At 44.7% G+C, this 57219-nt stretch carries 63 protein-coding genes (2 of these 63 running past the window's edge); 17 read left to right on the top strand and 46 right to left on the bottom strand.

The genetic code is table 11. The features are described 5' to 3' along the window. A protein-coding gene (rbbA, locus tag OW491_RS11375; RefSeq protein WP_354669562.1) for a ribosome-associated ATPase/putative transporter RbbA crosses the window boundary here: on the top strand, positions 1–82 show its 3' portion. The gene continues 2696 nt to the left of window position 1, outside the view; 82 of the gene's 2778 nt are visible here — the last part of the coding sequence; the start codon falls outside the window, past its left edge; it ends in the stop codon at positions 80–82. 3 nt (positions 83–85) lie between these two features. Next, a complete protein-coding gene (locus OW491_RS11370) occupies positions 86–1210 on the top strand; it encodes an ABC transporter permease (RefSeq protein WP_075171984.1) in 1125 nt (374 codons plus the stop codon). A gap of 35 nt (positions 1211–1245) precedes the next feature. Here the strand turns inward: OW491_RS11370 and OW491_RS11365 are convergent, their stop codons facing one another. From OW491_RS11365 to OW491_RS11350, 4 genes are all read right to left on the bottom strand, one after another. After that, the gene (locus tag OW491_RS11365; protein WP_075171983.1) at positions 1246–1716 is read right to left on the bottom strand and encodes a DUF1456 family protein; all 471 of its coding nucleotides are present in this window, start codon (positions 1714–1716) and stop codon (positions 1246–1248) included. Positions 1717–1867: 151 nt separating this feature from the next. Further along, positions 1868–2506 carry a methyltransferase gene (locus OW491_RS11360; protein ID WP_290036068.1) on the bottom strand — a complete coding sequence of 213 codons (639 nt, stop codon included), beginning with the start codon at positions 2504–2506 and terminating at the stop codon, positions 1868–1870. A gap of 136 nt (positions 2507–2642) precedes the next feature. Beyond that, the gene (locus OW491_RS11355; protein ID WP_277253543.1) at positions 2643–3263 is read right to left on the bottom strand and encodes a DsbA family protein; all 621 of its coding nucleotides are present in this window, start codon (positions 3261–3263) and stop codon (positions 2643–2645) included. Further along, positions 3257–4123 carry an MBL fold metallo-hydrolase gene (locus OW491_RS11350; protein WP_290036066.1) on the bottom strand — a complete coding sequence of 289 codons (867 nt, stop codon included), beginning with the start codon at positions 4121–4123 and terminating at the stop codon, positions 3257–3259. Before OW491_RS11350 ends, OW491_RS11355 begins: the two co-directional genes overlap by 7 nt. 103 nt (positions 4124–4226) lie before the next feature. Between OW491_RS11350 and OW491_RS11345 the strand changes: the two genes are divergently transcribed. Together OW491_RS11345 and OW491_RS11340 are read left to right on the top strand one after the other, a co-directional pair. Then, positions 4227–5114 (top strand): LysR family transcriptional regulator, encoded by an 888-nt coding sequence (locus tag OW491_RS11345; protein WP_075173460.1) that lies wholly within the window; start codon positions 4227–4229, stop codon positions 5112–5114. A gap of 106 nt (positions 5115–5220) precedes the next feature. Beyond that, complete coding sequence (locus OW491_RS11340; protein ID WP_290036063.1) at positions 5221–6219, top strand: NADP-dependent oxidoreductase; 999 nt, start codon at positions 5221–5223, stop codon at positions 6217–6219. Between the two features lie 29 nt (positions 6220–6248). Here the strand turns inward: OW491_RS11340 and OW491_RS11335 are convergent, their stop codons facing one another. The 3 genes from OW491_RS11335 to OW491_RS11325 form a co-directional block, all read right to left on the bottom strand. Further along, positions 6249–6779, bottom strand: coding sequence for a prepilin-type N-terminal cleavage/methylation domain-containing protein (locus OW491_RS11335; RefSeq protein ID WP_075171979.1), 531 nt, complete (start codon positions 6777–6779; stop codon positions 6249–6251). Positions 6780–6967: 188 nt separating this feature from the next. Continuing rightward, the gene (locus OW491_RS11330; protein WP_290036060.1) at positions 6968–7348 is read right to left on the bottom strand and encodes a VOC family protein; all 381 of its coding nucleotides are present in this window, start codon (positions 7346–7348) and stop codon (positions 6968–6970) included. A 68-nt stretch (positions 7349–7416) separates the two neighbouring features. After that, positions 7417–8157, bottom strand: coding sequence for an AraC family transcriptional regulator (locus OW491_RS11325; protein WP_075171977.1), 741 nt, complete (start codon positions 8155–8157; stop codon positions 7417–7419). 158 nt (positions 8158–8315) lie between these two features. Between OW491_RS11325 and OW491_RS11320 the strand changes: the two genes are divergently transcribed. Next, on the top strand, positions 8316–9974 hold the full coding sequence (locus OW491_RS11320) for a diguanylate cyclase (protein ID WP_290036059.1): 1659 nt from the start codon (positions 8316–8318) through the stop codon (positions 9972–9974). A gap of 73 nt (positions 9975–10047) precedes the next feature. On the opposite strand, the gene OW491_RS11315 is transcribed toward OW491_RS11320, so the two are convergent. The 20 genes from OW491_RS11315 to prmB all read right to left on the bottom strand — a co-directional run bounded on the left by OW491_RS11315 (position 10048) and on the right by prmB (position 23197). Beyond that, positions 10048–10500, bottom strand: coding sequence for a DUF302 domain-containing protein (locus OW491_RS11315; protein WP_075171975.1), 453 nt, complete (start codon positions 10498–10500; stop codon positions 10048–10050). Between the two features lie 127 nt (positions 10501–10627). Beyond that, positions 10628–10852: a DUF1499 domain-containing protein gene (locus OW491_RS11310; RefSeq protein WP_290036057.1), complete on the bottom strand. Its 225-nt coding sequence runs from the start codon at positions 10850–10852 to the stop codon at positions 10628–10630. Continuing rightward, positions 10818–11105, bottom strand: coding sequence for a hypothetical protein (locus OW491_RS11305; protein WP_290036055.1), 288 nt, complete (start codon positions 11103–11105; stop codon positions 10818–10820). The genes OW491_RS11310 and OW491_RS11305 overlap by 35 nt, the downstream gene beginning before the upstream one ends. Positions 11106–11234: 129 nt before the next feature. Next, entirely contained in the window at positions 11235–11615 is a 381-nt protein-coding gene (locus OW491_RS11300) for a DUF3592 domain-containing protein (RefSeq protein WP_290036054.1), read from the bottom strand. A 57-nt stretch (positions 11616–11672) separates the two neighbouring features. Beyond that, a complete protein-coding gene (locus tag OW491_RS11295) occupies positions 11673–12260 on the bottom strand; it encodes a hypothetical protein (RefSeq protein ID WP_290036048.1) in 588 nt (195 codons plus the stop codon). Positions 12261–12315: 55 nt separating this feature from the next. Next, positions 12316–13089: a type I methionyl aminopeptidase gene (gene map, locus OW491_RS11290; RefSeq protein WP_290036047.1), complete on the bottom strand. Its 774-nt coding sequence runs from the start codon at positions 13087–13089 to the stop codon at positions 12316–12318. Next, positions 13082–13288: a ParD-like family protein gene (locus tag OW491_RS11285; RefSeq protein WP_075171970.1), complete on the bottom strand. Its 207-nt coding sequence runs from the start codon at positions 13286–13288 to the stop codon at positions 13082–13084. The genes map and OW491_RS11285 overlap by 8 nt, the downstream gene beginning before the upstream one ends. A 170-nt stretch (positions 13289–13458) precedes the next feature. After that, positions 13459–13815 (bottom strand): hypothetical protein, encoded by a 357-nt coding sequence (locus OW491_RS11280; RefSeq protein WP_290036046.1) that lies wholly within the window; start codon positions 13813–13815, stop codon positions 13459–13461. A gap of 163 nt (positions 13816–13978) precedes the next feature. Next, a complete protein-coding gene (locus OW491_RS11275) occupies positions 13979–14446 on the bottom strand; it encodes a hypothetical protein (RefSeq protein WP_290036045.1) in 468 nt (155 codons plus the stop codon). 639 nt (positions 14447–15085) lie between these two features. Next, positions 15086–15511, bottom strand: a complete 426-nt coding sequence (locus tag OW491_RS11270) for a hypothetical protein (RefSeq protein ID WP_290036044.1) — start codon at positions 15509–15511, stop codon at positions 15086–15088. Between the two features lie 120 nt (positions 15512–15631). Next, positions 15632–15889 carry a GNAT family N-acetyltransferase gene (locus OW491_RS18265; protein WP_212667409.1) on the bottom strand — a complete coding sequence of 86 codons (258 nt, stop codon included), beginning with the start codon at positions 15887–15889 and terminating at the stop codon, positions 15632–15634. Positions 15890–16061: 172 nt separating this feature from the next. Then, the gene (locus tag OW491_RS11265) at positions 16062–16430 is read right to left on the bottom strand and encodes a zinc ribbon domain-containing protein (RefSeq protein WP_290036042.1); all 369 of its coding nucleotides are present in this window, start codon (positions 16428–16430) and stop codon (positions 16062–16064) included. A gap of 90 nt (positions 16431–16520) precedes the next feature. Beyond that, positions 16521–17387, bottom strand: a complete 867-nt coding sequence (locus tag OW491_RS11260; protein WP_290036040.1) for a DUF4231 domain-containing protein — start codon at positions 17385–17387, stop codon at positions 16521–16523. A gap of 19 nt (positions 17388–17406) precedes the next feature. Next, entirely contained in the window at positions 17407–18003 is a 597-nt protein-coding gene (locus tag OW491_RS11255; protein WP_290036039.1) for a TIR domain-containing protein, read from the bottom strand. Continuing rightward, positions 17906–18493, bottom strand: coding sequence for a 7-cyano-7-deazaguanine synthase (locus tag OW491_RS11250; protein ID WP_290036038.1), 588 nt, complete (start codon positions 18491–18493; stop codon positions 17906–17908). The genes OW491_RS11255 and OW491_RS11250 overlap by 98 nt, the downstream gene beginning before the upstream one ends. After that, positions 18490–19197 carry a hypothetical protein gene (locus tag OW491_RS11245; protein ID WP_290036036.1) on the bottom strand — a complete coding sequence of 236 codons (708 nt, stop codon included), beginning with the start codon at positions 19195–19197 and terminating at the stop codon, positions 18490–18492. Before OW491_RS11245 ends, OW491_RS11250 begins: the two co-directional genes overlap by 4 nt. Continuing rightward, positions 19178–20173 (bottom strand): hypothetical protein, encoded by a 996-nt coding sequence (locus OW491_RS11240; protein ID WP_290036035.1) that lies wholly within the window; start codon positions 20171–20173, stop codon positions 19178–19180. The genes OW491_RS11245 and OW491_RS11240 overlap by 20 nt, the downstream gene beginning before the upstream one ends. A 170-nt stretch (positions 20174–20343) precedes the next feature. Continuing rightward, a complete protein-coding gene (locus OW491_RS11235; RefSeq protein WP_290036033.1) occupies positions 20344–20724 on the bottom strand; it encodes a hypothetical protein in 381 nt (126 codons plus the stop codon). Positions 20725–21125: 401 nt separating this feature from the next. Then, the gene (aroC, locus tag OW491_RS11230; RefSeq protein ID WP_290036031.1) at positions 21126–22220 is read right to left on the bottom strand and encodes a chorismate synthase; all 1095 of its coding nucleotides are present in this window, start codon (positions 22218–22220) and stop codon (positions 21126–21128) included. A gap of 59 nt (positions 22221–22279) precedes the next feature. Next, a complete protein-coding gene (gene prmB / locus OW491_RS11225; protein WP_178969748.1) occupies positions 22280–23197 on the bottom strand; it encodes a 50S ribosomal protein L3 N(5)-glutamine methyltransferase in 918 nt (305 codons plus the stop codon). 69 nt (positions 23198–23266) lie between these two features. Here prmB and OW491_RS11220 point away from each other — a divergent pair, with 69 nt between their 5' ends. Further along, complete coding sequence (locus tag OW491_RS11220; RefSeq protein ID WP_083609947.1) at positions 23267–23887, top strand: Smr/MutS family protein; 621 nt, start codon at positions 23267–23269, stop codon at positions 23885–23887. Between the two features lie 69 nt (positions 23888–23956). Continuing rightward, on the top strand, positions 23957–24496 hold the full coding sequence (gene folE, locus OW491_RS11215) for a GTP cyclohydrolase I FolE (protein WP_075179998.1): 540 nt from the start codon (positions 23957–23959) through the stop codon (positions 24494–24496). Between the two features lie 49 nt (positions 24497–24545). Here the strand turns inward: folE and OW491_RS11210 are convergent, their stop codons facing one another. From OW491_RS11210 to dinG, 10 genes are all read right to left on the bottom strand, one after another. Continuing rightward, entirely contained in the window at positions 24546–26438 is a 1893-nt protein-coding gene (locus OW491_RS11210) for a HAMP domain-containing sensor histidine kinase (RefSeq protein ID WP_290036029.1), read from the bottom strand. An 8-nt stretch (positions 26439–26446) separates the two neighbouring features. Continuing rightward, a complete protein-coding gene (locus OW491_RS11205) occupies positions 26447–28687 on the bottom strand; it encodes an EAL domain-containing protein (protein WP_290036027.1) in 2241 nt (746 codons plus the stop codon). A 209-nt stretch (positions 28688–28896) separates the two neighbouring features. Further along, the gene (locus OW491_RS11200; protein ID WP_075171956.1) at positions 28897–29784 is read right to left on the bottom strand and encodes a patatin-like phospholipase family protein; all 888 of its coding nucleotides are present in this window, start codon (positions 29782–29784) and stop codon (positions 28897–28899) included. A 5-nt stretch (positions 29785–29789) separates the two neighbouring features. Continuing rightward, the gene (locus OW491_RS11195; RefSeq protein ID WP_290036025.1) at positions 29790–30662 is read right to left on the bottom strand and encodes a DUF4892 domain-containing protein; all 873 of its coding nucleotides are present in this window, start codon (positions 30660–30662) and stop codon (positions 29790–29792) included. 37 nt (positions 30663–30699) lie between these two features. Beyond that, complete coding sequence (locus OW491_RS11190; protein ID WP_178968588.1) at positions 30700–31539, bottom strand: alpha/beta hydrolase; 840 nt, start codon at positions 31537–31539, stop codon at positions 30700–30702. Between the two features lie 63 nt (positions 31540–31602). Next, positions 31603–32085 carry a histidine phosphatase family protein gene (locus tag OW491_RS11185; RefSeq protein WP_290036024.1) on the bottom strand — a complete coding sequence of 161 codons (483 nt, stop codon included), beginning with the start codon at positions 32083–32085 and terminating at the stop codon, positions 31603–31605. Then, positions 32085–33116 (bottom strand): NAD(P)H-dependent glycerol-3-phosphate dehydrogenase, encoded by a 1032-nt coding sequence (locus OW491_RS11180; protein WP_075171952.1) that lies wholly within the window; start codon positions 33114–33116, stop codon positions 32085–32087. The genes OW491_RS11185 and OW491_RS11180 overlap by 1 nt, the downstream gene beginning before the upstream one ends. Positions 33117–33139: 23 nt before the next feature. Then, positions 33140–33394: a hypothetical protein gene (locus OW491_RS11175; RefSeq protein WP_139309098.1), complete on the bottom strand. Its 255-nt coding sequence runs from the start codon at positions 33392–33394 to the stop codon at positions 33140–33142. After that, complete coding sequence (rhlB, locus tag OW491_RS11170; protein ID WP_290036022.1) at positions 33363–34868, bottom strand: ATP-dependent RNA helicase RhlB; 1506 nt, start codon at positions 34866–34868, stop codon at positions 33363–33365. Before rhlB ends, OW491_RS11175 begins: the two co-directional genes overlap by 32 nt. 13 nt (positions 34869–34881) lie before the next feature. Further along, entirely contained in the window at positions 34882–37002 is a 2121-nt protein-coding gene (gene dinG, locus OW491_RS11165) for an ATP-dependent DNA helicase DinG (protein ID WP_075171949.1), read from the bottom strand. A 175-nt stretch (positions 37003–37177) separates the two neighbouring features. Between dinG and lexA the strand changes: the two genes are divergently transcribed. Together lexA and OW491_RS11155 are read left to right on the top strand one after the other, a co-directional pair. Continuing rightward, positions 37178–37792: a transcriptional repressor LexA gene (gene lexA, locus OW491_RS11160; RefSeq protein ID WP_075173455.1), complete on the top strand. Its 615-nt coding sequence runs from the start codon at positions 37178–37180 to the stop codon at positions 37790–37792. Continuing rightward, positions 37792–38268, top strand: a complete 477-nt coding sequence (locus OW491_RS11155; protein ID WP_290036021.1) for a SulA-like leucine-rich domain-containing protein — start codon at positions 37792–37794, stop codon at positions 38266–38268. The genes lexA and OW491_RS11155 overlap by 1 nt, the downstream gene beginning before the upstream one ends. A 55-nt stretch (positions 38269–38323) precedes the next feature. Here the strand turns inward: OW491_RS11155 and OW491_RS11150 are convergent, their stop codons facing one another. From OW491_RS11150 to topA, 3 genes are all read right to left on the bottom strand, one after another. Then, complete coding sequence (locus OW491_RS11150) at positions 38324–38587, bottom strand: hypothetical protein (RefSeq protein WP_075171948.1); 264 nt, start codon at positions 38585–38587, stop codon at positions 38324–38326. Positions 38588–38636: 49 nt separating this feature from the next. Then, a complete protein-coding gene (locus tag OW491_RS11145) occupies positions 38637–39182 on the bottom strand; it encodes a DUF6586 family protein (protein ID WP_290036018.1) in 546 nt (181 codons plus the stop codon). Between the two features lie 81 nt (positions 39183–39263). After that, on the bottom strand, positions 39264–41912 hold the full coding sequence (topA, locus tag OW491_RS11140) for a type I DNA topoisomerase (protein WP_075173453.1): 2649 nt from the start codon (positions 41910–41912) through the stop codon (positions 39264–39266). A gap of 198 nt (positions 41913–42110) precedes the next feature. On the opposite strand from topA, the gene OW491_RS11135 reads away from it, so the two are divergent. After that, complete coding sequence (locus OW491_RS11135) at positions 42111–42815, top strand: DNA topoisomerase I (protein ID WP_075171946.1); 705 nt, start codon at positions 42111–42113, stop codon at positions 42813–42815. A gap of 6 nt (positions 42816–42821) precedes the next feature. Here the strand turns inward: OW491_RS11135 and OW491_RS11130 are convergent, their stop codons facing one another. The 5 genes from OW491_RS11130 to OW491_RS11110 form a co-directional block, all read right to left on the bottom strand. Continuing rightward, positions 42822–44786: a DNA topoisomerase III gene (locus tag OW491_RS11130; RefSeq protein ID WP_290036017.1), complete on the bottom strand. Its 1965-nt coding sequence runs from the start codon at positions 44784–44786 to the stop codon at positions 42822–42824. A gap of 15 nt (positions 44787–44801) precedes the next feature. Continuing rightward, positions 44802–46181 carry a GGDEF domain-containing protein gene (locus OW491_RS11125; RefSeq protein WP_290036016.1) on the bottom strand — a complete coding sequence of 460 codons (1380 nt, stop codon included), beginning with the start codon at positions 46179–46181 and terminating at the stop codon, positions 44802–44804. A 259-nt stretch (positions 46182–46440) separates the two neighbouring features. After that, a complete protein-coding gene (gene alr, locus OW491_RS11120; protein WP_290036014.1) occupies positions 46441–47523 on the bottom strand; it encodes an alanine racemase in 1083 nt (360 codons plus the stop codon). A gap of 95 nt (positions 47524–47618) precedes the next feature. Then, positions 47619–48005 (bottom strand): RidA family protein, encoded by a 387-nt coding sequence (locus OW491_RS11115; protein ID WP_075171942.1) that lies wholly within the window; start codon positions 48003–48005, stop codon positions 47619–47621. A gap of 109 nt (positions 48006–48114) precedes the next feature. Then, on the bottom strand, positions 48115–49371 hold the full coding sequence (locus tag OW491_RS11110) for a D-amino acid dehydrogenase (RefSeq protein WP_075180011.1): 1257 nt from the start codon (positions 49369–49371) through the stop codon (positions 48115–48117). A gap of 127 nt (positions 49372–49498) precedes the next feature. Here OW491_RS11110 and OW491_RS11105 point away from each other — a divergent pair, with 127 nt between their 5' ends. From OW491_RS11105 to OW491_RS11095, 3 genes are read left to right on the top strand one after another with little or no spacing between them, the layout of a single operon-like run. Beyond that, on the top strand, positions 49499–49969 hold the full coding sequence (locus OW491_RS11105) for an Lrp/AsnC ligand binding domain-containing protein (RefSeq protein ID WP_075171940.1): 471 nt from the start codon (positions 49499–49501) through the stop codon (positions 49967–49969). Between the two features lie 28 nt (positions 49970–49997). Continuing rightward, positions 49998–50762: a TlyA family RNA methyltransferase gene (locus tag OW491_RS11100; RefSeq protein ID WP_290036012.1), complete on the top strand. Its 765-nt coding sequence runs from the start codon at positions 49998–50000 to the stop codon at positions 50760–50762. Further along, a complete protein-coding gene (locus OW491_RS11095; protein ID WP_290036010.1) occupies positions 50755–51591 on the top strand; it encodes an RNA pseudouridine synthase in 837 nt (278 codons plus the stop codon). The genes OW491_RS11100 and OW491_RS11095 overlap by 8 nt, the downstream gene beginning before the upstream one ends. Before the next feature lie 96 nt (positions 51592–51687). On the opposite strand, the gene OW491_RS11090 is transcribed toward OW491_RS11095, so the two are convergent. Continuing rightward, positions 51688–53667, bottom strand: a complete 1980-nt coding sequence (locus OW491_RS11090; RefSeq protein WP_290036008.1) for a methyl-accepting chemotaxis protein — start codon at positions 53665–53667, stop codon at positions 51688–51690. 231 nt (positions 53668–53898) lie between these two features. Between OW491_RS11090 and OW491_RS11085 the strand changes: the two genes are divergently transcribed. The 4 genes in view from OW491_RS11085 to folM are tightly spaced (at most 4 nt apart) and all read left to right on the top strand, a layout consistent with a single transcriptional unit that may run on beyond the window. Next, complete coding sequence (locus OW491_RS11085) at positions 53899–54876, top strand: DUF523 and DUF1722 domain-containing protein (protein WP_075171936.1); 978 nt, start codon at positions 53899–53901, stop codon at positions 54874–54876. Further along, entirely contained in the window at positions 54873–56315 is a 1443-nt protein-coding gene (locus tag OW491_RS11080; RefSeq protein WP_290036007.1) for a deoxyribodipyrimidine photo-lyase, read from the top strand. Before OW491_RS11085 ends, OW491_RS11080 begins: the two co-directional genes overlap by 4 nt. Before the next feature lie 4 nt (positions 56316–56319). After that, on the top strand, positions 56320–56715 hold the full coding sequence (gene folX, locus OW491_RS11075; RefSeq protein WP_170870324.1) for a dihydroneopterin triphosphate 2'-epimerase: 396 nt from the start codon (positions 56320–56322) through the stop codon (positions 56713–56715). Next, positions 56702–57219 carry the 5' portion of a dihydromonapterin reductase gene (gene folM / locus OW491_RS11070; RefSeq protein ID WP_290036006.1) on the top strand. 208 nt of this gene lie beyond the right edge of the window, so 518 of the gene's 726 nt are visible here — the first part of the coding sequence; its start codon is at positions 56702–56704; its stop codon lies off the right edge, out of view. Before folX ends, folM begins: the two co-directional genes overlap by 14 nt.

The raw sequence follows: 57219 nt of genomic DNA, 5'->3' as shown, positions 1-57219 counted from the left end.
GCCCGACATCATTAAGCTCGCCTTATTTGGGCCTATATTCATTGCGATAGCAGCCACTGTTTTAAAGAAGCAAGAGGCGTAAATAATGAAGGGATGGCTCAATATATTCTGGCTAGGTATTAAAGAATTGCGTAGCGTTTTTAGTGATGCAGTCATGGTGTTACTGATCATCTACTCATTTAGTTTGGCGATTTACGCGCAAGCCGTGTCCATTAGTGAATCAGTTAATAACGCCTCTATTGCCATCATCGATGAGGACCAGTCCACTCTCTCCCGTGCGATTGCTAACGCCCTTTACCCTCCGTATTTTAAACAGCCCGTGTTGATTACACCGGCCGAAGTAGACGATGCAATGGACCAAGACAAATACATGTTTGTTGTCTCGATACCACCACAATTTGAAAAAGATATACGTCAACACCGACAACCCGCTATACAAATTGATATTGACGCCACCGCTGTAACCCAAGCCAGTTTAGGTAACAGCTACATTCAAAACATCATTAATACCGAAATAAATTACTTCATAAACCGTTCCGACACGACCCCGACATCCGCCGTTAATTTGGTACAACGTAGAGCTTTTAATCCCAATGGCGTGGGGATGTGGTTTGGGGCTATTAACGCACTCATCAACCAAATATCCATGATCACTATCATCTTAACAGGCGCCGCACTACTGCGAGAAAGAGAGCATGGCACCATCGAACATTTACTGGTAATGCCGATTAATGCTTTCCAAATCGTCATCGCCAAGGTGTGGGCAAATGGGCTGATTATTCTTATCGCGTTTTCACTTTGCATGCTATTAATTGTAGAAAACTATCTTGACGTACCCATTGCGGGATCGCGTCTTCTATTGGTTGCCGGCACCAGCATTTACCTTTTTGCTGCTGCCGCTATTGGAATATTTTTAGCGACAATTGCCCGAACCATGTCGCAATTCGCGTTACTGTTAATGATGGTTATTATACCAATAATGATGCTGTCAGGTGGGATGTCTCCGATAGAAAGCCAACCTCAGATTATCCAACCTGCCACTTGGTTTTTGCCGTCACGTCATTACATGGCGTTCTCTCAGGCGGTCGTTTTCCGGGGCGCGGGGCTGTCTATAATCTGGCCACAGCTTTTAATCATGACAGGATTAGGCTCGACATTTTTTATCGCCAGCCTAGCGCTATTTCGACGCTCAATCTCAGCTAATCAATAACGATTAAGACGACTAAGCGTTACTGAAAAAACTCATTAGCTGCTTTGTTTACTGCGATATTTTTCCTGTATGCCTGACAAAAAGTTACGTAGTACTTGGTCCTGACATTCGCGGTAGTTTTGATGATCTGGGCGGCGGAAAAAAGCGCTCAACTCATGTTTGCTCAATTGATTATTGGCTTTATGCATAACATCCAAAATATCTTCAGCGGTCATATTGAGCGCAATTTTTAGCTTACGGAAAATAATATTATTATTTAAGCGATGCTCCGGCTCTGGTGCAGCGCCTTCTTTTTTACCGCGTTTAAGATTGATCAAACCATTTAAAAAGATAGCGAACTCTTTATCACTGCAACGCACGTACTTCTCATCATCTTCTTGTTTTAGCCAATCAGAAACCTGAGCCCGAGTCACTTGGTGATCAGCCAAGCGAAAAACCTCAATCATTTTGGAATCATTAAAATCAAAGGTGTAGCGAAGACGGCGTAAGATATCGTTATTGGTCACAAGCAAGCTCTATAAATAAGAAGTGAGCGAAATAAAATCGCATTTAGAGGTGCACAATACCAGATAACACAACTAACCTTGTAATCTAATCACCTAAGCACGCATAAATGCTCTACTTTCCCACAGGTTTACAGGATGTTTAACAAAAAAACTAAAGCCACCGACCCGTTTTGAACGTGTAGTTAACATAGTCTTGCTGGAACATCCGTAACAAATGCGACTCTTCACACAGCACTTGTCGGTGCAAAATATACAAGCCCACCAGTAAGCAAATTAAGGTAAAGACCGAAGGCAAAGCTAAGAAAAAGCCAACCTGCGCACACGCAACGGCTAGAAAAATAGGATTACGTGAATAACGAAAAAAGCCATGAGTGATGAGCTTTTTAGGCCCTGTATTATCAATACCAGAGCGCCAATGGTTCCCCATAGTGGTATGAATCACAATGACAGTAGAAAAACCAAGCGCCAGAAGAAGATCACCCAAAAGGATAATTTCTGGGTGATTTAAGAGGGTAAAACAGCCTAACACAGAATCCGTGGCAGGAAAAAAGTAGCGACACACGCAAACCAACCAGATAACCACCCGAAACACCCGAAAAGTCATATGGTTCCACCAAGACGCACAATACCGCTCGCCTGGGTGTACCAATTCCGCGTGAGCGCTTCGCTTACCTACGATGATTCTTATCGTATAAAATGCGGCTACAAGCGTATAAAAAAGCGCTAAATAGCCGCGTGTAAACGTCATCACTGCCGACGTATTTTCGGTAACTCCAATTGATTCAATCACTGTACTTTGTAGGCCTTTTCATGCAGCTTTTTATTTTGTTAACTCAATTATACCTTTGTACAACAAAACACCCCTCATAAAAAAGCCACGTAGAAGCTACGTCATGTATCAACCGGCTACCTGAACCATTAACAAACTAACTTAATGTGCTCAAATACGTGCTCCATCCCGAGGCGTTATCATAATAGGCACTGAGAGGTAGACGCGTTAATCCAGAGTCAAGTTCAGCAATAACAGAAGGAAAACCTGACACCTCAAGCTCTTTCATCAGGGTATGACTTGCTTCCAACTCACTATACAAATTCGACTCGGATAACTCCATCCGGTCATCCCACTCATTGCCATCAAGGCCAAGGGATAAAGCGATATTCTTCAACGACTCCTTCTCATCCAGTTTGGCCCCATGGACATAATGGGCCTCCTGAATGGACTTGAGCATTTGATACGCATTAACCCCCATCTCAATACCCACTAAAAAGGCGCGGGTTGTTAAGTAAGAGTCGAGTATTAGCTCTTCTTTACTCAATACTCTATCTTTGTAAGCCTGACCAAATTGTACTTTGGTTTGCTCAGCGATGCGCTCATCAGCCTGAAGAATATGTTGCCTAAAAGCAGGCTCAATAGGTAATCGCGGAATCATACCACCAGGATGGTAAACCACTTCAAACCCAGCGGTATTGACTAGCACTTTAATTAACGGCGAGGCTCCGTAGCACCATCCACACAATGGATCAAAAAAGTAATGCACCTTTACCATTGCATCTCACCTTTGTGCACTTTTGCTGCAATGTTCAGGTTAAGAAGGCCCGCTGCGTTTGGATATTTAGTGGTCATGATCTCTATCATTTCAGCGCTATTCTTGCTGGCCGCTTTAGCCTCTTGGAAATCATTTATATAGTTCAGTGTAAACTTGAAAGCTTCGCTCGTTAACTTAGTCTCCTGAGTCATGTGACCTGGGATAACAACGCTCGGGCTTAACGCTAGCATTTCGTTGAGTTGGTCTTTCCAAGCGTCCTGCATCTCTACGGACTGAGCATCGGCCATCCAAGGATGGATATTACCGAACACCGCTACATTACCTAGCACCGCTTTATTCTCAGGAATCCATAAATACGGACGATGTGCTAACACACCTTCAGTTTTGATGATCTCGACAATCTGACCATCAACCAATAAAGATGAATCGTCGTAAACAGCCGGAATAATCGGTTTTACCGGTGCATTAGCGCCCATTTTAGGCCCCCAGAATGCGAGCTTACCTTCCAGCTTTTTCTCGATGGCTTCTTTCACAGCTGCCGTCGTAATGATCTCTGCATCAGGAAAAATCCCATGCAGCACTTCTGCACCAAAGTAATAGTCGGGATCAGCCTGACTAATAAAAATGGTTTTTAATGTTTTCTTAGAATCAAGTACCTTTGCTGCAATTCTCAATGCGTCCGCTTTGGTAAAGCCTGTATCAACTAATAATGCTTCTTTTTCCCCGTATACCAGAGTGGCATTGACACCAAAACTTCCACTGTCAGCCGTGTAAACATCCAAAGTTAATCCATTCTTTTGATCCGCAATGGCAAACTGAGCAATAAACACACTTATCAAGACGACTAAAATTCTTTTCATAAAGTTCTCCACATGTAAAAGGTTTAACACATGATAAAGAGTTGAGATGCTCAGAAAAATACAAGAAAATGAACATTATTATTTCATAAATCGAGCAAATAAGATGGACAGAGTAACCGCCGCCAGAGTTTTTGTTGATGTAGCCTACTCGCTTAGCTTTACCGCTACCGCAAGCCGACTCGACATGTCGCGTGCTATGGTCACCCGGTATATTGAAGCGATGGAGGATTGGTTACAGATACGTTTATTTAATAGGACCACACGAAAAGTCTCTTTAAGCACAGCAGGACAGGCATGCTTGAAAGAAGTTGAAGCCTGGTTACAACAAGCAGAAAAAATAGCCTTACAAGCAACCGACAACGATGAGCTTGCGGGTACGATTCGGATTGCCACCAGCATGTCTTTTGGATTCTCACAATTAATGAAACCAATAGCCGCATTCATGTCACTACACCCCAAAGTGCAAATCGATATTGACCTGAATGACGGCGTGACCGGGTTGACGGAACAGAGCATTGATCTGGCTATACGCTTAGCTTCTAAGCCTGACCCTTCTCTTATTGGAAAGCCAATCAGCGTATGCGAGTCCGTTATTGTCGCTTCGCCTAGCTACATTAGCCAAAATGCAGCTATAAACCACCCAAGTGATTTAGCTCTCCATGCTTGTCTAGGATATAAAAACTTTGAACGGCATATCTGGCATTTATCGCAAAACGACCTGTTTGAATCAGTTCCTATTAAATGCCGACTGACCGCTAACGAAGCAACCACCCTGCTACATGCCGCACTAAACGGCACTGGAATATCATTACAGCCTACCTATTTAGCTAACGCTTACATCAATAGTGGGCAGTTAGTCCATATTTTACCCGAGTGGAAGCCAAACGATTTACAGGTCTACGTACTTTACTCTTCCAGAAAGCACCTCTCCCCCACAGTCAGAAGCTTAATTGATTATTTAGACACCTATTTTCAGCTACCCCAGTGGTGAAGGAGGTTAAATCTAGCAACAAAGTGTCGCACTTTATCTGGTTTATCGTATCCAACACATCAGTAATATGCATACGCATAAACCAAAACGGCAAAAGGCTTTACACATGGAAACCAACCAAACGATTCGATTAATCGCTCGCCCATCAGGCGGCCCTATTACCGAAGATCTATTTCAAATTGAAGAACAACCCCGCCCAGTTATTGAAGACGGTCAGTTTCTGGTACGCCAAACCAGCCTTTCACTCGACCCCGCTATGTTTGGATGGATGTCGTCCGATACCGATAGCTACATACCGCCCGTTCAGCTTGGCGATATTATGCGCAGCAATGGTGTCGGTGAGGTAATTGAGTCTCGCCATCCCGACTTTTCTGTAGGTGACAAAGTTCAGGGGATGTTCGGATGGCAAACACTCATCGCGACTGACGGTAAAGGCATTACCAAACTCGACCCGTCACTGTCCGATGAAATGGCGCTATCAGTCTTCTCATTGCCAGGCCTAACCGCTACCCAAGGCTTTTATCATGTATTAAAGCCAGAAACAGGCCAAACTCTTGTAGTCTCAGGGGCAGCTGGGTCTGTTGGTTCTATTGTTGGCCAACTCGGTAAAGCGGAAGGTCTACACGTTATTGGTGTAGCCGGCAGTGATGAAAAATGCGATTGGTTAGTCAACGAACTCGGCTTTGATGGCGCTATAAACTACAAAAAAGAACAGCTCGAAGAAAATTTGGCAACGCTTACACCCAATGGAATCGATCTATACTTCGAAAACACCGGAGGCGCTATCCAAACACCGGTTTTCAACCGAATGAATGCTCACGGGCGTATCGCAGTATGCGGCTTAATCGCAGACTACAGCCTTGAGACGCCGAGACCCGGCCCGAGTTGGTTAAACGTTATTAAAAAGCGCTTAACCATCCAAGGGTTCACCATGCCTGACCATTTACACAACGCACCGGCATTATTGGCTCAGCTGGTCCCTCATGTTAAAGCAGGTAAAATACAATACCGCGCTCACGTGCTCGAAGGCTTACCCTCTGCTATTTCTGGGCTCAACTTATTCATGACGGGTAGCAACAAAGGAAAGCTAATGGTGCGCCTTTAATACTACCCCCCTTAGTACGTACTCTTGGCTTAGCAGTTAGTCGTTACATAGCTAACAGCAGGTGATCCCCCTTGAGTTGTCGCGGGGTCATACAAAATATAACAGCCGCTGTTTAACACAGCGGTTTGGTTCACATACACACCAGAACGGCCACCGAGTTTTGCGGTGGTCAACCAAAAGCGCGTATCACCATAGGTTGTAGACCAAGTCCAACCGGTAGAAAAGTCACCACCCATTATTTTGGAAAGACCATTGTTTCGACTGGCACTTGGGTAACCGTATCTAATCTCAACATCATCGACGCCATCACCATCTAGATCAATTGTCGTTAAAGGCTCATTGCTAACGCCTTGAATGACGGCCTTAGCATGCACTAAATTGGCAGCTGATAGAATGGATCCTCCCATCGATTGTAAGACCGCTTTTTGAGCGTCTGTGCTAATATCAATAAAACGCGGTAGTGCAGTAGCCGCAAGCACCCCCAGCAAAACGATAACAACAACAAGCTCGATGATTGTAAAACCCGATTGCGGTTTTCTTAACAATGCATGTTGGACCATTTACGCTCGACACCTCTTCTAAATAACGTTTGATTCAAACGTTTACTTGATCTGACAACCACCTAAAATTACTGGAATAATCTTAGTTCAAGAATACGAAAAGTGTATAAAAATCAGAAAGATGTTGCGTAAAAAATACATAAAAAATTGGTTGGCCGCCGATTCACGGCCAACAATTAGGTAGATCGTTATTGCATTGAGCTAAGGCCAAACAAGTTACCTTCGGTATCCATACAAATACTCACAAAACCAAACTCACCGATGGACGTTTTCGGCTGGACAACTTTGCCGCCTGCCTCGCTGACCTTTGCCTGCTCAGACAAACAATCTTCGACACCAAAATATACAATCGTTCCGCCAGTTACGGGCCCAGCCCCTTCTCTTTTAACAAGCGCCCCGCCTGCTCCGTATGATTCCATGTCGGTAGGGAACGCCTTCATAAGCACTCGGCTATCCGTTAGGTCGGTTAAGTCTTCCAGCTCCTTGTCAAATACCGCTTCGTAAAAAGCCGCTGCTCTTTCCATATCGTTTACGTAAATATCAAACCATCCAATTGCGTTATGCTTCATGATCATTTCCTGTCTCTAGTGAAAGTAAGATCATGCTAATGGGCAGCGGTTTTTAGGTATTGTATAAATCAGACAACATATTTTCGGTAATATTCGGCAGGCGTATATCCGGTAATGTTACGAAATGAATGTATAAAATGGGATTGATCCGTATACGCTTCGAGGTAATGCTGTTTAAATGATTGTTGTAACCTGATCACCTTAAGAAAATCATGCGGGGCAAAGCCCGTAGCCTTCTTAAGACTGCGTTGTAATTGACGAGTCGACATATGAGTTACAGCAGCCATATCTGCCACCGTTTTAATGTCTGCTAAATTCGATAAAATCGCCTGGGTCACGGTATTAACGGCTACCAGCTTTCGCTCCATTAGCGTCAGCACTAAGTCAGATAATATAGACTGCTTACACTCAAAGCCCACTTTAGCGAGCGCTTCACTAGCGGCGACTAATGGCAAGCTTCCCTGATACGGCGTCCCAACAAAGCTATCTGAAGTCTCTTTTAAATCACCTTGCCAAGCTCCCGGAAAAAACTGAATACCTGCATAATGAAAGTCCTTACCCAAATTTAGCACTTCATAAGTCGTACGTAAGGCTGTAACTCCAGCAATTTCTGTATCTTTTTGATTAAAAAGGATGTTAACGCACGCATCCGGTATTGCATGTAACAGAAAATCATCCGCTAACGGCACCTCTGTTTTAAGTTCCCAATAGCTATGCACAACTTCAGCAAGCTCGCTTGGGGGCTCTTCCTGTCTATAGGACAACGAGCGAGCCTCTTTTTCGATACCATCTTGAATAGGATCGTACATACTACTCTTCCTTGAATCTGTTCATTTTCAAATCGTCGCCGTTGAAGCAAGTTAACCGCTTAAGCCGTGTGAATGTTAATTTTTAGTCTACAATTAACAACAAAATTAACATTTTTTTATTCTTTACCGTCGCTACACCGCTTTTGAGTTACTTAATAATGTTTAAACTAGCGAAATCTTTTCTGTACATGACCGTGTGCCTTCTCTGCTTTGTAGCCACTGCATCGCAAGCCAGAGAAGCCATTAGTATTACAGATACCACCATCGTGATAAAAGACAACGGAATATGGCATAGGGTAAACAATCCCCCCGCCCGTTACGATAACTGGACTCCTAGCTTGGTTAATACCGCGCAAGAAAAAGGCGCCATCATTGATAAATCCGGAACCTACATAACAAAGATATCGTTAAGGTCATCCCAAAAGCAGAATAAATATGTTGTGCTTAACTCTAACTATGTTGACCAGGGTTTTGCTTATTGGGAGCCTGTTGGCGGCTCACCTCAACTCATAGCCGAGTTTTCACAAACAAACGACAAAGACATGCCGCACTTAATGCACGCTCAATCCTTTCCTCTTGTACTCAAAGATCAAGAAGAAGGAAGCCTGTGGGTGCTTATTAGCGCGAGAAAATTCGCCACGCCTGTCAATCTAACGTTTTTCTCTCAACCGGCGTTTTACCAGTATCTGTTTGCGATTAACAGTATCACCCTGTCATGCATTGCCATTATGTTCACGCTAGCCTTCATCGCGCTTCTAATAGCAGTAAAAACGAAACAGGTCCTATCGTTTTGGTGTGCTGGATACCTTGGGTCCCATGCTCTTAGCTGGGTATTTACCTCTGGGTTGGCTAACGATTTATTTAGCTATGCCAGCGTTAACATGACTTATGGCGCACTATATATCTTCCCGATCATCAATGCGTTTGCGGCTTTCTTTACCACACGGCTTTTTGAATGCAAGATTCAAAACCCACGCTTACATCGCTTACTCATATTCATGGCCCTAGTTCTGGCAGTCGCCACCCTTATGCTGCCCTTTGTTCCGTTTGATATCGCCTACCAATTTGCTCATATTCTCGCGGCTATATGGTCCCCATTGAGCATTTATATAGGCATCATCATGTGGTCTAAAAAGGACTTTAGAGCCAAATACTATTTAACCGGCAATGTCGTTTATGGGCTCGCGGTAATCTATATTTTGGCGGCTCATACAGGTCATTTTGATGGTTTGTTATATCCCGAAATGGTTGTTTTAGTCGCTATCGTAATAGATTGTTTGTGCATTTTATTGTCTTTAGCTGAATGGCTTTTGATAAGGCAAAACACGTATAAAAAAGTGCTCTATGAAGCCCGTGTAGATGCACTAACAAAAGTCGGCAACCGTTTTGCATTAAGCGAAAAGCTCAACCTTTTAGGCGAGGACTATCTTGTTGTTTATATTGATTTAGACGGTATTAAATCCATTAACGACAACATGGGGCACGCTTCAGGTGACCAATTATTAAAAGAGGTTTCTTTATTAATGAAGCAACGCATTCGCCATTTAGGGGAAGTATTTAGGCATGGCGGCGATGAATTTGTCTGGGTCATCAACAAAACAAGTAGCTCAAACACCAACCTAAACACTGAACTAACAACCATTATTGGAGAGATTGAAAAATCAATTCAAGAGAGCTGGCCAACCGTTGGTATTAGTTACGGAATTGTCAACGGAAAAGAGGGACAAAACCACAACAGCGTTTTAGAGAAAGCTGACCGGCTTATGTACGAGCATAAAGTTGCCAAAAAATCGCCTATACAAACCCCAAGGGCATGAAAGGAACACATCTAACGGATCTAATAAACACCGTATAGCCGCTTACTAGATCCTAAAGAGCCATACAAATACGCTATTGCGCCACTGCAGCCGTAGAGAGTGCGCCTAATACACCCGATACTTTCTTAATCACTTCATCGCATCCTTCAATACTGTGACGCTGTACAAGGTAATTAGGATTGTTATAAGACAACCAAACCTTATTATTTGAGTCCTCAGTAATCATCACTTTTTGCGGCAAATCGATCGCTACATCTTGTGAGCATTGCATGAGTGGAGTACCCACTTTGGGGTTACCAAAGATAATCACTTCGGTTGGACGCAACTCCAAACCCACATTAGCAGCATTTTGCTGGTGGTTAATTCGAGTAAATACAGTTAACCCCTTGCTTTTAGCTATGTTTTCGAAACGATCGGCCGTTTCTTTTACTGAGTAAATGCTTTCATACTTCACCAAGCTGTCCTCAGCACTGGCCGATAATGAAAACACAGCTAAAGCAACACCCAACAATAATGACTTAACCATGAGACACCTCTTTTAGTTATAAATTGATGCACCGCCGCACCACACACATATAGAAATGGCATGTTGATCTACTTAGAACTAATACACATCCTTGTAGACAGGCATATACACCCTCATTGAGAGTGCATTATTGATCAAAAGTTTCTATGAACTCTCTAATACGTGCTGCATTCGCGCCTCTATCGCTGCGGCCAATACGCGAAACACTGCGGATATCAACACGGCTTGCACTACCTTCAGTTGTCACAGTCACGACGACATCATCAACAAACTGAAAAACAGGGGTACGAGCTGACGCCTCAAAGCGTAAAGCATTTTCATCTTGAGCGACTATCCTCCCACCCCATTTCATTTGCAACACGTAAAGACTCGCTAAAGGCTTGTTGGGCTGTCTTGCTCGTCTGAATAGGTGCAATATCGGCATAAGCTTTTTTCTGCATCTCAGCTACTTCGGCTCCACCATACACAAGGGAATTTTTAGCCCCCTTGCGGCTCTCGTCCAACACCAAAAACGCAGGCGGATTGTTCGTGTTTGTTGTTATATCGTGTATGAGCGGGAACGACTGAGCCGGTTTAACAGAGCTAATGATAACTGGAGCCAACAAAGCTAACCCTACTAGGCCTGCTAACGCGGCTTTGATCGCTCCACAACGGTTGCTGACTACCAGCTGATAACGCCCTTTTCAACCGCATGTTATTTTTCTAACTACCTAAAGGACACCAGCTACCCACTGTTAAAACACACCCAAATAAATGGCCGGTATAGCAAGGCCTATAAACAGAATACCTAGTCCATAACCATTTCCTTTAGCTAAACGAGCATTACCTTCATCCCCTTTTTTATACAAAACATCTGTATATCGGCCTACTGGAACTATGTGTGTGCTAAAAGATGTTTTTGATTCAACTTCGTAAGTAGTGCCATTTAATGAAAACTCAAAAATAGGCCTAAACATTGTTTGTTTTCGGTTATCACTTTTCGTTTGGTACTCATCATAGCGTAATATTTTGCCCTGAGTTTTTAGTACTGCCCGATTAAACCGATAGTAATCAAATATGATATAGCTCCCAATACCTCCGAAAACCACACCCGCTATTAATGGAACAGCATTCATACATAGCCCTATAAAAATATGGAAAATCGGCCTAACAACATACGTTTGATAGATCAATTAATCGCCAAACTGAAAATACAATATATTTGACCAATTACCTAAACCAAGACCATAAAAAGGTTCTAATGGGTCATATTGTGGTGGCTCTTGCTTGCGGCCCAACAATTTATCTAAGAAGCCTCTAGGTGGCTCATCAGGAATAATAGCCTTAGGTACAGCTAGTGCGCGTACATCCTGATTAATAGAGTTTATTTCTTCTATCAGTGCCCGATTTTTTGCTTCTAAAGGGCCTTCCTCCATATCAAATATTTCACCGCATTCAAGGATAAAATATTGTCTTTCATTTGAAGCGTTAGATAAAAAAGCTTTTGTCTCAGTTACAAGCGCTTCAGCCTGAGGAGGTAACCTGTCGAGATATTCATTTAAGGTAGCCAAGCCCGTTTTAAAATCACCGGCTATTGCAATTTTTTCGGGAGTGTCCCAGATAGATGACTTAACCGCTCTAGGGTTGCCCGCGAGTAACAGCTTAAAAGCTAAGGGGATATCGTAATTCCATTCCGAAATGCTATGCAAATCCTTTACTTCTTGCCACTCTGGTGACTCAGGAAGATGATTTGTTGTATATAAATAACTTCTATTTGCCATTTCCTCTCCTTGAATGCACGCCGTAATTGTTTAGATGCTGCCGTGCCTGCGGTTGTTAAATTTGCTCTTCAGCTCTGAGCGTCAGAACCTCGTAACCATCGGAGGTAACGGCGACCGTATGCTCCCACTGAGCAGATAATTTTTTATCGCTAGTGACGACGGTCCACCCATCTTTTTTCAACTTAACCTTGGCCTTGCCCTGATTAATCATGGGTTCTATTGTAAACACCATCCCTTCCTGCAGAACCAAACCCTTGCCGAGCTGGCCATAATGCAGAACCTGTGGCTCTTCATGCATTTCTCGCCCAATTCCGTGCCCACAATACTCGCGAACAACAGAATAGCCATGTTTCTGGGCGTGACTCTGAATGGCATAACCAATATCACCAAGGGTCGCTCCTGGCTTTACAACTCGGATCCCTTCCCACATGGCCTCATAGGTTTTATCAACCAAACGCTTAGCGACCGGAGTCACGTCACCGATCATGTACATTTTGCTCGAGTCAGCGATAAATCCGCCCTGCTCCAACGTTATATCAACATTGATAATATCACCGGATTTTAGCTTTTGATTGGTTGAAGGAACGCCATGGCACACAACGTAGTTTACAGAACTATTCAAAACATACTGATACCCATACTGACCTTTACTCGCTGGTCGAGCATGTAGCTGATCGATAATGAACCTCTCCGCCACATCATTGATATCCATCGTTGATACACCAATGTCGATACGGCCATCAAGGTAATCAAAAACCCTTGCAAGAAGCCGACCGGACTCCCGCATTAAATTCAATTCTTCAGCACTTTTCAGTTTTACGCTAGCCACCGACAACCTTCCTTAGGTCTACGTTGGCCAGCTTCATTTGGTCACGCATGATCTCAGAAAAAGACATGCTGGGATTCGCCTCGGCGAGCATGCCAATCTTTATCCAATACTCAGCCTGAGCATTGATAGAGCGAACCATAAGTGAACTCGCCTTACGAACCTCCTCATGTAGTTCGTCGTCAATCTTTACAATTCCCATAGCAACTCCTAGATATACGGTATGTATACGTTATATATACGGATCATATATCGCTGATGCTCGGCTGGCAATGGTCAGTCAGCAATGTAACGCCGCACTAAAGAACTGAAATAACGTAACTATTGAGGTTTCATGGTGCGCAGCGCCCGATGTTAAGTGCATTGCTAGCTTTATGCGTGGTATGCACAACCTTCAATAAGAACCTGCCCCTCCCGCTCTCTAAAACCATAGATCAGAAGGCCCGGCTCTTTTCTTTTTTCTAATTCTACTTTCCACAACACAATCACATGATCAGGATTTCTATGTATGGCGACTAAATCAGATATTTTATGTGCTCCATGCAAGTCAAAGTTTTCTTCAATCTGCCTGTTGAATTCACCTTCTGGAAAGTCTTCAGAGGGATTCTCATCGAAGAAAAAGCGAATGAATTCATTGTAATTTTTTTCATTCCATGCGTTCTCGGTATGCTCAGCTAACGGCATTACAATATAGAGTATCTCCTTGTCACTAAGATCCTTGGCTTCCATCCTATCCTCCATAATCGTTTACGCTGCGATAAGTAGTAAGCAACGCTACCACTGAACAAAATCATACCACCGTAAAAACGAAACCCAACGATGGAATGAAAAATACCATACGTTGGGAATCTGTCTTATTAAACGCTTTGTTAAGCGCTACGCGCTGACTTGATTATTTGAGACCAACTTCGTGCAGGCATCTCGTGTAAAAATTGCGTCTAAAATTGGGTGCCTTGCGATTAAAATGAGTCGTATCTTCACTAAATTTTGCCATGAGCTTATCCGTAACACACTGACATACGTTGTCTTTTTGCTCAAAAGAATAGCGCATCAGACCTTTTCTGTTGAGACATTGCTGGTATTCCCACTCTTCCATGCCATTAACATCAAAACATGCGTCTAAGGCATTCTTTGATGCTTCCTGTATGTGTGCTTTTGGGTTTTCTAACAGATAATCAGCTGCTTTTGTTGCATAGCATGTGCAATCATGAAGCGCCTTAATATCATCACGTGTATCACAATATATGAACTGATATTCATATGAGCGCGGATCGCTTGCGTCCTCAGCATAAGTTGTCACGGGGCATGTGAAAACAACAATAGCGAGTATCGTTAGGGGTATTAGTTTGGATAAAATCATTCTTATCTCCTTATTTTATACTGAGCGGCAATGTTCTTATGCCCGCCGGCTCAGCACGTAAAATGCCAGTTCTTTCAACACCTCAGATTCCTGCATTCATTCTCGACCGCATAACGCCCCGCACAGGGGCAGACAAATAAGCGCTGCGTTTTAGCTGTCCCTACGACCAAAGGGAGCGATTTTTGAGGCTTGTTATGTGTTTTATTATGCACTCATAGTTTTAACCACACTTTTATACAAGACCAATAAAACAAGCAACACTAGAAACCAAGCTAAAGTAAGCACTATGGCAACAAAAAGCACTGAAAGCATGCCGCCTTCTAGCTCCATGTTTAGAAGATAGGCACTTAAAAGAGATAAAAGAACAGAAATAGAAGTTAGGATTTTTGGCTTAACGCTAAATCGGGAAGGGAGCAGTTTTGCAGCAACAAGACAAACAAGCAGACACGGTAACGATGCAATAGAAATTAAGATTACGTATATTGAAATGATTAATATTACATCCATGTCTGCGGGACTTTTTTAAAACATAACGCCTTGCTATGGCGTCGGAGTGCAGTTAGAATTTTTTGTGGTAGCTGCCACAAAAAAAGCCGACGCAACGGAGGTCGCTCATGAGCTATTTGTTAGGCCCCGCTTCTACTTCCAGCAGGAATATTCAAATATGTCATCCTCCGTATGCACTGATATATAACAGTTTATACCTCCAAACCTCCATGAAAAATCCGTTTGCCCGAACTCTTCCTCCAACGTTAAAGAAGGGAAGCTACCTATAACTCTTTTAAGTTTCTCCTGGTTGATTCCAGTTCCCAATTTGGAGAATTGGAGCGTTACTTGTGAAGAACCTCCAGTGTATGATGTTTTAGAGTCAAAGTGCTGGACCGCTACGCCTAGAACTTGTTTCGGAATCGAGGCTTCATTCGACAAGAGATTAACTACCTTATACCCACCAATCGAATCGTACTTCAAGGTGTCTATTATTTCATCGAAAGTAGCAGCCATTGCTTCTCCCCACAATATTTGGCTTAGTAACAGAACCACAAACATTTTTTTATTTCGTTTCATGCGTTGAAACCTTTTTGGGCCTAACGGCCTGCTTAGGGACGAAAATACCTGAGCTAAAATTTAGCAGCGAAGCGACGCAGCCCATGTGTTTGCGTCCCCACGAGCGGCTATAGTAGATTGTTAGATGCCTAAGTCCAAATAGTACCTGAACGATGATTTGATAAAACCACTGCGCTCGTAATATGCCTGAGTTGCTTCGCGAGTCAAAGATGTAGTTACTTCCAACTGCGCGCAAGAAAGACTTTTAGCTTTTTCTAGTGCATGGTCAATTAGCCTTTTTCCGACTCCATTGCCTCTAGCGTATTCATCTACAACGAGCGAAGTTATACGACAATTCTGCTTTTGAAGAGGAAAATAGAAAAAGTAAATAAGTGACATAAAGCCAATTAGCATTGAGAAGAAGACAAATGGTTTTTGCAGGTTCTTAAACTACAATCCTAATACAATAGCTTCGATTAATCCCACACCGCGTCCCTAGGTATATAACGCTCGCGCAATAGGCGCGCGTTAGCGCGTCCAAGCGAAGCGATTGAATTGACTTGTCAGGTATTTAATTCCCCAAGAATCCAATGCTTTTTTCTTCACCAGACATAAGCACACTATAGAATTCGGTTTTGCCGCAATAGTTACATACTACGGCATGGTACTTATTTCTTTCCCAGCCTAGAAAACTTTCAAAAAAACCACCTGAAACACGCATTTCTCTTTCGTGATAATGTTTCTTCCCGCAACGTACGCAGCTCCAATTGTTTCTTGGATCCCTACGGTCAAGCTCATCTTGCGCTCTCTTCTGAAGCTCATCGAGTCCATTAGCCCGACGTTTATTCCTAATTCTTTGCAATTCTTGTAGAGGAAGTGATTCTAACTGTTCATCAGTAAGCTTTTTTAAATCCCAATCTCGATCATTTTTATTAAACATACTGATACCTAAAGCCCGCGTAATAGGCGCGAGCTAGCGAGCGTTCTAATTGACGCGTTTGTTATACACAAGTCACCTCGATAGAGATAATCAAGCATCTACTTTTCGAGCAATCCATTGAGTATGCTCACGAGAAAATGCATTTTCAGTATTAATAACAAAGTCCGAAAAATCGATTTCAGTAACGGATTGCCATTCGGATTTAATGATCCCAATTTCGTGAGCGGCTAGGGAATATGAAGAACTTAATTCATTATGCTTCTTTGCCTGAATCCAGGTTAATACTGCACTAGCAGCGGTCGCTATAACTTCCACTGGAAGTGATTGTGATGGGTCGTAAACCCTATATATCAACACGATAATGGCTGCGCCATGTAACAACACCGAAAACCGAAACCAACTAGACGCTCTTTTCCTGTTAAAAATGGCCTTCTTTGCGTACCAGTCGGCCTGATCATCAATCCTCTGATTCTTGTAAATTGTCTTTCGATCATCAAACGATTGGGAACGAATTGATCGCATCAAATCAGTTATAGGTTCCTTTGCTCCTTCAGAGAAGCTCAGAACAGCAGAAAGACTTTGGTTCTGCTTTAGCACACTCTTTAAATCGGCAATAAAGTCTGCTTCTGCGCTATTATCTTTATGGAAAGGTTCTGCCTTCATCATCCATTTCCAAGATAATGTTTTCACCGATTCAGCCACAGCCCTTCCGTTATACCAAATATCATCAGGCTTATTTGTCTTGAGATAGATAAGAATTCCGAGAGTAACAAGAAAAAGTAATGCTGATACCAAAGCACCATAAGTATTAACAGGGACAAAAAAAGATACAGCCGCAGCTATTACCAAAAGCCCCAAATAAAAGCTTAAACAGAGATAATATGTATTCTGGGAATCAAATGATGCCTTATCTGCCGATTGATACAATCCGGGGAAGGAGTCCTCTTGCATTTGCATTCTCGCCCTTTCAAATTTGTTATCTGTTTGTGGAAGCATCTTCAATCGCTTTCATCATTAATTCCTGTTTCCACTGCACGATAGTGCTAGCGTTATCTTTAATATGACTGGGAATATTTGCTGGTGGCTTATCGCCCTTATAAACGGCAATAACGCCTTTTCCCATTTTTTTACTTTGCTCAATTTCCCATTTAACCCAGTCGCTTTTCATGCTATTGGGCGATAGATAAACCATGGTCACGGAAGCTTTTTCAATTTTACCCCTGATCTGGCGCTTAATATATTCATCCTGATCGCTGTTGTATGCTTTTTTAACTGAGTGGTCTGAAAACTCAAGATCAACGCCATCGTTTTTAGCTTGACCTCGCAGCAGATTAACTTCATCCATATCATCGCTAGAAAAGCTAATGAACACGCTTCTCTTGGATTCGCCTGCATTACGCAAATGCTCCTTAGCTTTCTTTTCCAGTTCCTTTTTATCAACTGGAGAAAAGCTATAGCCGCCGCCTCCCCCCATACTAACCTCCTTTAATCTCGAATTCTTTGCAGGATATACAAACGCCACATGGTTCATCGCCGCCCACATGGCATGAATATGATGAAATGCCTTTTTCATTGGCCATATCAATAACATCTTTCTTATAAAAATCACGCAATGGAGCCACGATTTCGATTGTTTGGCCCATAGCCTTTGAAATGGTGTGCTCGGCAGAAATAAGAAAATCGTCAGTCTGATCAGGGAATATTGCCGTGTCTTCCCTCAAAAGTCCTATGGATACGCTCCTGCAATCGTTTTGTACTGCAAAAGAACTGGCTATTAGCAAAAGCAACAAATTCCGTCCGGGCAAAAATGCTTCATCAACGATGTGCTTGGTTTTATCGGTCAGCCCAGATGTGATTACAGAGCCAAAACCGGAGATGTCGATTTCCGTACATTCAGGAAGCCCAAATTTCCTAATATGGCTCCGAACAGCCAAAACTTCCTTATCAATATTTATTTGTCCGTAGTTGATGAATACTGGCTTTTGCTCCACGCCAGCCTCCAACGCTAAAACAGACATTAAGCAGGAGTCCATTCCTCCAGAAAGCAAAGTCACTACGCTCATGTATATGCTTCCTTCCCCAGTGCTCTCATTACAAACCACATTGACTGATCAACAACTGAAACCGCATGATTGAACTTCGACACCTTGTCTATAAATCTCCGCTCTATCTCTTCATACTTGTCGATTTTGCTTACTTGTTTTGGGCAAATATCTACGTCATCAATCAATTTTAGGTAATTCAAAATATGCCTATCTAAAATAGCGACATTATCTGTGAACCCAATATTCTTAACATAGTGGCTAGATTGCTTCGGGCCAATACCAGGGCACAAGTAAATCAATTCTCTTCGCAAATCCGATGGAGCATTCATTGCCCCTACCATATCTTTTAAAGAGCCATATTTTTGCTCAATATTGCAAAACGATTCCGCAATATGCTTTGCAGCGCGTTTCGGATATCTGTACCTGCTGTATGTCTTGCCATTGATCGATGAATAGGCTGGAGAATTCAAAATACCCTCAATTGAATACGCACGTTCATTAGAGTTCATCCGTTTCTTTAGCCTTCTCGGTACCAGGGCCGATTGGACAGCGCTTGCATATGCCAAACTTAATTCGTAGCGAACGCCACTACCTAGAATACATATGAGCAATTCAAAGGTTAAATCCTCTTCGGACATGCAAGTATAATCTTTACGCTCAACTACACGCTCAATGTCTTTGCAAAGTTCTGCAATCGCACTTTCAATTTGCCAGGGCTTCATGCGCTTCTTCTCGCTTATTTATTATTCTCGAAAATAATGTTTGGTTTTTATTCAGAAAAGACTCAGGGAAATAGCTCTCTAATATAGCCATCTGCCCATCGTTCTCAATTTTTTGTTTAAGCATCTCCATCCACAAGCGGTAAAATTCGAGATTGTGCGCATAACAGCGGGCCAAAAAGCTTAAATTCTTATCGCTACCATACTCGCTTTGATGCTCATATAAATCGAGCTGCAATGGGTGATGCAACTTTCCAGAATCAAAATCCACAACAGTTTGACACCAATCCAAGCCATCGAATGAGTCCGCTCCGGCGAAAGCGTACAGCATCATTGATAATGGATTTCCTGTGCCTAAAATATGCAGGACTTGATATTTTCCTGTGCTATTCAACGCGGCCCTAATTTTTGAAATATTCTCGGCGATTTCGCATACTCCAAACCCAAGCTCACGCTCTGGAATAGCAATTAGCTCTGGGCCGCAAACGGTCGCAACTTGTTTGCATATCGCGGGGTAATCGTGGGTGTCTTTACAATGAACTATGGGAGAAATCACGTCGGAACCGATTTGGCCTATTGTTCGCTTCATCGTCGATTCAATATTTTTGACATTCGCCGTTTCGGCGGTCAGACAATAATCATCAAATCCAAATGCATGTGAAACGTTATTTCTTCGCAATGTTTTGATATACCGCTTAAAACACCAGCGTTTAGAGTGTGACCAAGCTACTTCATAAATTCCTGAGTCCCACAACACCACCTGACACTGCTCTTGAGCTTTGTTTAGCGCAGCAATCAGTCTTTGGTTGTTTTGATATTTATAAACATCGAAACATGAAACCAAAAACTGAGGGTAATCTAGGGAAGTAAGTAGTTCGATATGATCAATTACCGACCAGACGTTTTTGGAAACACTTGATACCGAGGGATAAAATACAGGCGTGGGAATCCCGCCAATTGTTGAAACGTCTAGGACCATGCTAACTCCTTTGTATTTTTTCCACTCAACTCTGTGATTATTCTTACTGTATAACGCCAAGCTCACCGGAACATTTTACGTAGAGCGTTTTTGTGGGGCAATGAAGCGAAGCGGAATGCACAAAAACGAGCGTAGTAAAATTTTTCCGCGTGCAGCTTTTTGTTATGCATTTACCCGCCCATGCTCTGCATTACTTTTTTGTTTAACTCTTGGAAAGAACGAACTAAATCATCACATACTTTCTTTGAGGCTCCGCAACGCACCGACATATCAATGTAAATAGCGCCGTTAAGCTCTATCACATCCCTTTTCACATAGGCGGGATGAGCTGGATGATTGGAAGGCGTAAAGCTAAACATTACTCCCTCATTTGAACTAGCAATAGTCCAACCATCCTGATCGTAAACACTGAATGATTTGTCTTGTTTCAGGCGAGCTAATGTTTCCTCTACGGTTTCGCCTTCTTTATTAAAGCCAAAATATCCCAAGTCCTCACCAAATGAACTTGAGCAGAAAAAACACAAAACAAAAAATAAACATACGCACTTCATGAAAATTACTCTTCTATTGCATAACAGTTTTATTCATGCGCATGCGCGTTTACACCCCTGACTGTAAAGTCAGAAATGATATTTAATATATTGTTAAATAATAATTTAATTGAATTTTTCAAAAGACACAGCTCCCTGTAAACGCGCATGCGCATTATCATTCTTGACCTTGCGCGTTATCATCCTTGTGGATAAATATATCTAATTGATTATGTATGCTTTCTCTCTTTTGTCCAGTATCAATTGGAAAAAAGGCTGGACAGATAAGCACGCACATGTATGTTCGTGTTTTAGGTCAGCATTTTGCAGGTACAGCTAGCCCTCTAGATGCATTATTTTAGCCACAAAAAAGGGAGCTAATCAGCTCCCTCTCAATTCATCTTTATTACCTTACAAGTAACCTACCCTTTCAACACTGGCGTGTCACACGTCACATCGGCATTTTGTGCACGGTGGCGTAGGTAATGATCCATTAGCACGATGGCCATCATGGCTTCGGCGATGGGTGTGGCGCGAATACCAACGCATGGGTCGTGGCGGCCTTTGGTAATGACTTCGATTTGCTCACCCTTGGTGTTAATACTACGGCCGGGGATGCGCAGGCTTGATGTTGGTTTTAACGCTATGCTAGCGGTGATGGCTTGGCCAGTTGAGATGCCACCCAAGATGCCGCCTGCGTGGTTTGAGCAAAAACCTTCTGGGGTCATTTCATCACGGTGCTCGGTGCCTTTTTGCTCTACTACGGCAAAGCCGTCGCCTATTTCTACGCCTTTTACGGCGTTAATGCTCATAAGGGCGTGAGCGAGTTCGGCATCTAAGCGGTCGAAAATTGGTTCGCCTAACCCCACGGGTACGCCTTCGGCACAGACGGAGATTTTAGCGCCTATGGAGTCGCCTTCTTTGCGTAGCGCGTCCATGTAGGTTTCCATCTCGGCGACGATATCGGCGTCAGGCGAGAAGAACGGGTTTTCGTTAACCTGTGCCCAGTCAAATTTGTTCATATCGACTTTAAGCGGGCCAAGTTGTGATAAATACCCACGGATAGTGACGCCTTTGCTGGCTAAATATTTTTTAGCAATGCCTCCAGCGGCTACACGCATGGCTGTTTCGCGTGCGGATGAGCGGCCACCCCCTCGATAGTCACGGAAGCCGTATTTGTGTGTGTAGACATAATCGGCATGCGCAGGGCGGAAAGTTTCGGCGATATTGGTGTAATCTTTTGAGCGTTGGTCGGTGTTTTCTATCAATAAACCAATCGATGTACCGGTGGTTTTACCTTCGAAGACGCCAGATAAAATTTTGACGACGTCGGCTTCACGGCGTTGTGTTGTATGGCGTGAGGTGCCGGGTTTGCGTCGATCAAGATCGCGTTGTAGATCGGCTTCGCTGATTTCGATACCCGGAGGGCATCCATCTATGATGCAGCCTAAAGCGGGGCCATGGCTTTCGCCAAAGGTGGTGATGGTGAAAAGCTTACCGTAACTGTTACCCGACATCGTTTACCTTCTCTTTCGTTATTCGCGTGCTATACCGGTGCGTGATTATACTGTGATTGTCAGAATTCGTCGCGATATTGCGCTAATTCTTCTTTTGTAATGACAAATACGCCATTACCACCCATAGGTAATTCAACCCAGGTGAGAGGCACGTGGGGGAACTGCTCCATTAAATGGACTTCGCTGTTGCCCACTTCTACCACCAGCAAGCCTCCGTCATGTAAATAATCGCAGGCTTCGCGAAGAATCTGGCGGGTTATATCTAAGCCATCATTACCCGATGTGAGCGCTAGTTCTGGCTCGTGCTGGTACTCTTTAGGCATGCTGGTAAAGTCAGCATGATCAACATAAGGTGGGTTAGAGACGATTAAATCGTACTGTTGGCCTTTTACACTGGTAAATACATCACTTTCGATGGCTTGTACACGCTCTTCTAATTCATGATCAGCAATGTTAAGGCGAGCAACTTCCAAGGCATCTGAGGATATATCGACCAAGTCCACTTCTGCATCTTCAAACGCGTAAGCGCAGGCAATACCAATACAACCGCTGCCTGTGCACAAATCCATTATGCGCTCGACGGGGCCAGGGCGCAGAAAAGGAGAAAACTCGGTTTCGATGAGCTGTGCAATGGGCGAACGTGGTATTAACACCCGCTCATCTACACGAAACGGCATTTGCATAAACCACGCTTCACCTGTGATGTAAGGCAAAGGGCGACGTTCTTCTACGCGCTGGCGCACGTAATCAATGATGGTTGTTTTTTCGGTATCAAGCACACGCGAGTCCATGACGGCTGGATCGGCATTCCAAGGTAAATGAACTGCCGCCAGCACTAGCTGCACGGACTCATCCCACGTGGATACATGGCCATGACCTAAAAAGACCTTGTGTTGATTCATTAAACTGCAAGTCCAACGAACGTAATCGCGCAAGGTGTGTAATTGGGATGCAATGTTTGCTTGATCTATCATCATGAGAATCGGGATAATACCCAGCCGGCTATAAAAGGCCTGACAGTTTAATGAATTCATACAATTGGCGCTATGTCTGACGATCAAAACTCATCTAATAAGCGGTTTTCGCCCGCAAACTCGCCCGTAGGCTCGCCAGACGCGTCTACCAACACCGATAGTGGTCCTAGTTTTTTGGATCTTATGAGTGATGTTACGCCCATTAAACATGACAAAGTCGCCAAGGCGAACACTAAACGGTTACGTAAACGCACGGATCTAGCATATTTGCGTGCGCAAGCGGTTCAAGAACAAGACAAAGTCATTGATGGCTTATCCAGCGAGGTCGTCGAGATTGTTGAATCTGATGAAGAGTTGATCTTTGCTACCTCCGGCATCCAGATTGCTAAGCTCAAACGTCTCCGTAAGGGCCATATCCCCTGGGAGGCGGGTATAGATCTACACGGAATGACGGTCGACGAAGCGCGAGACGAGTTGAGCAAGTTTATTCGCGATTCTACTTTTGAAGGCTTACGCTGTGTGATTGTGGTTCATGGTAAGGCATACAGCCAAGCGGGTAAGCAGCCCGTGCTTAAATCGTATGTTAATGATTGGCTTAGACAGCTCCCGCAGGTGTTGGCTTTTGCATCCGCGCAAGCGCGAGACGGCGGCACGGGTGCTTTGTATGTGCTTCTGCGTCAAAGCAAGTCATAATGCACTTTACGAACGCGTAACGTTAACGTAACGTAGCGCCTTTTTTTACCAACTGGGGATACACTCGTGATGGAAAAAGCATACGCCACCATTATTGAGCAAGTCGGCGAAGATCTTAACCGCGATGGTTTGTTAGATACGCCTGCCCGCGCGGCAAAAGCGATGGCTTATTTAACAAAAGGCTATAAACAAAACCTTGAAGAAGTCGTAAACAACGCCCTTTTTGAGTCTGACAACAGCGAGATGGTATTGGTAAAAGATATCGAGCTGTACTCTTTGTGCGAACACCATATGCTACCTTTTATTGGTAAAGCACATGTCGCTTACATCCCCGATGGTAAAGTGCTTGGCTTGTCTAAAATTGCGCGCATTGTTGATATGTATGCTCGCCGTTTACAGATCCAAGAGAACATGACCCAACAAATCGCCGAGGCTATTATGTCGGTCACCGGAGCTAAAGGTGTAGGCGTTGTTATCGAAGCAAAGCATATGTGTATGATGATGCGTGGTGTAGAGAAGCAAAACGGCTCGATGAAAACCTCCATGATGCTTGGTACATTCCGCAGCAAACCAGAAACCCGTGCTGAGTTTCTATCATTACTTAATTAGCGATATTTAAGGCTCGTAATGTCAGCGGCTGTATTAGATACACCTGACATTACGACGCAACCGCTCCCCCCTCGTTATACAGCGGAAGATGCAGCACTAGCCGAGTTCCAACACCATTCACGCCCTTTTCTACGCGTATTGTGCCACCTAGCACTCCATGAACAATATTGTGCACTATGTGCAACCCTAACCCTGTACCACCTTGGTTACGCTTTGTGGTAAAGAAGGGATCAAATATCGTTTTAAGGTGCTCTGTCGGGATCCCTCCTCCGTTATCGGTCACTAGGATGTCGACAAACCCGTTCACAGGAGGCGTAGCGGTGACTTCAATAATACCGCTCATGCCATCATCAAATGCATGTACTAGCGAGTTTTGAATCAGATTTTGTATCACCTGCCCAAGCGGACCTGGGTAGCTCACCATATTAATATTGGGTGGAATATTGAGTATGAGCTGATGCGGTGAATGATGAATTTGATTTTTCATGAGGGCACTGATTTTCTCGACTTCCTCAGCCAAATCAAAACGATGACAGGTCGCATTAGCACGGTCGGAGGCTACTTGTTTAAATTGCTGAATCAGCAGACCTGCTCGGTTTAACCCTTCGTTGGCTAGGTCTAACCCTTCGTTTTGTTGATGCAAAAAGCGATCTAGATCAGAGCGCTTCATAGCTCCGCTGTTAAATGAGTGCAACATCTCCGCCAGCCGCTCTCGCATTGATCTAAATGTCAGCATAGCCGAGCCAATGGGCGTATTAAGCTCATGAGCAATTCCCGCAACCAATAAGCCTAACGATGACAGCTTTTCCGTTCTAATCAGCTCTTCTTTTGATAACTGTAACTGCTCAATAACACGCTCAAGCTCTTTATTGCTGGCGTTTAGCTCTTTCGATTTTTTATCCAAGGCAGTGGTGGCTTTTGCAAGCGCAAAGGCCAAAAACGTGACGGCAATTAATATGACTAGCGCTATCAGGCTATAACGCCATATCAATTCCTTGCGCAACTCAGCTAAGTGCGTAACCACCGATACGGTATAGATAACGGTCGATTCTTTAACAAGCTCATCTAGCTTGCCCACCACCAGACGCTTATAGGTCCACAAGCCCTGATCATTTAAAATTTGCCCCGTGCTTGAATGCGATTGCCTCATTTGTTCCCACACATCTGGGTACGCAAGCGAGAAGCGGTCATTTAAACGGTTAAACATAAAGCCCCAATCTTGCTCTATGTCTGATGAAAGCAGCCAGTAGCCATCCGAATTAATCACCATGGAATTTTCAGAACGCTGATCGCGGTTAAATAAATAACTGCCATCAAGGTTTAAAACAAACAGGCCTATCACTTCGCCACTAACATCGCGCACTTGTGTTACCGAGCGCAAAGTGGGTCTGTAAGGTATTTCGATCTGATTATTTTCCATGTTGAGATCAAAGGGCGTTATAAAAACTTCGTCTTTGCCCAACGCCATGCCCTTCATAACGTAATAACGCTTAGCTTTATTTTGCATTTCGTGGTTGTGGCGGATAATTCCAGCATTATTGGCTCGTGCATTATTATCAACGCGTACCCATTCATTTCCATCCGGTAGAATAATGCGGATTTGCATATACTGTGGGTATGCAGAACTCACCGAAAGGAAGGTCTGGCTTAACAGCTTTTGTTGCTCTTCTCGGCTCACATCATTATTCGTCATGATAGATTGCGCAATATTGCGAATAATAAGCGTACTACGAATCACCTGATTGCTACCGACTTCCAAGAAGCTGTTCTCTTGATCAACTACTTCATCTTGCAAGCGTTTGGTATCACTAATTTCACGCGAATAATGGGCATCAAATAATAAAAACGCCCCTAATGGAATAAGAGCCCACCACGGAAACGCATAAAGAAACCATGCTTTTATAGGGCTTTTGAGAAAGCGGCCTAGTGTTTCAGAAAACATGTTAGTGCCTACCGCTGAGCCAGCCAATCAATAAGTGCCTCAGGCGGTAATGCCTTGCTATACAACCAGCCTTGGCCTAATTCACAACCGTGTTTTACGAGCCAATCAGCCTGCTCTTTAGTTTCTACGCCCTCAGCGATAACAGAAATGCCTAAACGTTTGCTTAGCTCTATGATCATGTTTGATAGAGCCACGCTTTTATCATCAGCGGTGAGTTTAGTGACAAAGACCTGATCTATTTTTAATTGATCAACCGGTAACTCAAATAAATATTCAAGTGACGACATGCCTGTTCCAAAATCATCAATAGATACACTACCCCCTGCTTTTCGGTGCTGCTCTAACAGGGTTGATACTCTATTGTGCGATGTCATGATCGCGGTTTCGGTCACCTCAACACATATCCGGCTTGGACTGATACCCGCCAATGCACACTGCTCGTGAAGTGCGCTAATCACATTTGAGTGCTCAAACTGTCGTACCGAGTAATTAATGCTCACCGTAATATCGGTGTAACCTTTCGCATCTAACTGCTGAATAAACTCACATGTTTTACACGCCACAAACCGACCTAACTCATGGATATAAACCGACTGTTCTGCAATGGGAATAAAGTAGTCCGGCGATACTGAACCATTGCGGTTGTTCCAGCGAATGAGCGCTTCAACGCCCATTAGCGCTCCCGTTGCCATATTTAGTTGTGGCTGAAAGTGCAGTTCAAACTCGTTTTGACTAAAAGCGTCCGAAAAGTCCTGCATTATGCGGAAACGATTAACCGCTTCTTGGTCCAGTTTAGAGTCATGAAAACTACAACTCCCTGGCCCATGCAATTTTGCCCTTCTTAAAGCAGACTCTGCTGCTCTCAAGAGGTCTGCCGCATCACGGGATTTATTATCCAAAGACACTTCGGTAAAGCACGCCGATAAGTTATGGGAGGTTTGCTCAATAATAAACTTTTCATTAAACGCGTCTTTGGCCGCCGCTAGATTAACGATCTCTTTAAAGCCTACCACAGCAAACAAATCTGACTGTATGCGAGCCACAACCGCTGGCCGCTGAAACACTTTATGTAAGCGATCCGATACCGCTTGGAGTACAAAATTACCAAACGTAGAGCCAAATAAATTATTGAGTACAGAAAAGCCATCAATATCAATCATGACCAGATTGAAGAAGTCCGCTTTTGAGCATGTCCTTATACGAAACATCTCTCGTAACAACGCACTGCGGTTAGAAATACCCAACAAATCGTCTTCATAAGCGACTCTATCGAGCTTGCTCACAAGGGCTACGTTACCAAATCCTTTTGAAGCATTGGCAGCAAAAACATGTAATAGCTCTTTTTCTGTATCCTCTAAATGGCGGCCTGTTGCGACATAGACGGCAAACTCAGCCTGTGAGGTAGATTGCGCAAAAAACAGCACCTGCGAATTTTCGGTTTCAACGCTGTGCTTCTCACGCAAGGATTTTTCGATTAACGATTGGATGTATCCGTCAGGTAACTCGCTCAACCCTTTATTGACATATGATTTGTATTTACCACTGGCACCAATGGTAATGGGTTCAAACACACTGCCGTTTGTTAAGCCTATGTCGGTTGTTTTGCTCGCACAGACTAAACCTTCACATGGCACATTAATTAATTTTGCCAACTCATCTAACGTAGCGCTTGCAAGATCGGGAAGCGTTTTCATCGCTTGCAAACGGTTGCTGGATTCAATAATTAAATGCAAGCCGCGGTGTGCTGCACTAATCGTTTTTAACTGGTGATAATTCCGTATTGCGCCTGTCAAAATATTCACAATACCGCGTGAGGCCAAATCGGATTTAAGGCAATAATCGGTTAAATCAAAGTCCTGCATAACAAACTTTGCTGGGGCAATTCCTGGCTGGCCTGTCAGCAAAATAAAACGGGTTTCCGATAGGCCCAAAATATCACGGACAGCGTTCATTAAACGCAAGCCAGCATCTTCGGTTTCCATCATGACATCGATAAATGCGACAGCAAAATCGTGATCAACCGATAAGACCTTGCTAGCTTCGGCCATGCTATAAACATTAACAACTTCTATAGGTTTATCGAGGATAACCGCATCGCGCAGTGCAAAATTGAGAGAGTTTTGAAAATCTTTGTCGTCATCAACCGCTAGAACACGCCATACATCCCTTCGGCCTTGGTTACCCTCTTGGGTTTCTGGCGAGAACAGCATTTCATCATCAATTCCATGGTAATTTTCCGCACGATCCATTGAGGGTCCCCTGTGCAAGTAATGTTCGGTAAAACGCTTAAAACTGGCAATCAGCAATTGCCAAAAAAATCTTATTATTCAGCTTTTGTACATAGTAGTTAACACAGTTATTTTAATCCACTTTATCGGATAAAAACTGACATAATCGCTCATGAATTAGTACAAGATAAAAGAACACAACTACGGCAGCCATAGATAGCGAGAGAACATTAACGACTAAGCGATTGATTTTCCAACTCAACTAGCGCTGCTTCCGCCACTTGTCGCCCCACAGCGATCACTTCCGTTGCCATATGGAAGTCATGAAATCGGCATGTATCAGTAGGAACAGAAATGAGCAAATCAGGAGGATAACCCGCCACTTTGTATTGGCTCAACGCTCCCTGCATCACTTCAATCGCCCCCATTAGAATATCGATGTTACCATCGAGCTTTGATTTTCGAAGCGCTTCTTTATCGGCTTCTAACTCGCGCAAAACTTGTGCATCGTAATGAGGGCCGTCTGTCGCCAAAATAGGGCAACTAGGCTGGGGGACTTCAAAATCAGGTAGATCTCCCTGCCCATTTAAATCGACGGCGATAATCAAATCGGAATGAGCCGCGACAGTCGCGACAATAGGCAGCGGGTTAAGAATACCGCCATCAACTAATACTCGGCGGTTTTCTTCTACCGGAGTAAACACACCGGGTACAGCGATAGAAGCACGGATAGCATCTTGCAGCGATCCGCGTTGAAACCATATTTCTTTATGATGCACTAAATCCGTAGCGACAGCGGTAAAAGGAATAGGCAACGATTCAATGTCGGGGTCACCCGCTATTTCACGCAGTTTACTAAACAGCTTATCACCACGAATCGCGCCCATTTTGAACGTGATATCTAACATGGCAAGCACGTTAAAACGGTTCAACGTTTTAACCCAATCTGCATAATCCTCCAAAGCGCCGGCAGCATATAAACCACCTACTAACGCTCCCATGGAGCTGCCCGCTACACAATTGATGGTGTATCCATGTTCTTCAAGGACTTCTATCACACCAATATGTGCATAGCCTCGTGCACCACCGCTGCCTAGGACTAATGAGACCGTTGCCATGAATGCTACCCCTCAATAACTAACACCACTACCGATGCAAACTCTTGCAAAACTGAAGGCACCCACGCTCCAACTGAGGTGACAGGGATATCCACATTACGCGCGAGTAACGACGAGCTAAGTTGCTCTGCCAAACGCTGACTTTTTTCAAGTGCATCTTCAAAGCCGTTACCCTTGTGATGTACAACCAATGTAGCTTGGCGCCCTTCCTGTACTATTTGCTGATTAATTTGTGTTATCACATCAATATCGGCTTGCTGATCAATCGCTAAAATGGCGAAGCCTTGATCCAGAGCGTCAGCCCCAATTCTCGCGGCAGCGTCTGTCTCGATTAGATCAAGATGCGCGTAAACTTTACGGTTGCCTCTCTCTACAATGTAGACCACTGCATACTGACCAGGCAATTTAGCCGTGATAACGAATTGAGAATCCACCAAACCTAGCAAAGTAGACTCATTAAACACCTGATTAGCCCAGACAGTGCTACTGCCACATGCTCGTCCATTACATGTAAACAGTAATTCAGCATCGCTTACTTTTAGCTGGTCAGTAAAAAAACGATTAAGCTCGCGCGTTCGAGTACCTTGCGGAATTTGATAAGTAATACGCGTTAGTTGCCCAGATAATCGCTGAGACGATTCAGGCCTTTCCACGCCATTAACGGTTTCTATACCCCCTAGCACGAGGCGATAATCAGCATCGGGGGTGAGACGATAATTAACAATCCAAGAACCGCGATAGCGCTCAATACTTGTATCATCTGATGAGCCTCGCACATCAGAGGCAGCTAAGGCGTGGGGCATTACACCCAGCGACAATCCAAACAGCCCTACCAACAAAGCTTTTTCGATAAACGATTTAACAGTGTTTATTATCATGTAGCGTCCTTTTTTAACTGCAGTGTAGCAAAAAGGATCAGACTAGCGTGTTATTGATATCAGTGGCTATCCTTAATGCAGGTTCGGCATCCATATGTAAATGATGATTACCGGGCAAACGTATAACATCGAGCTTGTCTAATTGATCCATACGAGCTTGCGCATCCGACATATCAATACCATCCAAGCCTAGGTACAAACGCACCGGTGCTTTAACAGCTTTGAGGCAGGACATGACTTGTTTTTCAGTCATGCGATTGATGGACGGCAACATAAGACGGTGGTCGCTACACCAAGAATACCCTGTTTCATCATGCTTTACGCCACGTTCGACAAGCCATTCCGCCGATTGGCGTGAAACGGGCCACCGGCTTGTCATGCGCACTTTGATGGCTGATTCAAGATCAGGATAAGGGCGCAAAGTTCGTCGTTTTAAGCGCTTTTGCTTAAGAATAGCTTCGGCCATGAGCTGAGGTAACTTCTTTTCGTCATAAACTGGCGGCCCCATGCCTTCAATCATGTAGAGGCGATTGACCCGTTCAGGGAATAACGCAGCAAACAGTACAGCCACCGAAGCCCCCATTGAATGCCCTAACAGAGTAACTTTGTTATAGCCATGCAGATCCATTAACGACAACAAATCACTCACATTTTCCCAAATATAATACGTATCGCCAGGCGGGCGATGATCAGAATGACCATGACCAGCTAAATCCAGAGCCACAAAGTGGAAATTGGTTAGATGCTTACGTAACTCGTTAAATGAACTCGCATTATCTAACCAGCCATGCAGGGCTATAATTGTCTCTGGTTGCCCTTGGCCTGACTCAATGGCACGCAAAGTCAGGTGATCGAGGGCGTATGTTACTTCATGCATAGCAATACCTATTGAATAGCTCACCTGCTGTACTGATGAGCGAACAAAACTATCCTAATGTGATTAGTGAGGAATGCGAATCCCTTGCGCTGCTCCAGGCCACTCCATATCCATTGAAATTAACTGCCCAGGCAGAAAAGGTTCAGGATACAAAATGGAGCCCTGTAAAAGATAACTGGTCAGTAAACCAATTAAAGGCTGATGTGTAACGACTAAAAGTTCAGGCTTCCAGAATTGCTCTAACGCCGCCACGGCATCAGGAATGGGAGTATCAGGTGTTAGGCGATCATCTAAAATAATTTCGATCGCCCCTGCAGCCTTAGCGCCGCTATTAGCGTGCAACGTGCTCATGTGGGCAGCTACCAAATCAGCGGTTTGCCGCGTGCGATAAAACGGGCTGGCAATAATGCGAGTGACGGGAGCCAAACGGTTCGCGTACTGCTTAGCTTGCTCATTAACAAACGCAATACCTTGCTCTGTTAGCTCCCGTTGCTCATCGGTGGCGCTTGCCCAACTGGCCTCGCCGTGTCGCATTAATGTCAGCATTAAACTGTTGTCCTTGGTAGCACGAACTCAACATCTGTACTTTGCTCACTGGTCATTAGCGCTTTTGCAACTTCTTTAACGTGAGCACCGTTAAATACTATCTCGTATAAACCGGCTACTAGTGGCATGTAGATATCCATTTCATCGGCTTTTTCTTTGATAATACGGATGGTATTCACACCTTCTGCCACTTCCCCTAACGACTTAACGGCTTCATCTAGCGAAATGCCACTTCCTAGCGCAAACCCAACGCGGTAATTTCGGCTCAAGGGAGACATGCAGGTTACGATTAAATCACCGACTCCGGCTAAGCCTAAAAACGTCATGGGGTTAGCCCCCATACTCACAGCGAAACGGCTCATTTCTGCCAAGCTGCGCGTTAACAACATACTTTTCGTATTTTCTCCCATGCCTAAGGCCGCACTCAGACCTGCGGCTATGGCATAGATATTTTTTAGTGTGCCGCCAAGTTCAACACCATAGGTGTCCGAACTTGCGTAGACACGAAAGTAGCTCTGTTGTAGAGCATCTTGTACAGCTGCACGCAGAGGTTCATGGTTACTAGCAATCACCGTTGCTGTTAATTGATGCTGAGCGACTTCTTTAGCAAGGTTAGGGCCGCTTAAGACGCCTACGTTGGCTTGCGGTAGTTCATCTTTTAATATCTGACTCATCAGACTAAAAGTTTCGCCTTCAATACCTTTAGTGGTACTGATCACACACTGCTGCTCAGTCACAATGTGTTTAATCTGATGTACAACACTGCGAAAGCTTTGGCTGGGAATAGCCACAAAAACAAGCTCAGCACCGACAACCGCCGACTCTATATCAGTAGTAGCCGTTAACGCCGGCGATAACGGGTAATCAGGTAAATAACGGCTGTTCGTGTGTTGCTGGTTAATCTCATCAGCTCGGTCTTTATTTCGCATCCATTGCGCAACTTGAATCCCTTTTTCGGCCATGATGTTGGCAATAACTGTACCAAAGCTACCACCACCCAACACAGCAACTTTTCGCTGCTCTGCGCTCATGTTAGATCCTTAGCTTATTCAACTCAGTGCTCACGATCGTCTACACTATCCAGTAAACGATCAACACCCTTGAAAATAAAAACAATCACAAAATAGGCAACTATCGACACAACTAGAAACACACCAAGCTGCAGGTAATCACCCGTTCTGTTAAACCCTGCAACCGCCACTGCTGCAAATAACGCACTCACAACAATGGCTAAAATACGTGCGAGCTTCTGAGTTTTATGTCGATCCTGAGAGTGACTAGGCTTCTTTTCCATGCGTAGTTTGCTCATCAACTTTAGTTACCACAGGCTCCTCTTCTGAGACGTCAGTCTCACTCGTCGGTTCAACCTCGGCAGTGACGTTATCTTCGTCGGATACAGTCGTATCAGCCGCAGGTGCTCCGGCTGGCTCTTTTACTGGATCAAACTCAACTAGTAACGCCTCATCTGGGTGGATACACTCCAGCTTAACGCCTGTCTCTTGTTCGATTTCGGGGATCATGAACGAGTCATTTTCGCATGCAAAACAAATAGATGTGCCGACTGCTCCTGCTCGACCCGTACGCCCAATACGGTGTACGTAATCATCGGCATCTTCCGGCAGTTGATAGTTCACCACATGTGTTACGCCATCAATATGAATCCCACGGCCTGCAACATCTGTTGCTACCAGCACAGTGATTTTACCGCTTCGGAAATCTTCTAATGTTTTAACTCGCTTGTGCTGCGGGATTTCTCCTGACATCAACGCGGCTTTCACACCATCACGGCGTAATTTTTCGGCCAACGAGCGCGTTTCACCCCGACGGTTACAAAACACGATGACGCGTTCAATATTATTGATGCGAATGTAATTACGAAGCAGCTTGTACTTTTCTTTACTGGAGACCAAAAAAACTTTTTGGCTAATGTTGTCGGTTGTTTGTCGCTCAGCTTCGATTTCAATTTGAACAGGGTCAACGGTCCACTGTCGCGCCAAATTCATAATGTCATCAGTAAATGTTGCACTGTATAACAACGTTTGACGTTCTGAGCCTTTACGCGGTGTATTTCGAATAATGGTGCGCACATCTGGAATAAAACCCATGCTCAACATGCGATCGGCTTCATCAAGCACCAGTACTTCTACGTTGTATAAATCAACATCTTTAGAACGTACAAAATCAATTAAACGGCCGGGTGTGGCTACTAATATATCGGTGTTACCACCTTTAATTTGTTTACGTTGTTTATCGTAGTCCATCCCACCCACTAAAGAGATCACACGTAGATCCGTGTATTTCGTTAGCAGTTCGGCGTCGTCTGCAATTTGCAGCGCGAGTTCACGTGTTGGAGCGATAATTAACGCGCGAGGTTCACCTTGGCGCTGCGGCTCGGTTAATGGGTAGTCGATTAAATCGGTAACTATACCCACTAGAAAGGCAGCCGTTTTACCCGTACCTGTTTGCGCTTTGCCAATAATATCTTTACCGGCCAACGCTGGTTTAATGGTCTCAGCCTGTATGGGTGTGCAGTACTCAAACCCAATATCTTGAATGGCATGCAATAATTGATCAGGCAGATCAAAATCTAAAAAGCGCTTTTTACCCTCTTCCTGAGCAACGATAAATTCTGCCGGTGACCAGCTAGATTCTTTTTTAGATTTTCGAGCACGCGACGGTGCTTTGCGCTTATCATTTTTACGCGGCTTGCCCTTTTCAGCGGTTTTAGCTGATGGGTTTGCATCATTCGGCGTAGATTCGTTAGCTGTTGTTGTAGCGTCCAATATTATACTCACTTTATTCGATTTCTCGGCGGAATGGTGGTAATGCATCCAACAGTTGTCGTCCGTACCGGCGAGTCACAACTCGTCGATCCAGCAGAATTATGTGGCCACTGTCTTGCTCTGTACGCAACAGGCGACCAGCGGCTTGTGTGAGGCGTATTGAGGCCTCCGGGACGGTCCATTCCATAAATGCATTACCGCCTCGCTGTTCTATCCATTCTGCCATGGTCGCATCAACCGGATCATCCGGCACCCCAAATGGCAGCTTTGTAATAATCACCTCGGTTAGATAGTCCCCAGGTAAATCCACCCCTTCAGCAAAGGAAGCTAATCCAAAGATAATGCTTGGTTTGCCTTCATCAATCACTGACTTATGGGTTTTGATAATCTCGTTCTTGGTCAAATCGCCTTGAATCAACACATGATCACGGATTTTATCATCCAATTGATCTCGAATCGTTAGCATTTGTCGCCAAGAACTGAATAATACCAGTGTTGCAGTAGCTTTTTGCAGACAATCGTTCAAAAAAGCACTGACTTCTTGCGTATGATCTTCTGGTTTCCCAGGATCAGCTAACATTTTAGGTACTTTTAAGCAGGCAGCCTGCGCATAATTAAATGGACTAGGCAACTGTTCGCACGCCACCGTTGGCGGCAACCCTAAGTCATCTATTAATCGCGTAAACTGTCCAAGAGCAGTTAATGTTGCGGATGTTAACACCGCACCGTAAGCGGGCTTCCACAGGTGCTCTTCTAAGGTATCGGCCGCTGTTACTGGGCTACTACGGCACTCAAAATCAATCCCGTCAGTGGACTCAACCAAGTTAATCCAGCGTGCTGTTGGCGCAATACCTTCTACATCAGCTACCGCATAGCTACGTGCTAACCAAAAAATAGATTGAGATCGCGCCCACATTTGACCCATGCGTGGATACCAGCGCTCAGCGACCCCTTTATCAATTTCGGGAATACCACCATCTAACGCCTCTTTTAACAGATCAACTATTTGCTCTGCTTTTAACATCCACTTTTCAGCCGCTGCAGCAATGCCAGCAGCTGGTACAGTCAACGATTCTGGCAACACCCCTTTGGGGAAACGAAAGCGATCTTTTGGTCGTTCATCACCTTCTAGCAACATCAAACGTAAGCTCATTTGGAGCTGGTCTAACGAGCTAATCATTTCGGCTTTAGCCGGCTCCATTCGTTCTATGTATTGCTGTAAAACAGGCTGACTATCGCACTCATCAATCATATGCTCTAACTGCCGCGACATGGTTTTTAACCAACGCTCAGTGCTGCGAACCCGCAAGCTATAAGCAAAATGCCCGGTTGTTTTAGCAGAAAGATGGTGTGCCTCATCAAACACATAAATGGTTTGCGCCGGATCGGGAAGGATAGCGCCGCCTCCGAGAGACAAATCGGCCAGTACCAGATCGTGATTGGCAACGACTACATCCGCTTTATCTAACGAATCTCTGGATTTAAAAAATGGGCATACTGAAAAGTTGCTGCAACGACGGTTGGTACAGCGGGTATGATCACTCGTGAGTGGCTGCCACACCTCTTCTTCTAGTTCCACAGCAAGACTATCGCGGTCACCATCCCAGCTACCGGAGGCAAAGCGATCCATTAACTCACTGTAGTAAGCAACGGCATCGGGTTCCATTCGCTGTGCAATTTCATCTTCATAAAGTGCCATTTGGCCTAACTCGCCTTGGCCTTCTAGCAACTTTTCAGCCTGGGATACACAGAAGTATCGCCCGCGCCCTTTAGCCAAGATATAACGCACAGGTTCTGCCATTAAACGCGAAGCTTCAGGTAAATCCTTATGAAGTAGCTGCTCTTGTAAAGCGACCGTTGCTGTAGATATAACCAAGGACTTGCCCTGCGCTTTAGCAATGGGAATAGCGCTAATCAAGTAAGCCATTGTCTTACCTGTGCCTGTGCCCGCCTCGATCAAACAGATATGATTATCGCTACTTCTTTCACCTTTTTCGTTACTTTCAATATTCCCTAAGGTGCGCGCAATTTGCGCAATCATCATTTTTTGCCCATAACGAGGCTTAAGGTCATGCAACCCGAGGAACTGGCGATATGCCTCTTGTATAGACTTTTTTAGAGCGTCGCTGAGCAAAACTTAAATCCTGATTTCAATGTCGCGGGGATAATATCAAGATACTGGATATATAAACAGAAAATCTCTTTACAACCGACCTTGCCTGTATATAATCACATGTACTGTATAAAAAAACAGTCATCTATTTGCGGGCTATCTTACCTATCGGCACTTAATTATGACGGGCACAAATATGAAACTCACAAAGCGTCAATCAGAAGTACTCGACTGCATTCGCGATCATATCGATGCAACCGGTTATCCGCCTACACGTGCCGATATAGCACGCTCACTAGGTTTTAAATCAGCCAATGCGGCTGAGGAACACTTAAAAGCGTTAGCCCGTAAGGGTGCTATAGAAATGATCCCTGGCACCTCTCGCGGTATTCGTCTTCCTGAGCTTGAGCAACCAGAGCCTGAAGGTCTTCCCTTGATCGGCCGCGTAGCCGCGGGCAGCCCTATTTTAGCCCAGGAGCACATCGAAGAGCACTGCACAATTTCAGCTGACTTTTTCCACCCACCGGCTAATTACTTGCTGCGAGTGCACGGCACGAGTATGAAAAACATCGGCATCATGGATGGCGATTTGCTGGCAGTTCACCAATGCACAGAAGCACGTAACGGCCAAATTGTAGTAGCGCGTATTGGTGACGAAGTCACCGTTAAGCGGTTCCAACGCACTGGACACATTGTAGAACTGATAGCTGAAAACGAAGAGTTTGACCCTATCGTGGTCGACTTACGCGAGAGCGAGCTTTCCATCGAAGGGTTAGGCGTTGGCGTCATACGACAAGGGAGTGAGCCATAATGCACATGTTAATTCCTGATAACAAAGCTGTTACCGGCATTATCAGCACCCAAAAAGAGTTAGGTAGCATTCGCACCAAGCTTAAACCCCGAGCTCAACAGCCCAGCGATTTCGGGAAAATTACTGAAATCGTAACACAAAGCGGTGATCTGGCAGATATGCCAATGATAATGCCGTTATTGGCGCAGCTAAGCCATGAAGACCGCTGGTTTGCTTGGATTGCTCCACCTATAAACTTGCCAAAATCGTTGCTACAAGATGCTGGAATTGATCTTAAAAAGGTAATTCTACTTTACCCTGACGAGAACCATAGCGTTCAGCAATTGGCTGAAAAAGCCCTCAGCACTGGCACATGCCATGCTGTTATTAGCTGGGCCGGAGATATTTCTGACGATGCCTTTCAGCGCCTAGAAAAAAGCGCCAGACAAGGGGCAAGTAATGGAATTTTGATTCGCCGTCGCCATGCTATTAATTGAGGAATGCACTAATAGCATAGGCACGGCATACCCAATAAGAAACGGCAAATACGCTTTAGTGAATCGTTGAAGGGCGGATCATGTCATCCGGTGATACGTCATCAGTATCGATACCTGGCTCTTCATCATTCACCAAGTCGGACATCATATGAGCACCGGCAACCAACATTCTTCTTGCAAGTTCTTCAGTGTTTTCTAACAGATTATCTTGCACAACTTGTGATAAGTTTAGCGTCATTAACGCCTCTTCTTCACCCGAGCGACGAATAACAAACTCACCCGACGCTAAACGCACAATTTCTAGCACCATCTCATCCATCAAACTACCTAACACCCCTTACTTTTTCCAATGTTGTCAATTTAAGCGTTTACCATTCTTGCATACCGCTTCGCAGTCGCTCCAGTAAAGCCCTAAACTCAGATAACCAAGAGCGATACTCTGTCAGAATATCTGCATCTTCTGCATGATCCGGATTAATCTGAACAATATGAATTTCCGATAAGCTAGGTGATAAATCGGCACCCACTTTTGCTTTGGCCGACGGGCCCGTTTTATCTGCCGCCTTCCAACAGCCTCGATAGGCAGATAACATTAAGGCAAGCCAGCTGTGTTTATTGGATTCTAACACAGATAGCTCTGTCACCTCTGGAGACTCCTGAACTGATGCATCCAGCAACCCTTGCAAATCGCTGAGCGCTTCAATCGCATCTGGGTTAAAGCGATACTTTTCTGCAATTTCTCGTAAAAAAGCCTGATAAGCAGAAGCCATCAGAAATAGGACGGATTCATGATAAGACTCAATCATCGCATGCTGATCCCAGCTATTCGATGACTGGGCTGCTTGCAACGCGTCAATATGAATACGAGCAAAGTTGAGCTTTTGGTTAGTTCTAACCAGATACACCTGACTCATCGCGACCTCAAATGTCCTCTTTGCGTGCAAAGACTCATGCACAACAAAGAGGCTCTCCTGATAACTGTTATTAACCTGCTTTTATTTGCTGGCTTTTTTAGCTTTGGGTTCAACTACAACCCATTTATCACCTTCATAAAACGCCTTCCAGCCCGTAGCTTTGCCATTCACTTCGGTCATGACGTACTGCTCTTTGGTTTTGCGGCTGTAACGAACGATCGTTTCATTACCGTCCATATCTTTAGTCGGCGCGCTGAACAAGAAATCATACTTTGGATCGATTTCTTTTTTATGCGGCAACAGCTCACTCACTTTAGGCGCACGTGTTTCACGGTTACGCGGGAACTGACTAGCGGCTAAGAATAAGCCACTAGCTCCGTCACGCAAGATATAAGTATCTTCAACCTTTTCACATGCTAGCTCTGGCATTGGCACAGGGTCCATTTTTGGCGGTGCAGCTTCTCCGTTTTTCAGGAGTTTGCGAGTATTCTTACACTCATCGTTTGTACAACCAAAATACTTACCAAAGCGCCCATTTTTTAGCTGCATTTCAGAGCCGCACTTATCGCATTCTAGTGTTGGGCCATCATACCCTTTGATACGATAATTACCCTCTTCGACCTCATAGCCTGGGCAATCCGGGTTGTTACCACATACATGTAATTTACGTGTTTGGTCGACTAAATAACTATCCATGGCGCTGTCACAGATACTGCAACGACGCTTGTTGCGAAGGATACGTGATTCTTCCTCTTCGTCACCATCTGCGCTGACAACTTCATCACCAGGGATTAAGTTAATTGTTGCTTTACAGCGCTCTTTCGGTGGCAAATTGTAGCCCGAGCACCCTAAGAACACACCGGTGCTTCCTGTACGAATCACCATGTGTCGGTCACATTCTGGACAGGGAATATTCGTATCAGTTGGGGTATTAGGCCGCATGCCGTGTTCTGGGTCTTTTGCTTCATCCAGCCGACGTACTAAGCCTTGGTAGAAACGATCAAGCAACGCCTTCCAATCAGCTTCGCCGTGCGCAATGTCATCCAGCGCATCTTCCATTCGGGCAGTAAAGCTGTAGTCCATTAAATCAGTGAAGTTTTCGGTCAAACGCTCAGTAACGATATCGCCCATTTTGCAGGCATAGAAGCGTCGATTTTGGACTTCCACATAACCACGGTCTTGGATCGTCGAGATGATTGACGCATAGGTAGATGGTCGACCAATACCTTGCTTTTCTAGCTCTTTAACCAAACTTGCTTCTGTGTAACGGGCCGTTGGCTTGGTAAAATGCTGTTTTGGCTCTAACGACTCTAACGCCAACTCCTCACCCGACTTAACGTCAGGCAAGATCACATCTTCATCGCCTTTGCCTTTTGCTTGCATAACGCGGGTATAACCATCAAAGCGTAAAATACGCCCTTTTGTGGTCAACTCGTAATCATCACCCGCTTTCACCGTAATACGTGAGCTAGTGTAAAGCGCAGGAGTCATTTGGCACGCTAGGAATTGACGGCGAATAAGGTCATATAACCGTTCTGCATCCCGCTCCATTCCAGATAAGTCAGATGCCTCACGGGTTACATCAGAAGGCCGAATCGCCTCATGCGCCTCTTGAGCTCCTTCTTTACTGGAATACCTAATCGGCTCTTCAGGAAGATACTTACTTCCGTAATGATCACCGATATAAGTGCGACAACTTTCAACGGCCTCTTGGCTCAAGTTAGTTGAGTCAGTACGCATGTAAGTGATGTAACCAGCCTCGTACAAGCGCTGCGCCATCATCATGGTTTTTTTAACGCCAAAGCCCAAACGCGTACTCGCAGCTTGCTGCAATGTCGAGGTGATAAAAGGCGCTGAAGGCTTACTACTGGTTGGCCTGTCGTCACGGTTTACCACAGTAAAGCGTGACGCTTTAAGCGCTGCTACGTGTTGGTTTGTATCCTGCTCTGAATCAGGACGAAACGCTTTGCCCGCAAACTTAGCCACTTGCAAACGAATCGCTTCTTTGCCTTGAGTTTGCGCGCCGGCATGCACTTCCCAAAACTCTTCAGGGATAAAAGCACGAATCTCTTTTTCACGATCTACAACCAGTTTAACGGCTACTGATTGCACACGCCCTGCCGACAAACCACGAGCGACCTTTTCCCATAACAATGGGGAAAGCATATAGCCCACGACACGGTCAAGGAAACGGCGCGCTTGCTGTGCGTATACGTGATTCATATCCAGCGTGCCCGGATCATCAAAAGCCGCTGAAATGGCTTTTTTAGTGATCTCGTTAAACACGACTCGACGGTATTTTTGATCATCGCCACCAATAGATTCGCGCAGGTGCCAAGCAATGGCTTCCCCTTCGCGGTCCAAATCCGTTGCGAGATAGATGGTGTCAGCATTTTTAGCGAGCTTTTTCAGCTCATCGACAACTTTTTCTTTGCCTGGGAGAATTTCGTAATGCGCGTCCCAATTGTTCTCTGGATCAACGCCCATACGATTGATTAGCTGCTCTTTCGCTTTTTTCTCTTTATGGATAGCTTTGTCCTCAGGGGACATTTTTCGCGTAAGAGCCGCCTGCTTAGCGCGTGCTTTAGGGTCACTTTTTGGCGCGTTGCCACTGGTTGGCAAGTCACGGATATGACCGACACTCGATTTAACGACGAAGTCATTTCCAAGATACTTATTAATAGTCTTGGCTTTAGCGGGGGACTCTACTATTACGAGCGATTTTCCCATCAGATTACTATCCCTCAGGTCAGAAGCGGCAAAAACAGCGTGCATATATAAGTGCTTAGAGTATCGGGGTCAAGCAACGCTACCAAAAAAATCAATTCCCTCTATAATCACTACTGTGTTTTTGATCAAGTTTTTTGGTCGTTTTCCCGATGGCGAAGCTCTATAAAAATACCGCCAATTACGAGGTTATTTTTTTCAATGCAGCAAGAAAGCGTACTTTATCTAATCATAATAGCGGCAATCGGTCTGGCTGCATTAGGGCTTAACCATTTTATATCAAGACGTGAACATGCAGCCGAAGTCAAGCAAGAGCGCTTAAAAGATTTACGCACTCAGACATTTCATATTCTAGATACGATCACGGCATTAAAAGCTGCAGGCTGCAAAAATGACATTCTAGATCGGTTAAATCAGCACGCGATGGTTCTTATCGAAGAAGTCAGCATGCTAGCTCCCGATTCCGACTTAATGACACAAGTGAACAACCAAAAAGAAACGGCTGATAGAACCATGCCTAGTCACACGCAGTTTACGAGTGACAAAGAGCTCAAAAAGTTTCAAATTTACGTAAACTACACCGAAAAACTACTAAAAAAGATGCTCGCGAAGGGAAAAATATCTCCCATTCAAGCACGAAATTACGGCCAAGAACTGTACTGGCTCAACATTTCAGTTGTAGCCGATGCGCATATCATGCAAGCCAAAATGCTACTTGAATCCGGGGATAAACTGATAGCGTTATCTCACCTCAAGCACGCCAAAGCGGTTGTTGTCCGCGCGATGGTTGCTCAGCATCTTAAACAGCCTAAACTCAATGAAATACAGCCTTTAATTAAAGAGCTAGAACCTAAACGTAGCAGCTATGGCGGCACGTTAGAGGACTCAATTTCAGACATCAATTAAACCAGCTCAAGCTTTAGACGCTGGCTTTTTCACGCGCGACTTACGCCTCACTTTTGCTTTATACGGTGCTTTTCCTTTACCCGCCAAGCCGTGAAATGTCACCCCTTTAACTTGTGCTAATAGATTTTCTAAGCCATTAGTCATAGGCTCTAAAAAACCGGCATAATTGAGCTCGCGCTGGCTAATAGCCGTTAACTGCGATTCCCAATGCGCGGTCATATCAGGATAGCTCACAGCGTCCGGCAAGCTAATTATCAGCTGCCGACCTACCTCTGTCGCGCGTATGTCTTTGGCAACTCGCGTTAAAAAGCCGCGCTTGAATAGCAACTCAATAATCCCGGCTCGTGTCGCTTCTGTGCCTAATCCGTCAGTCTCACGGAGTACTTTACGTATGGCTGTATCACTCACGTATCGAGCAATCCCCGTCATGGCGGACAGCAATGTTGCATCTGTAAAATATTTAGGTGGGCAGGTTTGCTTTTCGTGAACGTCCGCTTGCTGACAATGTACGGCATCACCTTTTAGCACTGTAGGTAAACGTCCCAATGTGGGTTCACCATCAACAGTATCTACACCCTGCCCTGTAGGCGACGACTCTGAACGGGTGCGCTTTGGCAACAGTATTTTCCAGCCTTCAGCCAGTGTGTCCTTTTGTTTCGCAATAAACAGCCCACCCATAACTTCGGTATCAATTTGCTTCTCGGCGTACTCAAATGGCGGATAAAATTGCATTAGGTACTGGCGAGCAATCAACTCATAAACGTGGGCTTCACTCTTTGTAAGCTTAGAGACATCCTGCACTTTAGCCGTGGGGATGATGGCATGATGGGCGCTCACCTTCGAGTCATTCCATGCCTTACTTTTTATAGAGGTATCGGCTCCACTGACCGCTTGCGCCAACGAATCACATGACCGATTAATGGCTGAGACCACTTGAGTAGCATTTTTCCAATGCTCAAGGGGCAAATATCGACAATCCGACCGAGGATAGGTAATTAATTTATGACGCTCGTATAGTTGCTGGCAAGCATCAAGCACCTGTTTAGCGCTCATACCAAAACGCTTAGCCGCATCTATCTGCAAAGATGATAAATTATAAGGTAAAGGTGCGGGTTGCTTTTTCTTTGCATTTTTAACCTCAACAACAATACCTGGCTTATGCTTAACCCGAGCCACTACGTTTTCGGCTAGTTTTTTAGACAAAACACGCCCTTCATCATCCATGTAGTCAGCACAAGCTTCACTAGGTTTCCATTTGGCTCTGTATAGCTCACCCTTACCTGTTTCTAAGGTAATATAAACCTCATAGAACGGCTTAGAGACAAAGTTCTCTATCTCAAGATCACGATGAACAACTAAGCCTAATAACGGGGTTTGCACGCGCCCTACCGACAACACACCCTGATAGCCTGATTGCTGCCCTCGCAAGGTACATAAGCGCGTCATGTTCATCCCATACAACCAATCAGCACGCGAGCGTGCTAACGCCGACGTAGATAACGGTATAAAATCTCGATTAGAGCGAAGCTTAGCCAGTGCTGACTTTACGGCCTGCGGGTTTAAATCACTAATTAAACAACGCAGCATTGCATTACGTTTTTGCGCAGGCACCTTGAGATAACTAATAACCTCATCCACCAGCAATTGCCCTTCGCGGTCTGGGTCCCCCGCATGGACTAATTGATCGGCTTCTTTTATTAGCTTTCGCAATACAGTCAGCTGTTTTCGCGTCTCTTTTTTAGGTGTCAATTGCCACTGATCAGGAACGATGGGTAGGTCTTCTTCACGCCATTTTTTATAACGCTCATCATAGGCATCAGGGTCGCACTGCTCTAATAGGTGACCTATGCACCAACTAACCACATCACCGTTGGCGGCGATCACGCAGCCTTCGGCTTTTTTATGTGGTTTTGGCAGCACGTCCGCAATTGCTCGCCCAAGACTCGGTTTTTCTGCGATGTATAAAATCATGTGATGATAGACTTTTTAAGCTTGGGTCGTAGCAATACGATTATTCGCATGAGGAGAAATGTAGGGGATAACACAGTTACGACCACGCTTTTTAGCAGCATATAAAGCGGTATCTGCCAGTTTAACGAGCCGTTCTTCATCGGTCTGATCATCCGGGCTTGTGGCTATACCAATAGACAGCGTGATTGGCTTACAGCATTCACTGCTGCTGACAGAAGCCTTGTTAATAGATACCAACATAGCTTTGAGCTTCTTGTAAGCCTCCGCTTTGGTCGTGTTGGGCAGCACCAAAATAAATTCTTCCCCTCCATAACGCGCTACCACATCCCTAGCACGCAGATTTGAAGCTAGCTGCTCTGCAATAAACTTGAGTGCCTTATCCCCTTCTGGGTGGCCATAGGTGTCGTTATAAGCTTTAAAATGATCAATATCGATCATCGCCACGGTTACTTTATACCCTTGCTGGCCAGCCGCCGTAATTTCACGCTTTAGCGTATTACCAAGCCCGCGGCGGTTTAATAAACCGGTTAGCTCATCTCGGTTAGACGCCATACTTAATTCGGCACGTAATTGAGCATTATAAAAATGTAAGCCGATGGTGTTACATACACCGACGATCATTTTTTCCTCTTCGGCACTTAAAATATGCTCCTGCCACTCGGCAGAACGTATGTGCAGAACACCAAACTGCATTTCTCGACAGAAAATAGGATAACAGGCAACGGTTTTTAACTCAGTTACGTTAGCCTCGTTACAGAGCATTGTTTGCGTATTAGATTGGTCGGCATATTGCTGCCCTCGACGCAAAACCCAACACTGCTCAGCATCTACATGCAGGTGTATACGCTCATGGTGCTCGCCCCAAGCAGAATGCAGTTGCCAGCGCGAGAAGCTTTTATCAGCGAACATGACTCCCACTGTTAAGTGCGGCAGTAAGTTGCGTAAACACTTAGCGGAAATTTCTTTAAGCTCTTCAGGCGACGAAGCCGCCGCGAGAAAATCACCCATCTTGCTCACTTGGGCTAATTGCTCAGAGCGCTGATACTCGTTATCGAGTACTTCGTTTTTAGTTTCGGATAATACTTGAGCGATTTCTTGTGCGTGTTTGCGCTCTTCTACCTCCACTTGGAGGCGCTCAACCGTCTCGGATAAAGCTAATCGGCTTTCTTCACCTTCTTGCCAACGCCTCCACGCAAACCACACTACGATACCTACCGTAATAGCCAACGCCATAGGAAGCGCATCTAACCCGATCATGCGAAATGGCTGTGTCCACAGACGCCAGCTATCATTCAAATCAAGTAAGGCTGCCGCGATATAGGCTACAAGAAAGAACCCACAAGCGATCCATACATCTAGCGTACTTCTACGCTCTGGTTTTCGAAACCTAAACATTACCCACCTTACAGCAACCCAACAAACAACATACAAACGTTATTGAAGTATATAAGAAACCATAAAAAAAACCGCACGTTGGCGGTCTTTTTATATCATTAGGGCGCTTAACAATATCTTTATTAAACGCGCCAATCTGAATGAGTGCTTCTTTAGTATCGTTTTTATCAGAAGATAAGCGAGACGCCTTAGTGAGTTAGCAACACCAGCAACGCAGCAAGCAAAATTAGCTACTGCCTTTAACCAAGTAAGTAATTAATTAAGACTCAATATAAACGCGTGGCACACGTTTGGTTACACCGGTGAACAAAGTATAAGGGATTGTCCCTGAGTGCTCTGCCACCTCATTAACGCTTAACTCACCACCCCATAACTCAACACGGCTGCCCACGGAGACATCTTGCAAATCAGTCAAGTCGACTGTGCACATATCCATCGAAACACGTCCTATGATATGAGTACGCTGACCATTAACGAAAACCGGTGTGCCGCTACCTGCATGGCGTGAGTAACCATCACCGTAACCAATCGCCACCGTGCCTACTTTAGTGGTTCGCTCGCAAGTAAAGGTTGCCCCATAGCCGACGGACTCTCCTGGCTGAATGGTGTGAATAGCAATCACTTCTGTTTCTAGGGTCATAGCGCACTGCAACTGAGAGGCGGCTTCAACTGATTCAGAAAAAGGAGAAGCTCCATACATCATCAGACCAGGACGAATCCAGTCACGGTGCAGCTCTGGCCAAGCCAATGTGGCAGGCGAGTTAGCGATACTGTGAGGAGCTTCAATGCCAATAACAGCCGAGTTAAAAGTATCTATTTGATGACGCGTATGGGAAGAATCTAGTTCATCTGCACACGCCAAATGGCTCATTAAGACCACTTCGTTAACCTGAGATAAGCTAGAAAGCTGCTGATAGGTATCGGCAAAATGCTCGGGCTCAATACCTAAGCGGTGCATACCCGAATCCATTTTCAACCATACATTAATCGGTGTCGACAAATCCGTGTTGCGAATCATCTCTACCTGCTCGGCACGATGCAATGAAGTCCAGAAGTTCTGTTCTGCGATGACAGGCAGCTCATCCGCTGTAAAAAACCCTTCCAGCAAAAGGATAGGTTTCTTGATACCGGCTGCCCGCAGCTCCATTGCTTCTTCGATGCACGCCACACCAAACGCATCAGCGTCCGCCTCTAAAAAACGGGCTACGCGTGTAGCACCATGACCATAGGCATCAGCTTTAACGACGGCCACAGCTTTGGCCCCCGCGGCTAAAGACTTAGCCAAACGGTAATTGTTTAAAATAGCAGGCAGGTTAATAACAGCACGTGCAGCGCGACCCATGATGACTCCAACTCAGCGTAGTAGTTTAACGAGGAAAATAGTGACAAGAATAAACAAAGGTGGTGTTTAACCACCTTTGTGACACTAAGCGTTGCTTAGTTAGCTGTAACCATAACGGCTTCAATTTCGATGTCTGCGTCTTTAGGCAGTGCTTTAACTGCATAAGCGGCGCGAGCAGGATAAGGCTCAGAGAAGTAACGCGCCATGATTTCGTTCACTTGACCGAAGTATTTAAGGTCAGATAACAAAATAGTAATTTTCACAAAATCAGCCAAAGAACCGTCTGCCGCTTCTGCTACAGCTTTTAAGTTTTCAAAGACCTGAACAGCTTGCGCTTCAAACGACTCAGTAACCATTTCCATGGTTTCCGGCACTAAAGGAATTTGCCCCGAAAAATAAACCGTGTTACCGGCTTTAACCGCTTGTGAGTATGTACCAATTGCTGCTGGCGCTTTGTCTGTAGAGATAGTGCTACGGTTCATAAAAACTCCCCTTTTAAAATATCTAAACTAATTTAAAAAATACATTACGTAGAATAATCACTGGAGACACACGCTAAGATCTTTCGTAGCAGAGCGCTCCAGTGGTTTGTTAATTATACCTTTCTACACCTAATCCCGCAGGATCAATATCCGGTGTACGGCCTGTCATTACATCGCAGACATAACGTGCAGATCCGGCCGCCATCGTCCATCCCAATGTACCATGACCGGTGTTCAAGAACAGGTTGCCATATTGTGTAGCACCCAGCATTGGCGTGCCGTCAGGAGTCATTGGGCGTAAGCCTGTCCAAAACTCTGCTTTTTCTAGATCGCCACCACCGTTAAACAAATCCGTTACCACGAAATCTGCATTTTTACGACGATCAGGCTTCAGGCTCAAATCGTAACCAGTCAGTTCGGCAGTACCTCCTACACGAATACGATCATCAAAGCGGGTGACCGCCACTTTGTAAGTTTCGTCCATGACAGTGGAAACCGGCGCGCGCGATTCATCAATGATCGGCAAGGTCAATGAGTAGCCTTTAACAGGATAAATAGGCGATTTAATACCGAGTGGATTAAGTAGCATAGGGCTGTAACTCCCTAATGCCACCACATAACGATCAGCTGTCATTAGCTCGCCGTTATTCAGCTTCACACCTGTGATATTACCTGCTGTGTGCTGTAAAGATGCGATCTCTGTATTGTATTTAAAAACCACACCCAATGATTCACAAACCGCTGCGAGGCCTTGAGTAAACTTAAAACAATCGCCAGTAGCATCACCCGGCAAACGTAAGCCGCCGACTATTTTTTCTTTGACATGGGCCAATGCAGGTTCTGCAGTGACACATTCAGCCTGACTCAATGACTCATAGCGCACACCACACTCTTCCAGGATAGCGATGTCAGCTTGTGCTGCTTCGACCTGTTTATCCGACCTAAATACTTGCAAGGTACCGCCAGAGCGGCGATCATAATCAATAGCGTTATCAGCGGTGATCTCATTTAAGCAATCACGGCTGTATTCAGCTACTCTTAACATGCGAGACTTGTTAATACGATACGCATCTTGTGAACAATTGCGGAGCATCTGAAACATCCATTTTAGAAAAACGGGGTCCAGAGAAGGTTTGACGCGAAGCGGCGCTAAGTCCTGCATCATCCATTTAATAGCTTTTAATGGTACGCCAGGTGCAGCCCAAGGCGATGAATAGCCCGGTGATATTTGGCCGGCATTACCGTAACTGGTTTCCAATGCCGCTGCTGGCTGACGATCAACCACGGTAACTGCATGACCTTCTTTTGCTAAATAATAGGCTGTAGTTACACCTACAACGCCGCTTCCCAGTACGATTATGTTCATTTTTAAGCCCCAAAACCTAAACAAGATATAATGCTAGAATAAACTCAATTCTCAAAAAATAAATATCGTATTTAATGTATAATTCAGCTTATTCAACTAAAAAACAAAGCCATAACAGAAAAATAACATGAGAAAAATAGATCGAATTGATCGGAATATCTTAACCACACTTCAAAAGGAAGGTCGTATCTCATATACCGATCTTGCGGACAAAGTCGGCTTATCGACAACACCCTGTATTGAGCGCGTTAAACGCCTTGAAAAAGACGGCTTCATTGAAGGCTATTTCGCACGCCTCAACCCCGAAGCAATGGGATACACCATGCTGGTATTTGTTGAAATATCGTTATCCTACCAATCCCCAGATGCATTCGAAAAATTTAATCGCGCAGTTAACCTACTACCCTACATTATGGAATGCCATCTTGTATCGGGTGATTCTGACTACTTGCTTAAGGCTCGCATCAAAGACATGTCGGAATACCGAGCCTTGCTGGGCGATATGCTATTGACCCTACCCGGCGTTAAGAATTCAAAAAGTTATATTGTGATGGAAGAAGTCAAAGAATCCTTTAACATCCCAGTCCCTACACCTTAACTTATTTACTGAGCGGTATCTTAGTCTAATGCAACGAGCCGATGTTCTCTTAGTAGAACGCCAACAAGCCAAAACGCGCACCCACGCCCAACGCTTAATCAAACAAGGCCATGTCCTCCTAAAAACAGGGACAACCACACAGCCACTTACCAAAGTGGGCCTTAAAGTGTCTCCTGATTGTGAGCTTATCGTAACGGCTCAACCGGATAAGTACGTCTCGCGCGGCGCTATCAAATTGGAGGGTGCACTCGCGGATTTTGGAATTGAGGCAACTGGCAAAGTCGCAATTGACGTAGGCCAGTCTACTGGCGGTTTTACCGACTGTTTACTCCAGCACGGCGCAAAAGCTGTTGTGGGTATCGAAGTAGGACACGACCAATTGGATGTGAGCTTGCGCAATGACCCGCGTGTTACGTGTTACGAAGGGATGAACGCCAGATCCCTTCCTGCAGACTTACTAGAGCATACTCTACCTCGTGGTGAAGGGTTTGATATTGCAATGATGGACGTGTCCTTTATTTCGCAAACTAAAATTCTCCCCTCGCTTACGCCCTTACTAAAAAGCAACGGTCATTTAATATCGTTAGTTAAACCACAGTTTGAAGTAGGCAAAGCCGGGATAGGTAAAGGCGGAATAGTTAAAGACGCGAGCCTCTTCTTGCAAGTCGAGCATGTTATCCGCACAACCTGCCAAGAGCTCAACCTCAAGGTGCTTGGTTATATGGAAAGCCCTATTACCGGCGGTGATGGGAATCGAGAATTTCTTTTGTGGGCGCAAAAAAATAATGACTAATTTACAGAAGCTAACGCTAAACCACACCGTAACAGAAGCCTCACCTAGCGCCTGCAAACTACTAGCAACTATTTCAGGGTTACCTAAAGGCCGCATTAAAGATGCAATGAATAAAGGGGCTGTGACAATCAAGCGCGGGAAAAAAACGCTGAGATTGCGTAGAGCCGAAACAGCGGTCAAACCCGGCGAAGAATTAGGATTACACTATGATGCGGCGTTGCTTAGCTTGAAAGCCCCTCAGGTATCATGTCTTGAAGACCGCATGGGCTATTCGGTCTGGTTCAAACCTGCAGGAGTCATGTCGCAAGGCAACCAGTTTGGCGATCATATGTCCATCTTACGTATTGCAGAAATTCAATTGGGTATGAAGCGCGAGGTCTTTTTAGTTCATCGGCTAGATCGTGAAACGCGTGGCCTAATGATAATTGCCCACAACAAGAAAATGGCAGCTGTACTATCCAACATGTTTCAAGAGCACAAGATCACTAAACGCTACCGAGCCATCGTCAAAGGAAAAGCACCTGAGAAGATAACGATCGACACTCCACTGGATGGTAAGCCCTCTATTACGCATGTCACGCGCATCGCGTACGAGGAAACGTTAGATACAAGCGAACTAGATATCACACTCGAAACCGGTCGAACCCATCAAATACGCCGTCATTTAGCTTCAATTGATCATCCAATTATGGGTGATCCTAAATACGGTAAAGACAATAAAAACAGGCAGGGATTACAACTGGTTGCTTATGCTCTTGAATTTATGTGCCCGATCAAACGGCAACAAGCGATATTCGCATTACCAGAACCTTTCCCACGCAAACCTTAGGCTAATGAACATTAACGATGAAGCAGCTAAGCTCATCGTTAATGTTACCGCTATTTCTCCTAATCTATTTAAAGCACACGGCTTCGCAAAAACTGCTTATACTCGATACGCTTTCACCATGTTTTCTAATTGATTTGCCATCGCCAACAAATTATCAGCGGCAGAACCAATCTCACTTGCAGCCGAGGAAATTTCAGTTGAGTTACTGTCTATATCAGTAATGCTTGACGACACATCTTTGAGAACGTGCGATTGTTCATCTGAAGCACTGGCTATTTGATTCGCCACATTCGTGATCTCATTAACTGATAACACAATTTGCTCCAATGAGTGTTCGACGTTATTGGTCCGCTCAACGGTATGCGTCATTTTCTCATGGTTAGCTTCTACCAGAGTAAAAGCAGCCTCGACTTCACTTTGCAAGTCTTGAATAATAGTGGCTATCTCGGTAGTGGATGTCTGTGTACGCTGCGCTAGCGTTCGGACTTCATCTGCCACAACGGCAAAACCACGGCCTTGCTCCCCTGCTCGCGCAGCCTCGATGGCCGCATTAAGAGCAAGCAGCCCCGTTTGATCTGATACATTATTGATTACCTCGACCACATTAGAGATATTAATACTACTGGCATGCAATTTACTGATAAGGTCACTCAGTTGTTGAACATCTCCTGCTAACTGGTTTACCGACTCGACTGACGCTCTCACAACATCATGCCCTTCGTGTGCAATGGCACTGGCCTGATTTGCCTGTTCCGCCGAATGCTGCGTATTCCCAGCCACTTGTTGAACGGCCGATGTTAACTCTTCAACAGCAGCGGCAACTTGCGTTGTTTTTTGTTGCTGAGCAACAAGCTTAACAATACTGCGGTTTGCCACGTCACTTGTCTCTTTAGCAATCCCAACCAAGGTGTTGCAACTTTGCCCTAAACGCGACATTGAATCGGAAAAATTAGAAAGCGTTTTATTCAATCCTATCGCTACTTGCCCTAACTCGTCTTCACTGTAAACGGTTACACGTTTAGTGAGATCATTCTCATCAATTACAGCCTTCATTACCTCGACTAACGAACGGACTTGTCGGTTAAGCTGCTTCATTATTTTGGTGGTTAGGATAAGCGAGCTAGCAAGAATTAAAACTAACAATCCAATCAAAATAACCAGCTTGATAAAAGCCGTTTGTTCATGTGATTTAGCTATATTTATTAGGTCGGTAGCAATGGCGTCTTCCATTACTTTAAGTTGGTTTATACGGTCGGTGGCTTGAGAAAACCAATACTTTGCATCCACAGCAAACCCGCCATCAGCCTCCTTCTCTTTAGCCAATGCGCGTAAACGCATAACTTCTTTCACAGAGGAGCTTGATGCCATTGCTGACAAATCTTTTATCATCGACGGTTTAGCAAGCCCACTGAAGGTTCGCATGTAAGTGTCCTGCTCCGTCACTAATGTGATAAAACGAGAATACAAACCAGGTGCAAATTTATCCGCCCCGAATACGTTACTTAATACCGCACGTTCAATTCCTGCGCGCTCTTTACTTTGAAGGTAGCTTGAATAAGCAATGGAGTAGCGTGTTAGTTCAACATCCTTACTCTCACGAGCGGTAATTTCAGCTGACGTCAAAAGCGATTTATTGATCTCTGTATAATACGCTAATGCGTCTTTAAGAGAGACATTCAAACTATCAACGCTGTTACGCACACTCGCTAGCGTTTTTAGCTCGGACTGTACATAGTGAGCCAACTCTTTTTGCTCTGCATCATCAATCGGGTTTTCAATAATAAAAGCTTCCCAGTGGCTTTTGGCGATATCCGTTTGTGCCCTTTGTTTAGATAAAGCAGCGGCAAAGACTTGACCTTTAGAACCGATAAACCCGGCCGTTGCTCCTCGCTCTTTTTGTAGCTCATGGACCAACTCACTGTTCATGCGGGTTAAGCTCATATTTGCGACTAGGTTTTCACTATCCACGGCGTTAACCCACGCCTGAGATAGCTCATCAGCAATCAGTAGCGCGCTAACGATGAGCGGAATTGACATCAACAAAACCAGTTTATTTTTGAATTGTAAGTTTTTCATATCAGCCCATCCATGAACGTTTTTGGCATTAAGGGAGGCCTCAACGTCAAATTAACACGCCATGTCTTCCAAAGTTTTATGAATGAAACATTAACGACCAGCCACTAAAAATCTTTAGCTATTCTAAAATAAGCGTAGAAGAGGTATTCCAATACATCAAAAAAGTAGCTGCTATGATCTATACAGAGTAATGGAACGTACATTTCGATAATGTGATTTAAGGACAACAACATGCCACACAGAAACACGCAACCCGTACCTTCTTATAAAATCCCTGTGGGTATCAGCGCCTGTCTATTGGGTGATAACGTCCGTTTTAACGGTGGGCATAGTCAATCTCAACTCTGCATGAAAACGTTTGCGAACTATTTTGATTACGTTAAATTTTGTCCAGAGGTAGCCGCGGGCTTCCCTACACCAAGGCCTAGCATGCGGCTAACAGGTAATCCGGACGACCCTGTCTTACGTTTTACTAATGACCCTACTAGTGAACTGACCGAGCAGTTTATTCAGGGATATCAAAACAAAGTTGAAAATTGCGGCGAGTTAGATGGGTATATATTAATGAAAAACTCGCCCAGCTGCGGACTAGAACGGATTAAAATTTACCAAGAAAATGGCCATCCGCATCAAACGCGTGGACGCGGTTTATTTACCAAGGCGTTAATGGAAAAATACCCGTTACTACCGGTTGAAGAAGAAGGCCGTCTGAATGACGTGCACCTGTGCGAGAACTTTATTATGAGGGTTTTTGCGCATTATCATTTTCGTAATGAAGTGCTCGCCCAGCCAACCTACGCAAACTTGCTCAAATATCACAGCAGCTACAAATATCTATTAATGGCTCATAGCCAGCAGGCCTACAAATCACTTGGAAAACGCTTAGCAACAGCTGCCAATGAACCTCTTGATGAGTTGCTGGTGGAATATCAAACCACGTTTATGAAAGCAATCGAGCACCCGGCCAAACGCGGATCGCATTGCAATGTGCTACTTCATATTTTGGGCTACCTCAAAAAGACGGTTCCCGGCGAAGAGCGACAAGATATTGCTGATGTGATCGAACAATATCAACGCGGCGAAGTTAACCTAACAACACCTGTTACTCTATTGCACCATTATATAAAACGCGACGGAAGTGATTATATCCGCGCGCAGCGATACCTAGAGCCCTATCCTGCAGCGCTAGGGTTAAGGAACCATGTATGAGCCAAGCGCCTGTAATTTTTTGGTTTAGGCAAGACCTTCGCTTAGCTGACAACCCTGGCTTGTGTGCAGCAATTGATGCTGGGCAAGTTATTCCTGTTTATATTCTGGATGATGTAAACTCAAAGCCTGCCATGGGTAGCGCAAGCCGCTGGTGGCTGCACCATTCTCTTTCTTCATTAAATGCCTCATTGAGTAATAAGCTCAATTTTTATAAAGGTGACGCGCACCACATTTTGCTCAAGTTAGTCCAGCAAAATAACGTCAAAGGCGTTTATTGGAATCGCTGTTACGAACCTTGGCGTATGCAGCGTGACACACAGATCAAAGAGGCTTTAAAAAAAGAACTATCAGTTGAAGCACACAGCTTTAACGGCTCGCTTTTGTGGGAACCTTGGCAAATAGCCAAAAAAGATGAAACCCCTTACAAAGTATTTACGCCTTACTATCGTAAAGGGTGTTTAAACGCGGTCCCTCCACGTGAGCCGCTGGCTAAACCACCGCTTGATGAAGCCTCGCTGCATTGCTTACTCTCAAGTAGCGAAACACTCAATAGTCTAGCGCTTGAGCCTCAAATTAAGTGGGACGACATGCTTGCACCGCACTGGGAAATTGGCGAAACAGGTGCAAATAATCGACTACATGCTTTTTTAAATCAGTCTTTACAACACTATAAAAGTGGACGGGACCAACCCGCCCTACTGGACACTTCTCGCCTATCTGCACCGCTACACTTTGGTGAAGTATCACCCAATACTGTTTGGTACTCAGCGCTGCAAACGGGTGCCGCTATTGGTGATGAGAAAAATCTAGATACGTTCTTAAGCGAAATAGGTTGGCGGGAATTCTCTTATTATTTGCTGTACCACAACCCTGAGATTACTTGGAAAAACCTACAGTCAAAGTTTGACGCCTTCCCTTGGAAAAAAGAGTCCACCAGCCCTGAACTAAAGGCGTGGCAACAAGGCCGCACAGGCTACCCTATTGTGGATGCTGGTATGCGCGAGCTATGGCAAACGGGCTATATGCACAACCGAGTTCGTATGATTGTGGGATCGTTTCTCGTTAAGAACTTGCTTCATCATTGGCACTTGGGTGAAGCGTGGTTTTGGGATACGCTTGTAGATGCTGACTTAGCCAGTAACAGTGCCAGTTGGCAATGGATAGCAGGATGCGGGGCCGATGCCGCGCCCTACTTTAGAATTTTTAATCCTGTACTCCAAGGTGAAAAGTTTGATGCTCAAGGCGAATACATACGCACGTATATCCCTGAGCTAAGCGCATTACCGAATAAATACATACATAAGCCTTGGGAAGCCCCGGTTGACGTGCTTAACAGCGCTAATATCGAGCTTGGACAACACTACCCTGAGCCTATTGTAGAATTGAAAGCATCCCGTCAAAGAGCACTGGATGCGCTAGCGTCAACCAAAGAGCCATAAAAAAATGCCACACGCTTCCAACACAACACCATCAATTAGTAATGCCATTATTCGCATTACCAACCTACGCTTACGTACTTACATTGGCTTTAACCCCGAAGAACGCGAAAAACAGCAGGATGTCATTATTAACATTGTTATTCATTATCCTGCCGAAAATGCTTACGAAACCGACAACGTACAAGACGCTCTTAACTACAAAACCGTCACAAAAAAAATCATTAAGCATGTCGAAGACGGACGATTCTTATTGCTCGAAAAACTCGTAGCTGATGTGTTAGAGATTTGCACAGAACACCACTGGGTCAAATTTGCTGCCGTTACTATCGACAAGCCCCATGCTTTGCGGTTTGCAGATTCTGTTTCCCTCACCTTGGAGAAACATTGTGACTCAATCTAATCCGCAAGCTCCCATTCTTATTACGGGTGTAGGTAAACGTATCGGCTTAGCTATTGCCAAACATTTATTAGCTCAAGGCCAGCCCATTATTGGCACTTACCGTACACATTATGAATCAATAGACGAGTTACAGGCCCAAGGCGCAGAACTCTATTGCTGCGACTTATATGATCAAGCCGCCGTACTGAATCTAATCAACACATTAGACGAGCAGCACCCAACACTCAGAGGCATTATCCATAACGCCTCTGATTGGATCCCTGAAAGCAGCAACTTGCCGCCTGAAGTTGTTTTTCAGAAAATGATGCAAGTACACGCGGGGGCTCCTTATGAGATCAACCGTTTGCTATCAGATAAGTTGCTCGCCTATAGCGGTGAACACGCCGATATTATTCATATGACTGATTATGTAGCCAGCAAAGGCAGCAAAAAGCACATCGCCTATGCGGCAAGTAAGGCGGCTCTCGATAATATGACATTATCATTTTCTGCCCAGCTCGCTCC

Source organism: Neptunomonas sp. CHC150, from assembly GCF_030397555.1.
Classification (GTDB): domain Bacteria; phylum Pseudomonadota; class Gammaproteobacteria; order Pseudomonadales; family Balneatricaceae; genus Neptunomonas; species Neptunomonas phycophila.
The sequence above is the reverse complement of the archived record's forward strand: the minus strand, read 5'-3'. Positions and strand labels throughout refer to the sequence as shown.

Excerpts from the sequence above, each read along its gene's own strand:
- OW491_RS11355 (WP_277253543.1), bottom strand. The coding sequence starts at position 3,263 with ATGGTAAAGGTGCATTACTTTTTTGATCCATTGTGTGGATGGTGCTAC.
- alr (WP_290036014.1), bottom strand. The coding sequence starts at position 47,523 with ATGGGTCGCGCTGCACGTGCTGTTATTAACCTGCCTGCTATTTTAAAC.
- OW491_RS11095 (WP_290036010.1), top strand. The coding sequence starts at position 50,755 with ATGACTAATTTACAGAAGCTAACGCTAAACCACACCGTAACAGAAGCC.
- OW491_RS11240 (WP_290036035.1), bottom strand. The coding sequence starts at position 20,173 with ATGGTCCTAGACGTTTCAACAATTGGCGGGATTCCCACGCCTGTATTT.
- OW491_RS11085 (WP_075171936.1), top strand. The coding sequence starts at position 53,899 with ATGCCACACAGAAACACGCAACCCGTACCTTCTTATAAAATCCCTGTG.
- OW491_RS11185 (WP_290036024.1), bottom strand. The coding sequence starts at position 32,085 with ATGCTGACATTAATGCGACACGGCGAGGCCAGTTGGGCAAGCGCCACC.
- OW491_RS11205 (WP_290036027.1), bottom strand. The coding sequence starts at position 28,687 with ATGGATCGTGCGGAAAATTACCATGGAATTGATGATGAAATGCTGTTC.
- prmB (WP_178969748.1), bottom strand. The coding sequence starts at position 23,197 with ATGATGATAGATCAAGCAAACATTGCATCCCAATTACACACCTTGCGC.
- OW491_RS11190 (WP_178968588.1), bottom strand. The coding sequence starts at position 31,539 with ATGCATGAAGTAACATACGCCCTCGATCACCTGACTTTGCGTGCCATT.
- OW491_RS11340 (WP_290036063.1), top strand. The coding sequence starts at position 5,221 with ATGGAAACCAACCAAACGATTCGATTAATCGCTCGCCCATCAGGCGGC.
- OW491_RS11130 (WP_290036017.1), bottom strand. The coding sequence starts at position 44,786 with ATGATTTTATACATCGCAGAAAAACCGAGTCTTGGGCGAGCAATTGCG.
- lexA (WP_075173455.1), top strand. The coding sequence starts at position 37,178 with ATGAAACTCACAAAGCGTCAATCAGAAGTACTCGACTGCATTCGCGAT.
- OW491_RS11090 (WP_290036008.1), bottom strand. The coding sequence starts at position 53,667 with ATGAAAAACTTACAATTCAAAAATAAACTGGTTTTGTTGATGTCAATT.
- OW491_RS11370 (WP_075171984.1), top strand. The coding sequence starts at position 86 with ATGAAGGGATGGCTCAATATATTCTGGCTAGGTATTAAAGAATTGCGT.
- topA (WP_075173453.1), bottom strand. The coding sequence starts at position 41,912 with ATGGGAAAATCGCTCGTAATAGTAGAGTCCCCCGCTAAAGCCAAGACT.
- OW491_RS11200 (WP_075171956.1), bottom strand. The coding sequence starts at position 29,784 with ATGGCAACGGTCTCATTAGTCCTAGGCAGCGGTGGTGCACGAGGCTAT.
- OW491_RS11145 (WP_290036018.1), bottom strand. The coding sequence starts at position 39,182 with ATGAGTCAGGTGTATCTGGTTAGAACTAACCAAAAGCTCAACTTTGCT.
- OW491_RS11320 (WP_290036059.1), top strand. The coding sequence starts at position 8,316 with ATGTTTAAACTAGCGAAATCTTTTCTGTACATGACCGTGTGCCTTCTC.
- folX (WP_170870324.1), top strand. The coding sequence starts at position 56,320 with ATGCCACACGCTTCCAACACAACACCATCAATTAGTAATGCCATTATT.
- OW491_RS11295 (WP_290036048.1), bottom strand. The coding sequence starts at position 12,260 with ATGGCAAATAGAAGTTATTTATATACAACAAATCATCTTCCTGAGTCA.
- OW491_RS11250 (WP_290036038.1), bottom strand. The coding sequence starts at position 18,493 with ATGAGCGTAGTGACTTTGCTTTCTGGAGGAATGGACTCCTGCTTAATG.
- folE (WP_075179998.1), top strand. The coding sequence starts at position 23,957 with ATGGAAAAAGCATACGCCACCATTATTGAGCAAGTCGGCGAAGATCTT.
- OW491_RS11100 (WP_290036012.1), top strand. The coding sequence starts at position 49,998 with ATGCAACGAGCCGATGTTCTCTTAGTAGAACGCCAACAAGCCAAAACG.
- OW491_RS11345 (WP_075173460.1), top strand. The coding sequence starts at position 4,227 with ATGGACAGAGTAACCGCCGCCAGAGTTTTTGTTGATGTAGCCTACTCG.
- OW491_RS11180 (WP_075171952.1), bottom strand. The coding sequence starts at position 33,116 with ATGAGCGCAGAGCAGCGAAAAGTTGCTGTGTTGGGTGGTGGTAGCTTT.
- OW491_RS11335 (WP_075171979.1), bottom strand. The coding sequence starts at position 6,779 with ATGGTCCAACATGCATTGTTAAGAAAACCGCAATCGGGTTTTACAATC.
- OW491_RS11220 (WP_083609947.1), top strand. The coding sequence starts at position 23,267 with ATGTCTGACGATCAAAACTCATCTAATAAGCGGTTTTCGCCCGCAAAC.
- OW491_RS11150 (WP_075171948.1), bottom strand. The coding sequence starts at position 38,587 with ATGGATGAGATGGTGCTAGAAATTGTGCGTTTAGCGTCGGGTGAGTTT.
- OW491_RS11155 (WP_290036021.1), top strand. The coding sequence starts at position 37,792 with ATGCACATGTTAATTCCTGATAACAAAGCTGTTACCGGCATTATCAGC.
- OW491_RS11275 (WP_290036045.1), bottom strand. The coding sequence starts at position 14,446 with ATGATTTTATCCAAACTAATACCCCTAACGATACTCGCTATTGTTGTT.
- OW491_RS11270 (WP_290036044.1), bottom strand. The coding sequence starts at position 15,511 with ATGAAACGAAATAAAAAAATGTTTGTGGTTCTGTTACTAAGCCAAATA.
- OW491_RS11265 (WP_290036042.1), bottom strand. The coding sequence starts at position 16,430 with ATGTTTAATAAAAATGATCGAGATTGGGATTTAAAAAAGCTTACTGAT.
- OW491_RS11235 (WP_290036033.1), bottom strand. The coding sequence starts at position 20,724 with ATGAAGTGCGTATGTTTATTTTTTGTTTTGTGTTTTTTCTGCTCAAGT.
- OW491_RS11260 (WP_290036040.1), bottom strand. The coding sequence starts at position 17,387 with ATGCAAATGCAAGAGGACTCCTTCCCCGGATTGTATCAATCGGCAGAT.
- OW491_RS11080 (WP_290036007.1), top strand. The coding sequence starts at position 54,873 with ATGAGCCAAGCGCCTGTAATTTTTTGGTTTAGGCAAGACCTTCGCTTA.
- OW491_RS11310 (WP_290036057.1), bottom strand. The coding sequence starts at position 10,852 with ATGAAATGGGGTGGGAGGATAGTCGCTCAAGATGAAAATGCTTTACGC.
- OW491_RS18265 (WP_212667409.1), bottom strand. The coding sequence starts at position 15,889 with ATGTCACTTATTTACTTTTTCTATTTTCCTCTTCAAAAGCAGAATTGT.
- OW491_RS11125 (WP_290036016.1), bottom strand. The coding sequence starts at position 46,181 with ATGTTTAGGTTTCGAAAACCAGAGCGTAGAAGTACGCTAGATGTATGG.
- OW491_RS11280 (WP_290036046.1), bottom strand. The coding sequence starts at position 13,815 with ATGGAAGCCAAGGATCTTAGTGACAAGGAGATACTCTATATTGTAATG.
- OW491_RS11350 (WP_290036066.1), bottom strand. The coding sequence starts at position 4,123 with ATGAAAAGAATTTTAGTCGTCTTGATAAGTGTGTTTATTGCTCAGTTT.
- OW491_RS11210 (WP_290036029.1), bottom strand. The coding sequence starts at position 26,438 with ATGTTTTCTGAAACACTAGGCCGCTTTCTCAAAAGCCCTATAAAAGCA.
- OW491_RS11330 (WP_290036060.1), bottom strand. The coding sequence starts at position 7,348 with ATGAAGCATAACGCAATTGGATGGTTTGATATTTACGTAAACGATATG.
- OW491_RS11325 (WP_075171977.1), bottom strand. The coding sequence starts at position 8,157 with ATGTACGATCCTATTCAAGATGGTATCGAAAAAGAGGCTCGCTCGTTG.
- OW491_RS11195 (WP_290036025.1), bottom strand. The coding sequence starts at position 30,662 with ATGATAATAAACACTGTTAAATCGTTTATCGAAAAAGCTTTGTTGGTA.
- OW491_RS11175 (WP_139309098.1), bottom strand. The coding sequence starts at position 33,394 with ATGAGCAAACTACGCATGGAAAAGAAGCCTAGTCACTCTCAGGATCGA.
- OW491_RS11300 (WP_290036054.1), bottom strand. The coding sequence starts at position 11,615 with ATGAATGCTGTTCCATTAATAGCGGGTGTGGTTTTCGGAGGTATTGGG.
- OW491_RS11135 (WP_075171946.1), top strand. The coding sequence starts at position 42,111 with ATGCAGCAAGAAAGCGTACTTTATCTAATCATAATAGCGGCAATCGGT.
- OW491_RS11110 (WP_075180011.1), bottom strand. The coding sequence starts at position 49,371 with ATGAACATAATCGTACTGGGAAGCGGCGTTGTAGGTGTAACTACAGCC.
- OW491_RS11315 (WP_075171975.1), bottom strand. The coding sequence starts at position 10,500 with ATGGTTAAGTCATTATTGTTGGGTGTTGCTTTAGCTGTGTTTTCATTA.
- OW491_RS11105 (WP_075171940.1), top strand. The coding sequence starts at position 49,499 with ATGAGAAAAATAGATCGAATTGATCGGAATATCTTAACCACACTTCAA.
- OW491_RS11245 (WP_290036036.1), bottom strand. The coding sequence starts at position 19,197 with ATGAAGCCCTGGCAAATTGAAAGTGCGATTGCAGAACTTTGCAAAGAC.
- OW491_RS11285 (WP_075171970.1), bottom strand. The coding sequence starts at position 13,288 with ATGGGAATTGTAAAGATTGACGACGAACTACATGAGGAGGTTCGTAAG.
- aroC (WP_290036031.1), bottom strand. The coding sequence starts at position 22,220 with ATGTCGGGTAACAGTTACGGTAAGCTTTTCACCATCACCACCTTTGGC.
- OW491_RS11115 (WP_075171942.1), bottom strand. The coding sequence starts at position 48,005 with ATGAACCGTAGCACTATCTCTACAGACAAAGCGCCAGCAGCAATTGGT.
- OW491_RS11255 (WP_290036039.1), bottom strand. The coding sequence starts at position 18,003 with ATGAAAAAGGCATTTCATCATATTCATGCCATGTGGGCGGCGATGAAC.